The organism is Micromonospora sp. NPDC049301 (genome assembly GCF_040678715.1).
Classification (GTDB): domain Bacteria; phylum Actinomycetota; class Actinomycetes; order Mycobacteriales; family Micromonosporaceae; genus Micromonospora.
This window is the reverse complement of the sequence record NZ_JBFAQO010000001.1, coordinates 1,168,072-1,225,742: the sequence shown is the minus strand read 5'-3', so window position 1 is coordinate 1,225,742 and position 57,671 is coordinate 1,168,072. Positions and strand designations below refer to the sequence as shown.

Annotated in this window: 52 protein-coding genes and 1 other RNA gene (2 of these 53 only partly in view); 12 read left to right on the top strand and 41 right to left on the bottom strand. The window is 72.0% G+C overall.

What is annotated here, in order from left to right; all coding sequences use genetic code 11:
• The 10 genes from AB0K07_RS05850 to pruA form a co-directional block, all read right to left on the bottom strand.
• Positions 1-504, bottom strand: partial view of a hypothetical protein gene (locus tag AB0K07_RS05850; protein WP_363751257.1) — the 5' portion only. The gene continues 6 nt to the left of window position 1, outside the view; the window shows 504 of its 510 coding nt (coding positions 1-504); the start codon lies at positions 502-504; the stop codon falls past the left edge of the window.
• A 134-nt stretch (positions 505-638) separates the two neighbouring features.
• On the bottom strand, positions 639-1,319 hold the full coding sequence (locus AB0K07_RS05845) for a hypothetical protein (protein WP_363751256.1): 681 nt from the start codon (positions 1,317-1,319) through the stop codon (positions 639-641).
• A 130-nt stretch (positions 1,320-1,449) separates the two neighbouring features.
• Positions 1,450-1,824: a transfer-messenger RNA gene (ssrA, locus tag AB0K07_RS05840) on the bottom strand.
• Between the two features lie 105 nt (positions 1,825-1,929).
• Positions 1,930-2,409 (bottom strand): SsrA-binding protein SmpB, encoded by a 480-nt coding sequence (gene smpB, locus AB0K07_RS05835; protein ID WP_074319182.1) that lies wholly within the window; start codon positions 2,407-2,409, stop codon positions 1,930-1,932.
• A gap of 149 nt (positions 2,410-2,558) precedes the next feature.
• The gene (gene ftsX, locus AB0K07_RS05830; protein ID WP_363751255.1) at positions 2,559-3,434 is read right to left on the bottom strand and encodes a permease-like cell division protein FtsX; all 876 of its coding nucleotides are present in this window, start codon (positions 3,432-3,434) and stop codon (positions 2,559-2,561) included.
• A 67-nt stretch (positions 3,435-3,501) separates the two neighbouring features.
• A complete protein-coding gene (ftsE, locus tag AB0K07_RS05825) occupies positions 3,502-4,182 on the bottom strand; it encodes a cell division ATP-binding protein FtsE (protein ID WP_030331491.1) in 681 nt (226 codons plus the stop codon).
• A gap of 118 nt (positions 4,183-4,300) precedes the next feature.
• Entirely contained in the window at positions 4,301-5,422 is a 1,122-nt protein-coding gene (prfB, locus tag AB0K07_RS05820; RefSeq protein ID WP_363751254.1) for a peptide chain release factor 2, read from the bottom strand.
• 175 nt (positions 5,423-5,597) lie between these two features.
• Positions 5,598-6,113, bottom strand: coding sequence for a PadR family transcriptional regulator (locus AB0K07_RS05815; RefSeq protein ID WP_363751253.1), 516 nt, complete (start codon positions 6,111-6,113; stop codon positions 5,598-5,600).
• A gap of 142 nt (positions 6,114-6,255) precedes the next feature.
• Positions 6,256-7,062 (bottom strand): tryptophan 2,3-dioxygenase family protein, encoded by an 807-nt coding sequence (locus AB0K07_RS05810; protein ID WP_363751251.1) that lies wholly within the window; start codon positions 7,060-7,062, stop codon positions 6,256-6,258.
• 57 nt (positions 7,063-7,119) lie between these two features.
• On the bottom strand, positions 7,120-8,748 hold the full coding sequence (gene pruA, locus AB0K07_RS05805; protein WP_363751249.1) for an L-glutamate gamma-semialdehyde dehydrogenase: 1,629 nt from the start codon (positions 8,746-8,748) through the stop codon (positions 7,120-7,122).
• 349 nt (positions 8,749-9,097) lie between these two features.
• Between pruA and AB0K07_RS05800 the strand changes: the two genes are divergently transcribed.
• A complete protein-coding gene (locus AB0K07_RS05800; protein WP_363751248.1) occupies positions 9,098-10,162 on the top strand; it encodes a hypothetical protein in 1,065 nt (354 codons plus the stop codon).
• Between the two features lie 19 nt (positions 10,163-10,181).
• Here AB0K07_RS05800 and AB0K07_RS05795 read toward each other — a convergent pair whose 3' ends face one another.
• On the bottom strand, positions 10,182-10,691 hold the full coding sequence (locus AB0K07_RS05795; RefSeq protein WP_363751246.1) for a hypothetical protein: 510 nt from the start codon (positions 10,689-10,691) through the stop codon (positions 10,182-10,184).
• Positions 10,692-10,906: 215 nt separating this feature from the next.
• Here AB0K07_RS05795 and AB0K07_RS05790 point away from each other — a divergent pair, with 215 nt between their 5' ends.
• Positions 10,907-11,134, top strand: a complete 228-nt coding sequence (locus AB0K07_RS05790; protein ID WP_363751244.1) for a helix-turn-helix domain-containing protein — start codon at positions 10,907-10,909, stop codon at positions 11,132-11,134.
• 100 nt (positions 11,135-11,234) lie between these two features.
• Positions 11,235-11,825 (top strand): Rv3235 family protein, encoded by a 591-nt coding sequence (locus AB0K07_RS05785; protein ID WP_363751243.1) that lies wholly within the window; start codon positions 11,235-11,237, stop codon positions 11,823-11,825.
• Positions 11,826-11,886: 61 nt separating this feature from the next.
• Here AB0K07_RS05785 and secA read toward each other — a convergent pair whose 3' ends face one another.
• Positions 11,887-14,811 carry a preprotein translocase subunit SecA gene (secA, locus tag AB0K07_RS05780; RefSeq protein WP_363751242.1) on the bottom strand — a complete coding sequence of 975 codons (2,925 nt, stop codon included), beginning with the start codon at positions 14,809-14,811 and terminating at the stop codon, positions 11,887-11,889.
• 168 nt (positions 14,812-14,979) lie between these two features.
• Here secA and AB0K07_RS05775 point away from each other — a divergent pair, with 168 nt between their 5' ends.
• Together AB0K07_RS05775 and AB0K07_RS05770 are read left to right on the top strand one after the other, a co-directional pair.
• Positions 14,980-16,131 carry a GNAT family N-acetyltransferase gene (locus tag AB0K07_RS05775; RefSeq protein ID WP_363751240.1) on the top strand — a complete coding sequence of 384 codons (1,152 nt, stop codon included), beginning with the start codon at positions 14,980-14,982 and terminating at the stop codon, positions 16,129-16,131.
• Positions 16,128-17,240: a GNAT family N-acetyltransferase gene (locus tag AB0K07_RS05770; protein ID WP_363751238.1), complete on the top strand. Its 1,113-nt coding sequence runs from the start codon at positions 16,128-16,130 to the stop codon at positions 17,238-17,240. Before AB0K07_RS05775 ends, AB0K07_RS05770 begins: the two co-directional genes overlap by 4 nt.
• A gap of 88 nt (positions 17,241-17,328) precedes the next feature.
• Here the strand turns inward: AB0K07_RS05770 and raiA are convergent, their stop codons facing one another.
• The 8 genes from raiA to efeU form a co-directional block, all read right to left on the bottom strand.
• Positions 17,329-17,964, bottom strand: coding sequence for a ribosome-associated translation inhibitor RaiA (raiA, locus tag AB0K07_RS05765; protein ID WP_363751236.1), 636 nt, complete (start codon positions 17,962-17,964; stop codon positions 17,329-17,331).
• Between the two features lie 246 nt (positions 17,965-18,210).
• The gene (locus AB0K07_RS05760; protein WP_363751234.1) at positions 18,211-18,918 is read right to left on the bottom strand and encodes a ComF family protein; all 708 of its coding nucleotides are present in this window, start codon (positions 18,916-18,918) and stop codon (positions 18,211-18,213) included.
• A gap of 4 nt (positions 18,919-18,922) precedes the next feature.
• Complete coding sequence (locus AB0K07_RS05755) at positions 18,923-20,731, bottom strand: LpqB family beta-propeller domain-containing protein (protein ID WP_363751232.1); 1,809 nt, start codon at positions 20,729-20,731, stop codon at positions 18,923-18,925.
• The gene (gene mtrB / locus AB0K07_RS05750; protein WP_363751230.1) at positions 20,728-22,485 is read right to left on the bottom strand and encodes an MtrAB system histidine kinase MtrB; all 1,758 of its coding nucleotides are present in this window, start codon (positions 22,483-22,485) and stop codon (positions 20,728-20,730) included. Before mtrB ends, AB0K07_RS05755 begins: the two co-directional genes overlap by 4 nt.
• 12 nt (positions 22,486-22,497) lie before the next feature.
• A complete protein-coding gene (gene mtrA, locus AB0K07_RS05745) occupies positions 22,498-23,187 on the bottom strand; it encodes an MtrAB system response regulator MtrA (protein WP_363751228.1) in 690 nt (229 codons plus the stop codon).
• Positions 23,188-23,409: 222 nt separating this feature from the next.
• Positions 23,410-24,687, bottom strand: a complete 1,278-nt coding sequence (efeB, locus tag AB0K07_RS05740; protein ID WP_363751226.1) for an iron uptake transporter deferrochelatase/peroxidase subunit — start codon at positions 24,685-24,687, stop codon at positions 23,410-23,412.
• Positions 24,688-24,712: 25 nt separating this feature from the next.
• Entirely contained in the window at positions 24,713-25,846 is a 1,134-nt protein-coding gene (gene efeO, locus AB0K07_RS05735) for an iron uptake system protein EfeO (RefSeq protein ID WP_363751224.1), read from the bottom strand.
• A gap of 21 nt (positions 25,847-25,867) precedes the next feature.
• Positions 25,868-26,824, bottom strand: a complete 957-nt coding sequence (gene efeU / locus AB0K07_RS05730; RefSeq protein ID WP_363751223.1) for an iron uptake transporter permease EfeU — start codon at positions 26,822-26,824, stop codon at positions 25,868-25,870.
• A gap of 159 nt (positions 26,825-26,983) precedes the next feature.
• Between efeU and AB0K07_RS05725 the strand changes: the two genes are divergently transcribed.
• On the top strand, positions 26,984-27,136 hold the full coding sequence (locus tag AB0K07_RS05725; protein ID WP_363751221.1) for a hypothetical protein: 153 nt from the start codon (positions 26,984-26,986) through the stop codon (positions 27,134-27,136).
• 93 nt (positions 27,137-27,229) lie between these two features.
• Here AB0K07_RS05725 and ahcY read toward each other — a convergent pair whose 3' ends face one another.
• From ahcY to AB0K07_RS05655, 14 genes are all read right to left on the bottom strand, one after another.
• Positions 27,230-28,729, bottom strand: coding sequence for an adenosylhomocysteinase (gene ahcY, locus AB0K07_RS05720; protein ID WP_363751220.1), 1,500 nt, complete (start codon positions 28,727-28,729; stop codon positions 27,230-27,232).
• A gap of 275 nt (positions 28,730-29,004) precedes the next feature.
• On the bottom strand, positions 29,005-30,168 hold the full coding sequence (manA, locus tag AB0K07_RS05715) for a mannose-6-phosphate isomerase, class I (protein ID WP_363751219.1): 1,164 nt from the start codon (positions 30,166-30,168) through the stop codon (positions 29,005-29,007).
• A 3-nt stretch (positions 30,169-30,171) separates the two neighbouring features.
• Entirely contained in the window at positions 30,172-31,179 is a 1,008-nt protein-coding gene (locus AB0K07_RS05710) for a cation diffusion facilitator family transporter (RefSeq protein WP_363751218.1), read from the bottom strand.
• Between the two features lie 67 nt (positions 31,180-31,246).
• Positions 31,247-32,443 (bottom strand): SIS domain-containing protein, encoded by a 1,197-nt coding sequence (locus AB0K07_RS05705; protein ID WP_089017611.1) that lies wholly within the window; start codon positions 32,441-32,443, stop codon positions 31,247-31,249.
• Positions 32,440-32,625: a Trm112 family protein gene (locus AB0K07_RS05700; RefSeq protein ID WP_030490836.1), complete on the bottom strand. Its 186-nt coding sequence runs from the start codon at positions 32,623-32,625 to the stop codon at positions 32,440-32,442. The genes AB0K07_RS05705 and AB0K07_RS05700 overlap by 4 nt, the downstream gene beginning before the upstream one ends.
• Before the next feature lie 61 nt (positions 32,626-32,686).
• On the bottom strand, positions 32,687-34,072 hold the full coding sequence (locus AB0K07_RS05695) for a phosphomannomutase/phosphoglucomutase (protein WP_363751216.1): 1,386 nt from the start codon (positions 34,070-34,072) through the stop codon (positions 32,687-32,689).
• A gap of 68 nt (positions 34,073-34,140) precedes the next feature.
• Positions 34,141-35,193, bottom strand: coding sequence for a hypothetical protein (locus tag AB0K07_RS05690; protein WP_363751214.1), 1,053 nt, complete (start codon positions 35,191-35,193; stop codon positions 34,141-34,143).
• A 164-nt stretch (positions 35,194-35,357) separates the two neighbouring features.
• On the bottom strand, positions 35,358-36,056 hold the full coding sequence (nfi, locus tag AB0K07_RS05685; protein ID WP_363751213.1) for a deoxyribonuclease V: 699 nt from the start codon (positions 36,054-36,056) through the stop codon (positions 35,358-35,360).
• Between the two features lie 59 nt (positions 36,057-36,115).
• Positions 36,116-36,364 carry a hypothetical protein gene (locus AB0K07_RS05680; RefSeq protein WP_363751212.1) on the bottom strand — a complete coding sequence of 83 codons (249 nt, stop codon included), beginning with the start codon at positions 36,362-36,364 and terminating at the stop codon, positions 36,116-36,118.
• A gap of 56 nt (positions 36,365-36,420) precedes the next feature.
• Positions 36,421-37,023, bottom strand: a complete 603-nt coding sequence (locus AB0K07_RS05675) for a DinB family protein (protein ID WP_363751211.1) — start codon at positions 37,021-37,023, stop codon at positions 36,421-36,423.
• Between the two features lie 94 nt (positions 37,024-37,117).
• Entirely contained in the window at positions 37,118-37,498 is a 381-nt protein-coding gene (locus AB0K07_RS05670; RefSeq protein WP_363751210.1) for a hypothetical protein, read from the bottom strand.
• 50 nt (positions 37,499-37,548) lie between these two features.
• Positions 37,549-41,934 (bottom strand): toxin glutamine deamidase domain-containing protein, encoded by a 4,386-nt coding sequence (locus AB0K07_RS05665; RefSeq protein WP_363751208.1) that lies wholly within the window; start codon positions 41,932-41,934, stop codon positions 37,549-37,551.
• 16 nt (positions 41,935-41,950) lie between these two features.
• The gene (locus tag AB0K07_RS05660) at positions 41,951-42,283 is read right to left on the bottom strand and encodes a hypothetical protein (protein WP_363751207.1); all 333 of its coding nucleotides are present in this window, start codon (positions 42,281-42,283) and stop codon (positions 41,951-41,953) included.
• Complete coding sequence (locus AB0K07_RS05655) at positions 42,280-42,702, bottom strand: YbaB/EbfC family nucleoid-associated protein (protein WP_363751205.1); 423 nt, start codon at positions 42,700-42,702, stop codon at positions 42,280-42,282. The genes AB0K07_RS05660 and AB0K07_RS05655 overlap by 4 nt, the downstream gene beginning before the upstream one ends.
• A gap of 78 nt (positions 42,703-42,780) precedes the next feature.
• Here AB0K07_RS05655 and AB0K07_RS05650 point away from each other — a divergent pair, with 78 nt between their 5' ends.
• On the top strand, positions 42,781-44,022 hold the full coding sequence (locus AB0K07_RS05650) for an SUKH-3 domain-containing protein (RefSeq protein ID WP_363751204.1): 1,242 nt from the start codon (positions 42,781-42,783) through the stop codon (positions 44,020-44,022).
• Here the strand turns inward: AB0K07_RS05650 and AB0K07_RS05645 are convergent.
• Positions 44,019-45,458, bottom strand: coding sequence for an aldehyde dehydrogenase family protein (locus AB0K07_RS05645; protein WP_363751203.1), 1,440 nt, complete (start codon positions 45,456-45,458; stop codon positions 44,019-44,021). The two genes, AB0K07_RS05650 and AB0K07_RS05645, sit on opposite strands and share 4 nt — an antisense overlap.
• 143 nt (positions 45,459-45,601) lie before the next feature.
• Here AB0K07_RS05645 and AB0K07_RS05640 point away from each other — a divergent pair, with 143 nt between their 5' ends.
• Positions 45,602-47,038 (top strand): gamma-aminobutyraldehyde dehydrogenase, encoded by a 1,437-nt coding sequence (locus tag AB0K07_RS05640; protein WP_363751201.1) that lies wholly within the window; start codon positions 45,602-45,604, stop codon positions 47,036-47,038.
• A 3-nt stretch (positions 47,039-47,041) separates the two neighbouring features.
• Entirely contained in the window at positions 47,042-48,313 is a 1,272-nt protein-coding gene (gene gabT, locus AB0K07_RS05635; protein WP_363751199.1) for a 4-aminobutyrate--2-oxoglutarate transaminase, read from the top strand.
• A 48-nt stretch (positions 48,314-48,361) separates the two neighbouring features.
• On the opposite strand, the gene AB0K07_RS05630 is transcribed toward gabT, so the two are convergent.
• Complete coding sequence (locus AB0K07_RS05630; RefSeq protein ID WP_363751197.1) at positions 48,362-49,039, bottom strand: hypothetical protein; 678 nt, start codon at positions 49,037-49,039, stop codon at positions 48,362-48,364.
• Positions 49,040-49,284: 245 nt separating this feature from the next.
• Between AB0K07_RS05630 and AB0K07_RS05625 the strand changes: the two genes are divergently transcribed.
• Genes AB0K07_RS05625 through AB0K07_RS05615 form a run of 3 tightly spaced genes read left to right on the top strand, consistent with a single transcriptional unit; the run spans position 49,285 to position 52,457 of the window.
• Positions 49,285-50,568 (top strand): GAF domain-containing protein, encoded by a 1,284-nt coding sequence (locus tag AB0K07_RS05625; protein WP_363751196.1) that lies wholly within the window; start codon positions 49,285-49,287, stop codon positions 50,566-50,568.
• A gap of 39 nt (positions 50,569-50,607) precedes the next feature.
• The gene (gene adh, locus AB0K07_RS05620) at positions 50,608-52,113 is read left to right on the top strand and encodes an aldehyde dehydrogenase (RefSeq protein WP_363751194.1); all 1,506 of its coding nucleotides are present in this window, start codon (positions 50,608-50,610) and stop codon (positions 52,111-52,113) included.
• Complete coding sequence (locus AB0K07_RS05615; RefSeq protein ID WP_363751437.1) at positions 52,110-52,457, top strand: DUF779 domain-containing protein; 348 nt, start codon at positions 52,110-52,112, stop codon at positions 52,455-52,457. The genes adh and AB0K07_RS05615 overlap by 4 nt, the downstream gene beginning before the upstream one ends.
• Positions 52,458-52,635: 178 nt before the next feature.
• On the opposite strand, the gene speB is transcribed toward AB0K07_RS05615, so the two are convergent.
• The 5 genes in view from speB to AB0K07_RS05590 are tightly spaced (each overlapping or abutting the next) and all read right to left on the bottom strand, a layout consistent with a single transcriptional unit that may run on beyond the window.
• Positions 52,636-53,649 (bottom strand): agmatinase, encoded by a 1,014-nt coding sequence (gene speB, locus AB0K07_RS05610; RefSeq protein WP_363751193.1) that lies wholly within the window; start codon positions 53,647-53,649, stop codon positions 52,636-52,638.
• A complete protein-coding gene (locus AB0K07_RS05605) occupies positions 53,646-54,848 on the bottom strand; it encodes a saccharopine dehydrogenase C-terminal domain-containing protein (RefSeq protein ID WP_363751192.1) in 1,203 nt (400 codons plus the stop codon). Before AB0K07_RS05605 ends, speB begins: the two co-directional genes overlap by 4 nt.
• Positions 54,848-56,269, bottom strand: a complete 1,422-nt coding sequence (locus AB0K07_RS05600; protein WP_363751191.1) for an FAD-dependent oxidoreductase — start codon at positions 56,267-56,269, stop codon at positions 54,848-54,850. Before AB0K07_RS05600 ends, AB0K07_RS05605 begins: the two co-directional genes overlap by 1 nt.
• Positions 56,266-57,108, bottom strand: a complete 843-nt coding sequence (locus tag AB0K07_RS05595) for an ABC transporter permease (protein ID WP_363751190.1) — start codon at positions 57,106-57,108, stop codon at positions 56,266-56,268. The genes AB0K07_RS05600 and AB0K07_RS05595 overlap by 4 nt, the downstream gene beginning before the upstream one ends.
• Positions 57,105-57,671 carry the 3' portion of an ABC transporter permease gene (locus AB0K07_RS05590; RefSeq protein WP_363751189.1) on the bottom strand. The gene runs 348 nt beyond the window's last position, so 567 of the gene's 915 nt are visible here — the last part of the coding sequence; its start codon lies off the right edge, out of view; the stop codon is at positions 57,105-57,107. The genes AB0K07_RS05595 and AB0K07_RS05590 overlap by 4 nt, the downstream gene beginning before the upstream one ends.

The following is a 57,671-nucleotide window of genomic DNA, read 5'->3' as shown; positions in this document are numbered from 1 at the left end:
CTCGCCACCCAGATCCGTCTGGTACGCCTGCCAGAGCAGGTCGGCGCCGCGCCGCCGGTGCCGGGCGAACGCCCGCAGCAGGTACGCCGCCTGGTCGCGCAGCTCGTCGGGGCTGGCCTCGGACTGCTCGGCGACCCGCTGCACGGCCAGGATCGCGGCGCCGATCGCGGTGTGCTCGCGGGTCAGCAGCCGGACACCGTGGCAGAGCCGGGGCGCGTGGGTGAGCAGTTCCCCGTAGAGCCCGGCCGGCCCCTCGGTGACCTGGACGTGCTCGGCGAAGCCCTGCCCGACCGGGTGCAGCCGCAGCAGCACGCGTTCGCGCCAGCGTGGCTCGGTCGTCGCCGCGGTGACGGCTCGGGCGAGCGCGTGCAGATCACCGGCGAGCCCCACCGGGCGCGGCGCACCGGGCAGACCGGTGCGGTGCGGCTCGGCGGGGGTCGGATGCGGGTGCGCGGCGCAGGGCCGGGCGACGAGTGACGGCTGCTGGACCGGACCGGTGACCATGGGCACCTCCCGCGCTTGCGCTGCTACCGCATACCGCGATGGTGAACCCGCCCCTCCCGCCCTGTCCAGGGCCCCGGACCGTCTCTTCTGCCCCAGTGGTCGCAGCAGCCCCGCAGACCCCACGGGTGTGCGGCTCAGCCGCTCAGCGGATGCTCCGCGAGGCGCCGCAGCGTTGCGGCGACGGCGTGCGCGTCGCCGTCACGGCCATCGGTGGGACGCCCGCCGGTGATCGCGTCGGCCAGCGCCCGCAGCTCGGACGGGGGCAGGGTGGGCAGCCCCATGCCGCGCAGGGGGATGGTGACCCGTCGTCCGCTGTCCCGGTCGGTGGCGACGATGACCGGCGACGCCCGGTGCCCGCGCGCCCGCGGGTGGTCGTCGTACGCCTCGCGGTACGGCATGATCCGGGCGGTGGCGAGGTCGACGCTGCGGCTGCCGAACGCGCCGCGTACCCGCGCCCGACTGCCGTCCAGCCAGGCGGCCGTCCGCAGCACCCGCAGCACCAGGTAGATGCCGAGCAGGGCGAACGGCAGCCCGCACAGCCCGGCGAGCCAGCCGGACCCGGACTGGTCCCACCCCGCACCGCCCCCGGAGTCCCGTAGGGCGGGCGGCAGCATCCCGGGCGGCAGGTCACGGGCCTCCTCGTAGGAGGCGAACCCGTCGCCCGGGCCGGTCAGTTGGCGCAGCAGCCCGTCAGCGACCAGGGGCAGCACCACGAACGCGGCACCGACCGCGGCGAAGAGGACGCCGGCCAGCACAGAGACGGTGCGCTGGCCGGGTGAGGCGCCGATCGACAGGCGCAGTTCCTCGTTCGCCACGTCCGGCAGCCTAGGTGAGCCAGGCGGTCGAGGCGGTCCTGGCACCCTCGGGTGCGGACAGCGGGGCCGTACGGACCCCGGATACGACGATGCGCCCCGGCCGGTGGGCCGGGGCGCATCACTTTCGAGGTGGTGGAGGTGCCGGGAATCGAACCCGGGTCCTTCGCCGGTTTGTCAGGGCTTCTCCGAGCGCAGCTCGCTGTGCCTCTACTCGGCCCCACCGCTCACGCGAGCAAGTTGGTGTGACGGGCCCAGTCGCTGATTGATCTCGCCGCACGGACCCCGCGACCGGGTCCGATTGGCCAGCCTTCTAGCTGATGCCGGCTACTGGGACGAAGGCGTTCCCAGGCCGACAGACTTAGCTACTCGCCTCAGGCGGCGAGAGCGAAGTCAGCGCGATTGTTATTGGCGCTTATAAGTTCCGACGACCGATTCTCGAGACGACGTCGGCTTCCTCGGCTCGCTTCCCCTGTCGCTGCGTACGAAGTCGAAACCAGTCACCCCCTCGACAGGCCACCGACGTGGTGGCACTGACAAGCCTAACGCCTGCCGCAACGGGTTTCATCCCGAGCCCCTGAGCCAACTCGCCGACCCGGATAAACGGGACAAACTAGTCGTCCATGCCCTTGCCGCGCCGACCACTGACCCGGGCGATCTCCCGGTCCGCGTCGCGCTTGGCGAGGTCCTGGCGCTTGTCGTACGACTTCTTGCCCTTGGCCAGGGCGATCTCCACCTTGGCCCAGCCGTCGGAGAAGTAGACCTGCAACGGGACCATGGTCAGGCCCCCCTCACGGGTCTTACCGATCAGCCGGTCGATCTCACCCCGGTTGAGCAACAGCTTGCGGGTCCGCCGGGGCTCGTGGTTGGTCCAGGTGCCCTGGGTGTACTCCGGGATGTGCATCGCGTGCAGGTACAACTCGCCGTTGCGCTCCTGCGCGAACGCGTCCACCAGCGACGCCCGCCCGGCCCGCAGCGACTTGACCTCGGTGCCGGTCAACGCCATGCCCGCCTCGTACGTGTCGAGGATCGAGTAGTCGTGGCGCGCCTTCTTGTTGGAGGCGACCACCTTGCGCCCCTTTTCCCGTGGCATCGGCGCCACCCCCTCTCCTGATCGTCCACCGCCGGGGTCACCCCGGCCGGACAACCGATCATGTTACCTGAATGACAAGGACCCTCCCGCGCCGTTTATTTCCGGCGCGGGAGGGTCCCCGGGAGACGACGGGACGACCCGTACGGTGCCTAGACCCGCAGGTAGAAGCGCAGCGTGACCCAGGCGGTCGCGGCGCTGATCAGGCCACCGACGCCGGCCATCAGCGGGAAGATGAACAGGATGTCACCCCAGCTGATCGGCGAGAGCAGGCCCTCCAACGCCTTGAGCGACCCGTCGAAGAGCAGATACTTCGCCGCTATCAGGGCCACCAGGCCGAGCAGCGAGCCGATCAGGCCGGCCACGACGGCCTCCAGCACGAACGGCGCCTGGATGAACCAGTTGGACGCGCCGACCAGCTTCATGACCGCCACCTCACGCCGCTTGCTGTAAGCGGCCACCTGAATGGTGTTGGCGACCAGCAGCAGGGCGGCGACCGCCATCACGATGGCGGCGGCCAGGGCGATGTTCTGGATCGCGGTGAGGATGTTGAAGACCTTGTCCAGTAGTCGGCTCTGGTCGACGATCTCGTCGACGCCCTCGGTGTCCTTGTACTGGTCATAGATGTTCTTGTACTGCTCCGGGTTGTTCAGTTTGATCCGGAACGACGGGGGAAGGCTGTCCTCCTTGACGGCGCTGATCAGATCCGGCGCGTCCTGGAACATCTCCTGGAACCGCTTGTACGCCTCGGCCTTGTCGACGTAGATGACCTCGCTGACCAGCGGGTCGGACTTGAGCTTCGCGTTCATCTGCTCGCGCTGCTCGTCGGTGACGTCGGTCTTGAGGAAGATCGAGACTTGGATGTTCTTGTAGTAGAGGTCCTTCATGTCGTCGACCTGGCGGTACATGAGACCGCTGGCGCCGAGCATGGTCAGCGAGACCGCCATCGTGATGATCATCGCGATGGTCATGGTCACGTTGCGCCACAGTCCGACCAGTACCTCGGACAGGACGTATTTCACGCGCATCGGGGGTTCCTCCGGGTCTCCGGCATGAAGTGTTCGTCGTCAGGCTGCGCAGGGGTGGAGCGCCGGCTCACCCGTAAACGCCGCGGGCCTGGTCACGGACGATGCGACCGCTCTCGATCTCTACGACGCGGCGACGCATCTGGTTCACGATGTTGGAGTCGTGGGTGACCATCACGACGGTCGTGCCGGTGCGGTTGATCCGGTCCAGCAGACGCATGATCTCGATCGAGGTGTCCGGGTCGAGGTTTCCCGTGGGCTCGTCCGCCAGCAGGATCAGCGGACGGTTCACGAACGCCCGGGCGACGGCGACCCGCTGCTGCTCACCACCGGAGAGCTCGTGCGGGTAGCGGTGCTCCTTGCCACCGAGCCCGACCAGCTCCAGCACCTCCGGCACGACCCGACGGGCAACCGCCTTGGTCTTGCCGATCACCTCAAGGGCGAACGCCACGTTCTCGTACGCGGTGCGGTTCGGCAGCAGCCGGAAGTCCTGGAAGACGCAGCCGATCGAGCGCCGGAAGTGGGGTCGCTTCCAGGAACGCATCGACGTGACGTCCTTGCCGTTGACGACGACGCGGCCCTTGTTGGGGGCCACCTCGTGCAGCAGCATTTTGATGATCGTGGACTTGCCGGAGCCGGATGGACCGATGAAGAAGACGAACTCGCCCTTCTCGATCGAGACGGACACGTTGTCGAGCGAAGGCCGGGACGCCTTCGGGTACGTCTTCGTCACTTGCTCAAGCTGAATCACGGGTGGTGAGTCTACGCGGTGTGACGACAGAGCCAAGCCCCACGCCCCGTACTGACGGCGCGCGTCCTCGATTTAGGGCTTAACCGGGAGATCGACGACGCGCTGCGCCCGCATGTGATCACGCACCGTCGCCGGCAAGCTGCCGCTGCTTGCGCCAGCGGATTCCCGCCTCGATGAAGCTGTCCAACTCACCGTCGAAGACCGCGCTCGGATTGCCGGTCTCCTGCTCGGTTCGGAGATCCTTCACCATCTGATACGGGTGCAGGACGTAGGAGCGCATCTGGTCGCCCCACGAGCCGGCGGCGTTCTCCTTGAGCCCCTCCAGCTTGGCCTGCTCCTCCTGGCGCTTACGCTCCAGCAGCCGGGCCTGGAGCACCCGCAGCGCGGAGGCCTTGTTCTGCAGCTGGGACTTCTCGTTCTGGCAGGTCACCACGATGCCGGTCGGAATGTGGGTGAGCCGGACCGCCGAGTCGGTGGTGTTGACGCTCTGCCCACCGGGGCCCGAGGAGCGGTAGACGTCGACCCGCACCTCGTTCTCCGGGATGTCGATGTGGTCGGTCTGCTCGGTGACCGGCAGGACCTCCACGCCCGCGAAGCTGGTCTGCCGGCGGCCCTGGTTGTCGAACGGGCTGATCCGGACCAGCCGGTGGGTGCCCGACTCGACGCTGAGCGTGCCGTACGCGTAGGGCACCTTGACCGCGAAGGTGGCCGACTTCAGACCCGCCTCCTCGGCGTACGAGGTCTCGTAGACCTCCGTCGGGTAGCCGTGCCGCTCCGCCCAGCGCAGGTACATCCGCAGCAGCATCTCGGCGAAGTCCGCCGCGTCCACGCCGCCCGCGCCGGCCCGGATGGCGATCAGCGCCTCCCGGGAGTCGTACTCGCCGGAGAGCAGGGTGCGGACCTCCATCTCCTGGATGGCCTTGGTCAGCCCGGTGATCTCCACCTCGACCTCGGTCAGCACGCCCGGGTCGGACTCGGCCTCGGCCAGCTCCAGAAGCACCTGGGCGTCGTCGAGTCGGGAGCGCAGGCTGCCCAGCTTGCTGATCTCGCCGTTGACGTACGACAGCTGCGAGGTCACCTGCTGAGCCTTGGCCTGGTCGTCCCACAGGTCGGGGGCGGAAGCCTGCTCCTCCAGCCGGGCCTTGTCCTCGTGCAGACGGTCAAGGTTGAGGACGGCCTCGATGTTGCGCAGGGTCGCGTCGAGTTCCTTGAGCTGTTCGGCATAATCGGCAGCGGTCACGACAGACAAGCGTACTGCGCGGGCGAGGAGTGAGCTTGCGAGCCCCGCAGGCCCGCGCAAAAGTGACACTGCGCGGGCGAGGAGTGAGCTTGCGAGCCCCGCAGGCCCGCGCAAAAGTGACACTGCGCCTTCGCGGGCGGAGCAGCTCGTTCCCTGTGCACGAACCCGCCGACGATCACCCGACGGGGGCGGACTTCAGCCACGACAGGGCCGCCCGATGGTAGGCGACGGCGAACTCCAGCGCGCTGGCGTCGTACGTCTCCCCGTCCCGTTTGGCGTTCTTGACCTGTTCCCGCACCTGGGCCAGGGCCTCGGTGTGGTACTCGTTGGCGGTGGCGTACAGGCTCTTGAGCTGGCTGGAGGAGTGCAACTCGCCGAAGGCCATCCGGAGCGCTATCGGGTTGCGGATGGTGTCCCGCCCCGGGCTCTCCGTCAGCCAGCGGGAAAATGTCCGTTTCCCGCTGGCGGTGAGCGAGTACGGCTGACTCATCCGCGGCCCCGGCTTGCCGAGCCGCACGAAACCCCGCTCGGCCAGCACCGGCAACTCGCGGTAGACCTGGCTGCGGGTCATCGACCAGTACGGCGCCAGCCGCCGCTCAGCGGCGGCCATCAACTGGCCGCCTGTCATGGGACCCTCGTGGAGCAGCCCGAGCAGGGCCGCCGCCGTGGGGTTGACTCCGGAATCCGCCATGGCCACTACGCTGCCACTTTGCGCTCGCGGCGTCCAGGATTTGGCAGTTTGCCACCCGACAGGACTTCCTATGTGCACTGTCGGCGGCAGACTGTCCGTTGAGGACTATCGATGGGTTGGGCCGAGGGGCCGACGACCCCGCTCAGAGGCGGCTGCGCAGCTCCCACAACTCCGGATAGAACCGCGTCTCCACCCGGGACCGGAGGTAGGCGCCGCCGGCCGAGCCGCCGGTGCCCGGCTTGGTGCCGATCTGCCGCTCGGCCATCAGCACGTGCCGGGCCCGCCACAGGGAGAACGCCTGATCGTGGGCGACCAGGGCCTCCGCGAGGTCCCAGAGTGGCCCGAACCGCTCCCGGTCCGCGGCGATCCTGGCGTACGCCGCGAAGCGGGCCTCGGCGTCGCCGACCGGGAAACCGGCCCGGGCGAGCACGGCCAGGAAGCCGTCCCAGAGGCTCGGCTCGGCCAGCCGGCGCTCCAGCCGGGCCCGTTCGGCCGGCGGCAACCGACGGAACCGGTGCAGGAAGTCCGGGTCCTTGAGCCCGGAGAGGAACTCGATCTCCCGGAACTGCACCGACTGGAACCCGCTGGCCGGGGCGAGCTTGGTGCGGAAGGCCAGGAAGTCCTGCGGCGTCATCGTGTCGATCACGTCCACCTGGCCGACCAGCACCCGCTCCACCACATGGCAGCGTTCCAGTCGCACCCGGGGCAGGTAGGTCTCGCCGGCGACCAGCATGCGGTCCCGGGCGTCGGACAGCTCGGCGAGCAGCAGCTTGAACCACAGCTCGTACACCTGGTGGATGGTGATGAAGAGCAGTTCGTCGTGGGAGGCCGGATCGGACTCCGGCACCTGCGCGGCGAGCAGGTCGGCCAACCGCAGGTAGTCGCTGTAGGTGAGCAGGCCGCCCTGCTCCCCGAAGCGAGGATCGGGCGCGGGGGTGATGTGCGTCACCCCGGCCAGGCTACCGCCGGCGACGCGCGTGCGCCGCCGGCGGTCGTCGCCGGGCAGTCAGGACATGTGGGGGTACGTGTGGTCGGTCGGCGGCACGAAGGTCTCCTTGATCGTCCGCGGCGACACCCAGCGGACCAGGTTGAGCCAGGAACCCGCCTTGTCGTTGGTGCCGCTGGCCCGCGCTCCGCCGAACGGCTGCTGGCCGACCACCGCGCCGGTGGGCTTGTCGTTGATGTAGAAGTTGCCGGCCGCGTACCGCATCCGCTCGCCGACCGCGTCGATCACCCGGCGGTCCGTGGCGAACACCGATCCGGTCAGCGCGTACGGGGCGATCGACTCGGCCTGCGCGACCACCTCGTCGAAGCGGGCGTCGTCGAACACGTGCACGCCCAGGATCGGCCCGAAGTACTCGGTGGTGAACGTCTCGTGGGCGGCGTCGCTGCACTCGAACAGCGTCGGCCGGACGAAGTACCCGACCGAGTCGTCGGCGGTGCCACCGGCCAGCACCCGGCAGGTGTCGTCGCCGGCGATCAGCTCCAGCGCCGCGGTGTGCCGGGCGAACGCCTTGTCGTCGATCACAGCGCCGCCGAAGTTGCTGAAGTCGGCGACGTCGCCGTAGGTGAGCGAGTCGGTGGTGGCGGCCAGCCGGTCCCGCAGGCCACCCTCCCAGAGCGAGCGCGGCACGTACGCCCGCGAGGCCGCCGAGCACTTCTGGCCCTGGTACTCGTAGGCGCCGCGGATCAGCGCGGTGTGCAGGGCGTCGACGTCCGCGCTGGTGTGCGCGACCACGAAGTCCTTGCCGCCGGTCTCGCCGACCAGCCGGGGGTAGCCCCGGTAGCGGGCGATGTTGTCGCCGACGGTCCGCCACAGTTGCTGGAAGACCTTGGTCGATCCGGTGAAGTGGATGCCGGCCAGGTCCGGGTCGGCGAGCACGACGTCGGAGACCTCCTCGCCCCGGCCGGTGACCATGTTGATCACACCGGGCGGCAGGCCGGCGGCCTCGAACAGCCGCATGGTGAAGTGCGCGGCGAACTGCTGGGTGGGGCCCGGCTTCCAGATCACCGTGTTGCCGAGCAGGGCCGGCGCCGAGGGCAGGTTGCCGGCGATGGCGGTGAAGTTGAACGGCGTGACCGCGTAGACGAAGCCCTCCAGCGGGCGGTGGTCGAAGCGGTTCCAGACCCCGGGCGAGGAGTTGGGCTGCTCCTCGAGCAGGCGCCGGGCGAAGTGCACGTTGAACCGCAGGAAGTCGATGAACTCGCAGGCCGCGTCGATCTCCGCCTGGATCGCGGTCTTGGACTGCCCGAGCATGGTGGCGGCGTTGAGCGTGTCCCGCCAGGGGCCGGCGAGCAGTTCGGCGGCGCGCAGGAAGATCGCGGCGCGCTCCTCGAACGGCAGCGCCCGCCACATCGGGGCGGCGTCCTTGGCAGCCTTGATCGCCGCGCGGGCGTCGTCGTGGGTGGCGTGCGCGGTCACGCCGAGCACGTGCGCGTGCTTGTGCGGCTGCACCACGTTGATCGGGTCACCGGCGGCCATCCGCTGCTCGCCGGCGATGGTCATCGGCAGATCGATGCGCTCGGCGGCGAGTTCGGTCAGCCGCCGCTGGAGCCGGTCCCGGTCGGGGTTGCCCGGCTCGTAGTTGCGAACCGGCTCGTTGCGCGGCTCGGGTACGGAGAACACGGCATCCATCAACGCTCCTGGCGATCTCGACTGCGGTGGCGAAACCGGACCCGCGGGCACCGACCGGACGGCCGGTCGCCGGACGCCGCGCGGGATTGCCGAGCAGCGGCGGGACCTCCCACGATTCTTCCATGCGGAGGTGTTCACCTCACCTCCACCATCAGCTCCCGCCAAGGACCGCCCCACCCCTCCTCTCCTTACCGATCAGGCGCGGGCAGGCGAGCCCGGCCGGTCGGCGGGCAGCCGTCGGCGCGAGCCGGGCCGGCCGTGCCGGTCGCCGCCGTCCCGTGGCGGCGGAAGGTCCACCCGGCCCGCGTACCCTGAATGGTCGGTGACCTGCCGCCTCGAAGGGGAGACGATGACCAAGCAGCCCGGCCGCGTCCCGGCCGCGGAGTCGGACGAGCCGGCGGTCGAGCCAGCCACCCCCAGCGGCCGCCCGGCGCCCGCGCCCGGTGCGGCGGTGCTGGCGCTGCTGGCGCTCGGTTGGCTGGCCGCCATGCTCTGGTCGACCCGGGAGGCGATCACCTCGGCAGCGGCCGGGATCACCGCGATCAGCCTCTCCGCGTTCGCCCTGCCCGGCGTGATCTCGGCCGCACTGGTGGCCGGGGCCGCCGTCGCGCTGGCCTGCGGCAACCTGCTGTCCCGCCGGTACGGCGACTGGGTCACCCTGCGCTTCGTCGGGGCGATCGGGGCGGGGATGGTGGTCGGTCTGGCCGCCGCGCTGGCGATCAACCTCACCTACTTCGACACGTCGACCACCAACGTGATCGCCGGCACCACGGCAGCCGCGGCGATCATCGGTGGCGCGGTCGCCGGTGCGCGGACGGCACCGGCGGTCGGTGCGGTGGCGACCGCCGCGCTGGGCACGCTGGTCTTCGTGGTCGCGTTCAGCCCCGCCCGGGACCCGCTGTTCGACCTCTTCGGCGCGGGCGACAGCCAGAAGTCGCTGGTGAACGCGGCGAAGTGGGTGTCGCGCACCGAGTCGCTCATCGCCGGCCTGTTGGCCGGGCTGCTCGCCTTCGGCTACCTGAGCTGGGCCCGGCGGCGGGCCGTCCGGCGGGACCCGGGGGCGCCGGCGCTGCGCTGGCCGGCCTACCTGCTCGCCGGCGCCGGGCCCGGGCTGCTCCTGCTGCTCGCCGAGGTGATCATCCGGATCGGTGGCCGGTCCCTGCTGGACCTGGCCGGCGCGCTGAGCGAGGCCGACGCCGTGGCGCAGACCTCGCTGGGCACCTCGCGGGTGGACAACGGCATCTGGGTGCTCTTCGTGGGGGCGCTGACCGCACTCATCGCGTTCGGCCGCACGCTCAGCCCGGCCCACTCCGACGACGACGAACCGGCCGTCGCCGACGACTCCGCCGCGCTGGACACGGACCAGCCGGATCCCGCCGACGCGGACCCGGCCGGGGCGGACCGGGCCCGCTGACCCCGGCCGGCGGCCCGGCTCAGTCGGTGGCGCGCAGCAGCAGATCCAACTCGGTCACGTCGTACCACTCCAGCTCGTGGTCCTCGGCGCCGTCGACGGTGAACTGGGCGTCCGGGTCGCCGGCGGCGGCCTCGGCCACCACGTCGGCGGCGGCGGCCACCTCCTCGACCGCGTCCGTGCCGTCCACGTGGATCGCCGCGACGGCGCCCACCGGCACCGCGTCGGCCAACGTCACCGTGCTGGAACCCAGCTCACCGTCACCCCGGCCGAGGGCTGCCCGCGGCAGGTCGGCCGAGACGACGACCCGGCGGCGGGGCGCGGCCGGATCGGCCCGGAGCAGGTGCAGCGCGTCCTGGGCGGCCCGGGTGAACGCGACGTACTCCAACTCCTCCTCGTCGCCCTCGGCGTACCACTCCCGCAGCGCCGGGGTCACCGCGTGCGCCTGGTCGACGGTCAGCCCCTGCTCACGCAGGCGGGCCAGCATCGGTACGGTCGCCGGCACGTACACCCGGACAAGCTCGTCGGTCACCGGTCGTCTCCCCGCTCGGTCCTCCACCGGCGGCCGCCGGCACGGGCGCAGATCATGCCGCACGCCGTGACCGTCATACACCTCGCCTCCGGCCGGCGGAAGTTCCCTGCCGGTGTGTCCGCCGCACCTGCTGCACCGCCGAGCCGTACGGATGCTGGGCGGCTCCCGCTGTCGATGGCAAACTGAGGCAAACGTCATCAACCCCGGGAGTTTCCGTGGAGCCGAGGTTCCTGCTGCTCTCCGACGTCGCCGCCGAGCTGAACGTGTCGGACTCGCAGGTCTACCACATGGTGCGCAGTGGGGAACTGCCGGCGATCAAGATCGGTGGCCGTGGCCAGTGGCGGGTCGAGCGCGCCCGCCTGGAGGAGTACATCGCGCACAAGTACGCCGAGACCGCCGACTGGGTCCGGGGCAACCCGCTCGTCGACCGCGACCCGGAGTAGTCGCTACTATCCGCTGAGCCATTGACCGGGGCCGCTCCCTCCCGCAGAATCGAGCTTGTCGAAGGCAAACGAAGGCAAACACAAGATCAAGGGGGCAGCGATGAGTGAGCGGCGACCCGGTTCGTCCCGGCCACCCGTGCGGCTACGCCCCGTTCCGCCGATCGACCCTCCGTACGCCGACGAGGCCGACGGGGCGTACTGGCCGGTGCCGACCCACGGCCAGCTCGCCCTCGACCTGTTCGCCTCGACGCGGCCTGATCCCATTCGGCCACCGGAGCGACGCGCCGCCCTCCGCCGAGTGCCCACCCGACCCGCCACCCATCCGGGCGCGCCGCTGCCCCCGTCGACCGCCCCGGAGGCGGCCCGGGCCGCGCACCGCTTCGTCGGCACCTGCCTGGAGGTGGTCAACGGCTACCGCTCGCCGGCGCAGGTGCGGCCACTGCTCGACCCGGCCCGCGCCGCCGAGCTGCTGACCGAGCTGGCCCGCGCGACCGGCCGGGCCGGGTCGCCCCGCCGCCGCGCCCCCCGGCCGGTGGTCCGGCTGCGCCGGCTGCGCGCCTGCGAGCCCCGGGAGGCCGCCGTGGAGGCGGCCGCGGTGCTCACCGGCGCGGGCGGACGCAGCTGGGCGATGGCCGTCCGCCTCGAGCACCGCCGAGGCCGCTGGCTCTGCACCGCCCTGCACGTCCTCTGAGCCAGGCCACGCCGACGGGCCCCGACCAGATCGGCCGGGGCCCGTCGGGGAGTGCTGTCGGTCAGCCGCCGTTGGGGGCGCCGTGGCAGCGCTTGTACTTGCGGCCGGAGCCACACGGGCACGGCGCGTTGCGGGACGGGCCGTTGCTCGCCTCCGCCTGGTCCGGCGCGGGGCGCCGGGCGGCGGCGGACGGGACCGCCGGGCCACGCAGCCCCGAGGTCGGCCGCTGCGGAGCGGACGGAGCGGTCCGTCCCGGTGCCGCCGGGGCACCCGGGGCCGGTCGGCCCACACCGAGCGCCGGAGCCTGCTGCTCGGCCTGCTCGACGGCGACCGCACCGGGGCTGGCCTCGCCGTCGATGGTGGGGGCGGAGTATTGCAGGCCCTGTCGCTGCGGCGCGCGGTTGAGACCCTTCGCCCGGATCTCCACCGGCTTGTCGAGCAGCGTGACCTCCTCCGACTCCGCGGCCGGCTCCGGCTCGGTCACCTGGACGTCCACGTTGTAGAGGAAGCCGACCGTCTCCTCCTTGATGCCGTCCATCATGGTGGCGAACATGTCGAAGCCCTCGCGCTGGTACTCCACCACCGGGTCGCGCTGGGCGTACGCCCGGAGGTTGATGCCCTCCTGGAGGTAGTCCATCTCGTAGAGGTGCTCGCGCCACTTGCGGTCGATCACCTGGAGCAGCACCATCCGCTCGAGCTGGCGCACCCCCTCGGTGCCGAGCTGCTCCTCGCGCCGGTCGTACGCGGCGTGCGCGTCCTCCTTGAGGCGGGCGACCAGGAAGTCGGCGTCCATGCCGGCGCGGGAACCGCCGGCCTCCTCCTCCAGCTCCTCGATCGTCACGCCGACCGGGTAGAGCTGCTTGAGGCTGGACCAGAGCTGCTCGAGGTCCCAGTCCTCGCCGTAGCCCTCGGAGGTGGCACCCCGCACGTACGCCTCGACGGTGTCGTCGATCATGTTGCGGACCTGGTCGGAGAGGTCCTCGCCGTTGAGCACCCGGAGCCGCTCGGCGTAGACGACCTGGCGCTGCTTGTTGAGCACCTCGTCGTACTTGAGCACGTTCTTGCGGATCTCGGCGTTCTGACCCTCGATCTGGGCCTGGGCACTCTTGATCTGCCGGGTGACCATCTTCGACTCGATGGGCACGTCCTCCGGGATGTTGAAGCGCTCCATCACCGCCTCGACCGCGCCGGCCCGGAAGCGCCGCATCAGCTCGTCCTGGAGCGACAGGTAGAAGCGGGACTCGCCCGGGTCACCCTGCCGGCCGGCGCGACCGCGCAGCTGGTTGTCGATCCGCCGGGACTCGTGCCGCTCGGTGCCCAGCACGTACAGGCCCCCGGCTGCGGCGACCTCGTCCGCCTCGGCGTCGCAGGCCTGCTTCCACGTGGGAAGGACCTCCTCCATCGCCTTGGCGTACTCCTCCTCGTTCTCCAGCGGGTCGAGGCCGCGCTGGCGCAGCTCGTTCGCGGCGAGGAACTCGGCGTTGCCGCCGAGCAGGATGTCGGTGCCACGGCCGGCCATGTTGGTGGCCACGGTGACCGCGCCCTTGCGCCCGGCCTGGGCGACGATCTCCGCCTCCCGGGCGTGGAACTTGGCGTTCAGCACGTTGTGCGGGATGCCCCGCCGGCGCAGCAGCTGGGAGAGGATCTCGGAGTTTTCCACCGAGACGGTGCCGACCAGGACGGGCTGACCCATCTGGTGCCGCTCGGCGATGTCCTCGATCACCGCGTTGAACTTGGCCTTCTCCGTCTTGTAGATGACGTCGGGCCGGTCCGCGCGGACCATCGGGCGGTGGGTGGGGATGCTCACCACGCCGACCTTGTAGACCTTGTTGAACTCGCCGGCCTCGGTCTGGGCCGTACCGGTCATCCCGGACAGCTTGTTGTAGAGGCGGAAGTAGTTCTGGAGGGTGATGGTGGCCAGGGTCTGGTTCTCCTGCTTGATCTCCACCCCCTCCTTGGCCTCGATCGCCTGGTGCATGCCCTCGTTGTAGCGGCGGCCGTGCAGGATGCGACCGGTGAACTCGTCGACGATCAGGACCTCACCGTCGCTGACGATGTAGTCCTTGTCGCGCTTGTAGAGCTCCTTGGCCTTGATGGCGTTGTTCAGGTAGCCGACCAGCGGAGTGTTCACCGACTCGTACAGGTTGTCGATGCCGAGCCGGTCCTCCACCTTGGCGACGCCGCGCTCGGTCACCGCGATGGTGCGCTTGGAGTGGTCGACCTCGTAGTCACCCTCGCCGTCGGTGCCGGGCTGGAGCCGGGCCACCACGCCGGCGAACTCGCCGTACCAGCGGGCCGAGTGCTCGGCCGGGCCGGAGATGATCAGCGGGGTACGCGCCTCGTCGATCAGGATGGAGTCGACCTCGTCGACCACGGCGAAGTTGTGCCCGCGCTGGACCAGCTCGTCCTTCGACCAGGCCATGTTGTCGCGCAGGTAGTCGAAGCCGAACTCGTTGTTGGTGCCGTAGGTGATGTCGCACTCGTACGCGGCCCGGTGCTCGCTGGCCGGCCGGTTGGGCAGCACCACGCCGACGGTCAGCCCGAGGAACTCGTGCACCCGGCCCATCCAGGCCGCGTCGCGCTGTGCGAGGTAGTCGTTGACGGTGACCACGTGCACGCCGTCGCCGGAGAGCGCGTTGAGGTAGACGGCCATGACCGAGGTCAGCGTCTTGCCCTCACCGGTCTTCATCTCGGCGATGTTGCCGAAGTGCAGCGCCGCGCCACCCATCACCTGGACGTCGTACGGCCGCTGCCCGAGCACCCGGGCGGACGCCTCGCGGGCCACCGCGAACGCCTCCGGCAGCAGGTCGTCGAGCGTCTCACCGTCGGCGAGCCGTTCCCGGAACTGCTCGGTCATGCCGCGCAGCTCCTCGTCGCTGAGGTTGACGTAGTCGTCCTCGATCGAGTTGACGGCGGCGGCGATGGCCTTGAGCCGGCGCACCATGCGGCCTTCGCCCGCGCGAAGGACCTTTTCCAGAATCGACACGGATCAACGCTCCCCTAGACGGTCTCGAACCATCGTAGGCGCTCCATCGGCGCGATGGTCACTGGTGGCGGGGGTCCACCCCGCCGAACCCGACATAACTCGCGCACCGGGTGCGTACCGCAGGTTATCCGGTTACGCCGTCGGCGAACGTTCCGGCACGATGCACGGGTGGAGCCTGTGGAGATCACCGAGGACGGCCTGCTGCTGCGGCCCTGGCGGAACGCCGACGCCGACGCGGTACACCGCGCGTGCCAGGACCCGGACATTCAACGCTGGACCACCGTACCGCGCCCATACCGACCGGAACACGCACTCGGATTCGTCACCGAGCTGAGCGGACGGGCCTGGAAGGAGGGCACGGGCGCACCGTTCGCGGTGTGCGACCCGGCCACCGGCGATCTTCTCGGCTCGTGCGGGCTGGTCTCGATCGACGGCGGCGGCACCGGCGAGATCGGCTACTGGACGGCCCCGTGGGCGCGCGGTCGGGGCGTGACCGTGCGGGCCGCCCGGGCGGTGGCCCGCTGGTCCTTCGAGACGCTCGGTCTGCGCCGGCTGATCTGGCAGGCCAAGGTGGGCAACCACGCCTCCCGGCTGGTCGCGCTCCGCGCCGGGTTCCGGATCGACGGCCGGCTCCGGTTGACCGACCCGGCGCCCGACGGCCTCGCCGACGGCTGGATCGGGTCGCTGCTGCCCGGCGAGGTGCCCGCCCCCGGGGAGACCGGGCCCGCCGGTCCGGGCACCCTGGCCGCCCGGCGGGCCGCCGTCTTCGGCCGCCCGCAACCCACCCTGTTCGCCACCGCCGGTGCCGGCGAGCTGCGGCTGCGGCCGATGGAGGAGCAGGACGAGGACGCGGTGGTGGAGACCTGCCGCGATCCGGAGACCATCCGCTGGACCACGGTGCCGGACCCGTACGAGCGCCCCGACGCGCAGTGGTACCGGGGCTTCAGCCGGGAGGTCTGGGCCCGGGGGGACGCCGCCTGCTACGTGATCGCCGACCCCGACGACCGGTACGCCGGCTCGATCGACCTGCGGCTCTCCCCCGCCGATCCGCTGCTGGCCGACGTGGGCTTCATGACCGCGCCGGCGGCCCGCGGCCGGGGCTACATGCCGGCCGCGCTGGCCGCACTGAGCGCCTGGGGCTTCACCACGCTGGGCCTGGCCCGGATCGAGTGGAAGGCGAACGTGGGCAACACGGCGTCCCGGCGGGTGGCGGAGAAGGCGGGCTTCGCCTTCGAGGGCACCGCCCGGGGCGGCGTGCAGCACCGGGGTGAGCGGGTGGACGCGTGGGTGGCCGCGCTGCTCGCCGAGGACCTGACGTGACGCCGCAGCAGCTCGTCGAGGCCCACGGGGTACGGCTGCGCCCGTTCCGCGCGGACGACGCCGCCGACGTGGTCGACGGCTGCGCGGACCCGGTCAGCCAGCGGTTCGTGCCGAACCTGCCGACGCCGTACACCGAGACCGACGCCCGCTGGTGGATCGAGTCGGGTGCGCCGGCGGCCTGGACCGGAGGCGGCGCCGCGTACGCGGTCGCGGACCCGGCCACCGACCGGCTGCTCGGCGGGATCGGGTTGAACAACCCGGCGCCCGACCGGGGTCAGTCCGAGATCGGCTACTGGGTGCGGCCGGGGGCACGCGGGCGTGGGGTGGCCTGCGCGGCCACCCGCGCGCTGAGCGAGCACGCGTTCGCCACCGGGACGGTCCGGCTGGAGCTGCTCACGGATCCGGAGAACGGGCCCAGCCAGCGGGTCGCACTGGCCGCCGGCTTCCGCTACGAGGGGGTACGCCGGGCGGCCGGCCCGAGTCGGGGCGGTGGCCGGCGGGACCTGCTGGCCTGGGTACGCCTCGCCGACGACCCGCCCGGCCCGACCGCCCGGCTGCTGCCCGACCTGCCCGGCGGGGTGCTCACCGATCAGGTGGTGGCGCTGCGCCGGCTCGCGCCGGACGACGCGGAGCTGATGTACCGGCTGCACAGCCGGCCCGAGGTGGTGGCGAACCAGGCGCCGCCGGTGCCGCCGGAACGGGCCGCGATCGAGCGGCGCTGCCGGCTCGCGGAGAGCGGGTGGCTGACCGGCGACATCGCCCGCCTGCTGATCACCGACCTGGCCACCGGCGAGCCGGCGGGCAGTTGCGGGTTGTCGTACACGGATGTGGCCAGCGGCGAGGCCTCGCTGGGCTACGCGTTGCTGCCCGACTGGCGGGGCCGGGGGTACGCGACCCGGGCCGTCCGGTTGCTCGCCGGCTGGGCGTTCGGACCGGTCGGTATCGCCCGCCTGGTCGCCGGGACCGTGCCGGAGAACAGAGCCTCGCACCGCGTGCTGGAGCGGGTCGGCTTCCACCGGGAGGCCCTGCAGCGTGCCCGGCTCCCCGGCCTGGCCGGCACCCGCCTCGACGACCTGACCTTCGCCCTGCTACCCGCCGACCTCCGCTGACAGATCATGGAGTCGTGGTGGGTGGCCGCACCGGTTCGCGGCGTCCGCACCCACCACAACTCCATGATCGAGCCGGGTCGAGGACCGGTCAGGTGGCGAGGGAGATGATGCCGTAGTCGTAGGCGTGGCGGCGGTAGACGACGCTGGGGCGGCCGGACTCCTTGTCCTGGAACAGGTAGAAGTCGTGGCCGACGAGTTCCATCTCGAACAGCGCGTCGTCGATGGTCATGGGTTCCGCCGGGTGCACCTTCTCCCGGGCGAGGTGCCACGGCTGCTCGTCGTACTCGTCCTCGACCCGCTCGGCGACAGCGGTGCCGGCGCGGGCGCCGTCACCCGGCGCGCTCAGCGGGGCGGCCACCAGGTCCGCGACCGGCAGGTCGGCGGTGGCGGCGGCGACGGAGATCGGCGCGTGCCGACCCCGGTGTACGCGGCGACGATCGGCCGCCCGGCGCAGGCGGGTGTCGAGCTTCGCGATGGCCGCGTCGAGCGCGCTGTAGAAGTCATTCGTGCACGCCTCGGCCCGGATCACCGGGCCCCGGGAAACGCAGGTGATCTCCACCCGCTGGCAGTGGTCGGCCTGGCGCGGATTGCGCTCATGAAACAGCTCGACATCGACACGAATGAGTTTGTGGTCGTAGCGTTCGATCTTTGCGAGTTTCTCGGCTACGTGCACCCGGTAATGGTCCGGCACTTCGACGTTACGGCCCTTGACCACGATGTCCACGTGACCTCCCTTGTTCGGACGGTCTTCGATCCGGTCACCCGGTCGCACGCCGTGGGGAGCCCCGCTGGCGTCGACCGGTCAGTACGGCTACGCCTCCTCTCACCGCCAGGGGCGGGTGGGAAGAACCTCCTACCCCCGACAGCGAAACGCTAACTCCTGTTTGCCCGGCAGTCACCCCAAGTTGCCGAGACCGCCCGGGATTTTTCGCAGCTCATACACCAACGGGTGAAACGGAAACACGAACGGTTACGAACGGCGTCTCTTCTCGGTCGCCGCGAGCACCGCGGCGACACTCGGTGCCTGCCCGGTCGCGGCCAGCACACGGGCCGACGCGGCCAGGGTGACCCCGGTGGTGACGATGTCGTCCAGCAACACCACGACGGGCGCCACGCCCGATCTGCCGGCCCCGGCCGGGGCTCGCAGACGAGGCTGGAAGGCCGCCTCGGCCGCCGCCGCCCGGCCGGCGCTGTCCAGCGTCAGCGAGTCGGGCCGGGGCAGCGCCCGCAGCGGCCGGTGCACGCGGACCGGCCAGCCGGCCCGGGTCAGCCGCGCCGCACAGTGCCGGGCCAGCCGGTCCAGGTGGTCGCCGTACCGGGCCCGGGCCGCCGCCGCGGTGTCCGGCACCGGCACCAGCGCCAGCGGACGGGCCTCGCCGACCGCCGCCGCGACGACCTCGGCGAGCAACGCGCCGAGCGGGCGGGCCAGCCCGTGCCGGCCGTGCTCCTTGTACGCCAGCAGGGTCTCACGCAGCGGGCCGGCGTACGGGCCGAGGGCGACGCAGGGCGGCAGGCCCGGCGGGACGGGGGTGGGGTGCACCGACCGAGGGCGCAGCGCGCCCAGCGCGGTCACGCAGTCGGGGCAGACCCCGTGCCGCAGACCGGACCGGCGCTCCCGGCAGCCCGCGCAGTCGGTGGGCAGCACCAGGTCGCCGAGGTCGGCCCAGAGCCCGCGCACGGCGTCAGTAGAGGAAGAACGGGGCCGACGGGTTGCTCGGGCGGATTCCGCTCGGCGGTGGGGTGATGTCCCGTACCTGTTCGACGTCGATCCGTTCGAACGGGCTGCTGCGATAGGCCACCCCGTTCGCCTCGTACATGTACCCCACGCTGGGCAGCGACACGTTGCGGTTGGTCGGGTACGCCGTCAGGTGGTTGACCTTGGCACCGACGTCGGTCTTCAGCGGCGTCTCCAGGGTCCCGTCGACGCTGATCTCGTAGATCGCCGGCTGGCCGGCCGACCCGGCCACCACCAGCCGGCCCTCACTGCTCCAGTCCACGGCGCTGAGACCGGTCAGCGAGGTGACCAGCGGCCGGGGCGGGCCGATGGAGACGCCGCCGCCGTCCAGGTTGACCGCCGCGACGTACAACCGGCCGCCGGCGATCAGGGCGACCCGCTGGCCGTCCAGCGACGCGGCCACCGCAGTGACCTCGGCGGTGGGCAGGTTGAGCGGCACCTGGAACATCTGGGCCGCCTCGTCGAAGCGGTAGAGCCGGCCGTCGGCCACCACCAGGCCCCGCCCAGGGCGGGGATCGACCGTACGCAGCCAGACCGGACGGCTGACGGAGCTGTACTCCAACGCGCTCCGGTTGAGCCCCGGGCCCGGTTCGCGGCCGGTGCCCACCGCGAGTCGCTGCCGGCCCTTGCCTCCGGTGACCACCAGCGCGGCGAGGACCCGGCCATCGGCCCGCGCCAGGTTGGCGGACACGATGTTGCGGTTGACCTCGGCCGCCAGCGGCACGGCGCCGCTGGGCTCGCCGACGAAGTCGAGCGGGCGGATCGCGCCCTCGTACACGCCGAACCGCTGCGGGCCCTCCGTGACCGGGTAGAGCGGCTCGGACAACCGGCGCTCGTTCAGATCCTGCACGGGCTGCGAGTTGTTGCGGATCTTCAGATCCAGCTTGCCCTGCAGGTCGCCGAGCGACCAGGCGAGCTGAGTCATCAGCTGGTCGACCCGGCTCTGGTCGTCACCGGACATGTCCAGGTTGACCTCCCACCGGCCGTTCGCGCCGGTGGCGTTGTTGATCAGCTCGGTGCCGTCGGGCAGCCCGACGACGCCGGGGCGCAGCCAGTCGGACGGGCCACCGACCAGCCACTTCACGACCTCGTTGACCCGACGTTCGTTCGGTACGGCCAGCGGCAGGTAACGCTGGTCGGGCACCAGCCGGCTGCCGTCGGAGCTCCAGAAGTAGATCGACTCGTCCTGGTAGTACTGCTGGAGCGCGTTGTCGCTGAGCAGCAGGACGTTCGGCGGGTCGAGGACGTACAGGCCGGCGCGCTCGTCGTCGCCGCCGAACGCCGCGCTGCGCACCTTGAACTCGTACCCCGTCTCGGTCGCCACGGGCGGGGCCAGGGTGCCGTTGGCTCGCAGCAGGCCAAGCTGTTGCACCTTGATCCGCACGGTGGTGGTCGAGTCGCTGTTGCCGGTGAAGACCGCCTCCTGCAGCCGGACGACGGTCAGCGCGACCTCGCTGCCCTTCTTCTCCTGCAGCCGGGACTGGTGCTCCGGGGCGACGAACAGCTTGACCCGCTCGTAGGCCCGGTCCGGCTCGCCAGCGGCGGCGGACAGGAAGTTGCGCACGAACGCCTCGGTGTCGCTGCCGCTGGCCGTACGCGTCGGCGGCTCGCTGCTGCCGCCGTTGACCGAGCCGGCCTCCGTCGCGGTCCCGGCCTTGCCGTCCACCCGCACGTCGGACGACGCCGGGATACCGCATCCCGCGCCTCCCAGCAGCAGCGCCGCGCCGAGTGCCCCGACCAGGGCCTGCCGCCTCACGATCGCACCTCCGCCCGCTCTCCGTCCCCGGCCGGCGCGGGGCCGATCGCCAGCGTGCCGCCGGCGCCGGGGCCGATGGCCAGCGGGCCGCCGTCGCGGGGGCCGCCGAACGGCAGCGCGGCGTCGGACGGCACCAGCCGCAGCGGGGAGGTGGTCAACCGGTCACCCGCGCGGGCCGGCAGGGTGAGCCGGAACTGTGCGCCCTGCCCGGGCGCACCCCACGCCTCCAGCCAGCCGCCGTGCAACCGGGCGTCCTCGAGGCTGATGGACAGGCCCAGCCCGGTGCCGCCGGTCTGCCGGGCCCGGGACGGGTCCGCCCGCCAGAACCGGTTGAACACCAACTTCTCCTCGCCCACCTTGAGCCCCACGCCGTGGTCCCGGACCGTGATCGCCACAGCGGTCTCGTCGATGCCGAGGGTGATCAGCACCGGACGGGCCTCACCGTGCTCGACGGCGTTGCCGACCAGGTTGCGCAGCACCCGCTCGACCCGACGCGGGTCGACCTCGGCGATCACCGGAGTGCCCGGCAGGTCCAGCTCGATCGGTACGCCCACCCGCTCGGCGAGGCCGGCGAGCCGGTCGACCACCCGGTGCACCACCGGCACCAGGTCGGTCGGCTCGGCGTCCAGCATGGCGAAGCCGGCGTCGAACCGGCTGATCTCCAACAGGTCGGTGAGCAGCTCCTCGAAGCGGTCCAGCTCGGCCTGGAGCAGCTCGGCGCTGCGGGCGACCGCCGGGTCGAACTCGTCGCGCTCGGCGAAGATCAGGTCGGCGGCCATCCGGACCGTGGTCAACGGGGTACGCAGCTCATGGGAGACGTCGGAGGTGAACCGGCGCTGCAACCGGGACATCTCCTCCAGGCGGAGGATCTGCCGTTGCAGGTTGGTCGCCATCTGGTTGAACGACGCGGCGAGCAGCGCCAGGTCGTCCTCGCCGTTGACCACCATCCGCTGGTCGAGCAGGCCGGCCGAGAGCCGCTGGGCCGTCCGTGCGGCGACCCGGACCGGGTTGACCACCAGCCGGGTGACCAGGGCCGCGAGCAGCCCGAGCAGGATCACCAGGGCGACGCCGGTGGCCACCACGGTGGCTCGGGCGTCGGCGGCGGTGGCGTCCTGCCGGGTCAACGGCACCAGGTAGTAGAGCTCGATCTGACCGAACCGGGTGGGCACCGGCGAGCCGTAGACCAGGTATTTCGTGGGCTCCCCGGTCAGTCGTCCGGTGCGGATCTGGCTGGCCACCTTGCCGCTGGCGACCGCGGCCCGCAGGTCCCGGCTGATCAACGGCTGGACGTTCGCCGCCGGCGCCGTCCGGGTCTGGATGACGTTCGGATAGCCGTCGGCGGTGATCGCCACCACCACGCCACTGATCTGCTCGGGGTCGCCGCCGGCCAGGTAGTTGACCGTGTCCTCGATCGTCTCCTGGAGCTGCGCCTCCTGCGGCTGGCCGTAGAGGGAGACCTGCTTGGCCGCGTAGCCGGCACCGCTGTTCACCCGCAACCGGACGTCGCTGCGGGCGTTGTCGAGCAGGATGGTCGTGATCTTGTCAGCGATCAGGTACGCGAAGCCGCCGACCAGCAGGCTGGAGGCGACCAGCGTGATGGTCACCACTCGGACCTGGAGTGAGCGACGCCAGGTCTGGTGCACCCGCGCCACCATCCGGGCTGCCCGCCCGCTCAGCGCACGCCAGAACTCCCAGCCGGCGTGGTGCTGGCGGGCAGCCGTCGTCTGGGGGTGCGGGGGCGGGGAGGTTGACACAGTGTGACCAGGCTATCCGGTCCCCGCCTTATAGCCCACGCCCCGCACGGTGAGGATGATTTCCGGCCGCTCCGGGTCGGGCTCGATCTTCGCGCGGAGCCGCTGCACGTGCACGTTGACCAGCCGGGTGTCGGCTGCGTGCCGGTAGCCCCAGACCTGCTCCAGCAGCACCTCGCGGGTGAAGACCTGGCGCGGCTTGCGGGCGAGCGCGACCAGCAGATCGAACTCCAGCGGGGTCAGCTTCACCTCCTCGCCGTTGCGGCTGACCGTGTGGGCGGGCACGTCGATGGTGATCTGGTTGCCGGGCGGCCCGATGGTCAGCATCTCCGGTGCCACGTCCTCGCCCCGGCGCAGCCGGGCCCGCATCCGGGCGACCAACTCCTTGGGCTTGAACGGCTTGACCACGTAGTCGTCGGCGCCGGACTCGAGGCCGAGCACCACGTCGACGGTGTCGCTCTTGGCGGTCAGCATGACGATGGGCACGCCGGACTCGGCTCGGATCGACCGGGCCACATCGATGCCGCTCATCCCGGGCAGCATCAGGTCGAGCAGGACGATATCGGGACGACTGTCGCGGAACGCCGCCAACGCCCGCTCACCATCGGCCACGAACGAGGGCATGAACCCCTCACTACGCAGCACGATGCCGAGCATCTCGGCGAGCGCGGGGTCGTCGTCGACCACCAGTACCCGGGCTCTCATGGGATTAATATTGCATCCCCGTTCAGTTCGGTGGGACCGGCGTCAGCCGGTAACGGATCACGCCGCCGGCAAGCGTGTCACCACGACCCGCGGCGGCGGCGCCACGTGGTGCGGGGCCCGGCGCGCAGATGAAGCCCGACCGGGCTACCCATGATCCCCCTTCGGTGCCGCCCTACGCCACCGCCGCTTCGGCCGGTCGCGATGTCGCCATCCGGACGGCCGTCAGCCGAAGAGTGCCCGGCCCCAGTGGTCGCCGCCGTCGCGTACGCCGGGCGGGCAGGCGAACAGGCCGCTGGAGACGTGCCGGAGGTACTCGTTCATCACGTCGTGCCGGGCCAACTGGGTCTGGATCGGCACGAACTGCCGGCGCGGATCCCGCTGGTAGGCGATGAAGAACAGGCCCGCGTCGAGCCGGCCGAGCCCGTCGGAGCCGTCGACGAAGTTGTAGCCGCGGCGCAGCAGGTGCGCGCCGTTGTTGCGGCTGGGGTGCGCCAGCGCCACGTGGGCGTGCTCGGCGATCACCGGCTGACCGTCGTCACCGCGCGCGGCGAAGTCCGGCTCGTCGAACTCGTCGGTGCGGCCCAGCGGGGCGCCGCTGCCCTTCGTCCGGCCGACGATCTCCTCCTGCTCGGCCAGCGACGTCCGGTCCCACGTCTCCACGAGCATCCGGATCTTGCGGGTGACCAGGTACGAGCCGCCGGTCATCCAGTCCGGCCCGTCGCCCGGCTGCACCCACAACTGGTCGCGCAGCAGGTCGGTCTCCTCGGCCTTGAGGTTGGCCGTGCCGTCCTTGAAACCGAACAGGTTGCGCGCCGTGGCCTGCTCCCGCGAGGTCGACGACGTACGGCCGAAGCCGAGCTGCGACCAGCGGACGCTCACCACACCCATGCCGAGCCGGGCCAGGTTGCGGATCGCGTGCACCGCCACCTGGGGGTCGTTGGCGCACGCCTGCACGCAGAGGTCACCGCCGGAGAGCTGCGGCTGCAACGCGTCGCCGGGGAACTTCGGCAGCTCGGCCAGGGCGGCCGGGCGCCGGTCGGCGATGCCGAACCGGTCCCGGCCGTCGGCGGCGCGGAACAGCGTCGGCCCGAAGCCGATGGTCAGGGTGAGCTGCGACGGGGGCAGGCCGAGCGCCTCACCCGTGTCGTCCGGCGGGGCCTCCGGCATACCGCCGACCGCGCCGAGCACCCCGGCGTCACGCCCGGCGGTCATCCGCGCCGCGGCGGCCGTCCACTCCTGGAGCAGCTCGACCAGCCGGGCGCGATCCTTCGTGATCACGTCGAAGGCGACGAAGTGCAGCCGGTCCTGGGCGGGAGTGACGATGCCGGCCTGGTGCTCGCCGTGGAACGGCACCTGCCCCGCCGGGTGGTCACTGGCCGCGGCGGGGTCACGGGAGCCGTTGATCAGCGCACCGGCACCGGCCGCGACGCCGGCGACTCCGGCCACGCCGGCCCCGGCGAGCGTGATCGCTCGCCGTCGGGTCAACCTGCTCCCGCTCATCGGTTCGACTCTCCCTGGCGTCCGGTTACTTGGCGACGACTGCGGCGACCTTGCTGATCGGCTCGGCGAGCGCGTTGATGCCGTCGGAGAGCTCCTTGAGCTCGGCCTTGCTCAACGCGGTGTGCAGCTTCCACCCGTCGCCGTCGCGGTGCTTGCCGAGCAGCGCCTCGACGTTGGTGAACTCGGTGTCCAGCTGCTTGACCAGCTCCGGCGAGCGCTGCTCCAGCGCTGGGCGGAGGGCGGACACGGCAGCCTTGGAACCTTCCAGGTTGGCGGCGAAGTCCCACAGGTCGGTGTGCGAATAGCGGTCCTCCTCGCCGGTGATCTTGCCGCTGGCCACCTCGTCGAGCAGTTCCTTCGCACCGTTGGCGAGCTGGAGCGGGGAGAGCTTCTCCGCGTTGGCCTTGGCCACGATCTCCTTGACGTCGACCAGCAGCCGGTCGGCGATCGGGCCGTCCTTGCTGATGTCGCCGGACTGCCAGAGGTCCTTCTCGATCCGGTGGAAGCCGGTGAACTCCATCCCCTCCTCGATGACCTCCTCGCGGCCGTCGATCTTGGGGTCGAGGTCACCGAAGATCTCGGCCACCGGCTCGATCCGCTCCCAGTAGGTGCGGGCGACCGGGAAGAGCGCCTTGGACTTCGCCACGTCGCCGGCCTTGACCGCGGTGACGAACTCCTCGGTCTTCTCCAGCAGTGCCGCGGTCTGGCTCTTGACGTAGCGCTGGTAGCTGTCGGTGGCGCCGGCCAGGGCGGCGTCGGCGGTCAGCGGCTGGGCCGACCCGCTGACCTTGAGCGCGCCCCGGATGCCCTTGCCGCTCATCCCCGGCTTGCAGGCCGTCTCGTACGTGCCGGCCGGCAGCTCCACGTGCAGCTCGCGGCTCAGCCCGGGGGCGATGTTCTCCACCTCGCCCATCACCCGGTCGCCGGAGGCGTACACGTAGAACTCTGTCACCTTCGCACCGGAGTTGGTGATCTTGAAGGTGGCGGTTCCGGCACCGAGGTCGGTGGTGCCGACATCGCAGGCCGTGTCGCTGGCCTTGACGACGATCGGGCCGCCGGCACCGGTCGCGTCACCCTTCTCCGAGTCGGAGCAGGCTGCGACGCCGGTCGTGGCCAGCACGCCGGCAGCGGCCAGCGCGAAGAATCGGGTGGTACGCATCTGAGCTGTCTCTCCTCGTGGTCAGGCGCGCTGCGGCGTGGACGCCGCCTCGGCCCCGGTGCCGGTGTCGGCCCCGCGCTCGGTGACGGTGGTGGTGGTCGCGGTGTCGCTGGCGCCGGTCGTCGGGGCCGCTTCGCCCCCCGGCGCGGTCGGCGCCGCGACGGGTGCCGGCGTACGGCGGGCCGGGCGCAGGAAGAGCAGGAGGACCGGCACGGCGTACCCGATCCAGGCGATCGTCTCCAGCACGGTGGGCGCGGGGGTCACGTTGAACATCCCGGCGAGCAGCGCGGCGTACCAGGTGCTGGGGTCGAGCGCGGTGGTGATGTCGAAGGCCAGATCGTTCAGGCCGGGCAGGACCCCGGCCTCCTGGAAGTCGTGCACGCCGTACTTGAGGATGCCGGCGGCGACGAGGATCAGCAGCGCGCCGGTCCAGGTGAAGAACTTGCTGAGGTTGATCCGCAGAGCGGTCGCGTAGAGCAGCACGCCGAGTGCCACGGCGGTGGCGATGCCGCCGACGAGCGCCAGTAGCGGCCCGCTGTCGCCGGCCGCACCCTGGGCAGCGGAGTAGAAGATCAGCGCGGTCTCCAGGCCCTCCCGGATCACCGCGAGGAAGGCCATCCCGGCGACCGCGAGGGACCCGACGGCCAGCGCCTCGGTGAGCTTGCCGCGCAGTTCGCCGGCGATGGTGCGGGCCGCCCGGCGCATCCAGAAGATCATCCAGGTGACGAAGACCACGGCGGCCACGGAGGTGATCGCCTCGAACAGCTCGCGGTCCTCGGAACGGGCTAGCAGCGAGGTCGAGGTGTACTCGATCAGCCAGCCGAAGAGCACCGAGAGCGCCACGGCCAGGCCGACGCCCGCCCAGACCTGGGGCAACCGGTCCCGGCGCTGCGACTTGACCAGGAAAGCGACCAGGATGCTGACCACCAGGGTCGCTTCCAGACCTTCCCGCAGGCCGATCAGGTAGGTGGCGAACATCCGAGCTCCGAGATTCGTTAGGTACGGCTCAGCTAACTTAGGGCAGCCATACCTTCCTCCAGTTCAGAGGCCTCGTCAAGTCGTTCTTGACACGCTCACCCGGCCCTGCGCCGGTCGACGATCGGCCGGCGCGATGCCCGCTGTGGAAGGATCTCCGCCGTGAAGGGATTCCTGCCATGGCTGACGGTCCTGGCGGTGGTGCTGCTTCTCAGCGCGCTGCGTCTGCGGCCACTGGCCACCGCCGTCTCGCTCGGCTGGCTGGCCTGGTGCGTCTGGACCTGGTTCCGACCCACCCGCCGCCGCTCGGGCTGACCCCGGCGGTCCGGCTCCGCCCGCCCACACCGGGTGCGGAGACGACGAACCGGGCCGGCCGCGAGAGCAGCCGACCCGGTACGGAAGCGTCGATCAGTAGCGGTAGTGGTCCGGCTTGAACGGGCCCTCGGGAGAGACGCCCAGGTAGGCGGCCTGCTCCTTGGTCAGCGTGCTCAGCTTGGCGCCGAGCGCGCCCAGGTGCAGCCGGGCCACCTTCTCGTCCAGGTGCTTGGGCAGCACGTAGACGCCGATCGGGTATTCCTCGGTCTTGGTGAACAGCTCGATCTGCGCGATCGTCTGGTTGGCGAACGAGTTCGACATCACGAAGCTCGGGTGCCCGGTGGCGTTGCCCAGGTTCAGCAGGCGACCCTCGGAGAGCACGATGATGGCGTGCCCGTCGGCGAACCGCCACAGGTCCACCTGGGGCTTGATGTTGACCCGCTCGACGTCGGAGCGCTTGGCCAGGCCGGCCATGTCGATCTCGTTGTCGAAGTGGCCGATGTTGCCCACGATGGCCTGGTGCTTCATCCGGGCCATGTGCTCGTTCGTGATGACGTTGAAGCAACCGGTGGCGGTGATGAAGATGTCCGCCTGCTCGACCACGTCGTCCAGAGTGGCCACCTGGTAGCCGTCCATCGCCGCCTGGAGCGCGCAGATCGGGTCGACCTCGGTCACCACGACCCGGGCGCCCTGGCCGCGCAGCGACTCGGCGCAGCCCTTGCCCACGTCGCCGTAGCCCATCACGACAGCCATCTTGCCGCCGATCAGCACGTCGGTGGCCCGGTTGATGCCGTCGATCAGGGAGTGCCGGCAGCCGTACTTGTTGTCGAACTTGCTCTTGGTCACCGAGTCGTTGACGTTGATGGCCGGGAAGAGCAGCGTGCCGGCCCGGTGCATCTCGTAGAGCCGGTGCACGCCGGTGGTGGTCTCCTCGGTGACGCCCTTGATGCCGGCGGCGATCCGCGTCCAGCGCTGGTTGTCCTCGCCGAGCGAGCGGTGCAGCAGCTCGAGGATGACCGCGTACTCCTCGGAGTCCGCGGACTCGACCGGCGGAACGACCCCGGCCTTCTCGAACTCGGCGCCCTTGTGCACCAGCAGGGTGGCGTCGCCGCCGTCGTCGAGGATCATGTTCGGGCCCTGCCCGTCCGGCCAGGCGAGCACCTGCTCGGTGCACCACCAGTACTCCGGGAGGGTCTCGCCCTTCCAGGCGTAGACCGGGACACCGGCGGGGGCGTCGGGGGTGCCGTTCGGGCCGACGACGATCGCGGCGGCGGCGTGGTCCTGCGTGGAGAAGATGTTGCAGGATGCCCAGCGCACCTGCGCCCCGAGGGCGACCAGCGTCTCGATCAGGACGGCGGTCTGGATGGTCATGTGCAGGGAGCCGGTGATCCGCGCGCCGGCGAGCGGCTGCGCCTCGGCGAACTCCCGGCGGATCGACATCAGGCCGGGCATCTCGTGCTCGGCGAGCTGGATCTCCTTACGCCCGAACTCGGCGAGCGACAGATCCGCCACCTTGAAGTCGCCCTCGGCGAGCGTGCTCGGCCGGGCCTCGGACGGCGTACCGCTGGCGGACGCCGGGAGGGTGCTGGTCATGAAAGCTCCTGTCGAACGATGTCTGCGCCGACCCTCCACCTTACGCGCGTCGGCGACGGGCACCCGGGGACGGTCGGCGGACAGCGCACGGGGCGGTCGGTGATGGACAGAGACTCCGTCCACTACCGCCCGCCCCGTGCATCCCCCCGGTTTGGTTCCCCGCACGTTCTCGGACCGTCGTCGCGATAACGCTGCGTACTCATAGACTCACACTCAGGCAGGGCAGCGTCAAGCTATTCCGGGAAAGTCGGACTTGTGCCGTGGTGGTGAGCGCGTCAGCCCAGTCCCGCCGTCGCCACGTACGCCTCACCGTCACCGCTGATCCGCAGCGGCTCTCCGGTCGCCATGCCGATCGCGGCCTGGCCCGACACGAGCGTCACCGCGCCGGCTCCGTCGTCCACGGTGACCGAGCCGGCCCCGCAGAGCACCACCCGGGGACCGGGCAGCGGCAGCGTGACCGAGGGCACGGCCGCGCCGACCCGCACCCGGTGCAGCGCGAAGTCGTCCACCGGCACCGGCCAGCAGTCCACCCCGGGGCCGACCGGCTGCGCGTTCCGTACCGGATCCTCCAGCACCTCGAAGCGCAGCACCCGCAGCAGTTCGTCGGCGTCGATCCGCTTCGGGGTCAGCCCGCCGCGCAGCACGTTGTCGCTGGCCGCCATGATCTCCACCCCGCAGCCCCTCAGGTAGGCGTGCAGATTGCCAGCGGGCATCCAGATCGCCTCCCCCGGCCCCAGGCGCACGTGGTGCAGCAGCAGCGCGACCAGCACCCCCGGATCCCCGGGGTAGGCCGTAGCCAGGCGGCGGGCCAGCTCCGCGTCCGGGCCGTCGGCCGGCGCCGCCAGCACCGAGCCCAGCAACTCGTCGCGCTCCGCCACCGGCCAGGCGAGCAGCGACTGCACCGCAGTGCGCAGCCCCACCGGCCCCGTCCGCAACGCGGCGACCACCGGCGCCAACGCCGGTACGCCGAACGCGGCCAGCGCCTCGGCCGACTCCGTCGGGTCCCGGAAGCCGCACAGCGCCTCGAACGGGGTGAGCGCCACCAGCAGCTCAGGCTTGTGGTGCGGGTCGGAGTAGTTGCGCTCCCCCGGCGGCCGCCCCGCCTCCGCCGCGTAGCCCACCCGGGCCTGTTCGGCGTCCGGGTGGGCCTGCAGGCTCAGCGGAGCGTCGGCGGCGAGCACCTTGAGCAGGAACGGCAGCCGGGTGCCGAACCGGTCGGACACCCGCTGGCCGAGCCACTTCCCCGGCTCGTCGCGCACCAGGTCGCAGAGGCTCACCCGCAGACCGGCCCGCTGCACGCTGGCCGGGGCGCCCGGGTGGGCGCCCAGCCACAGCTCAGCCTCCGGGCCGGCACTCGGCACCGGCCGCCCCTGCAGCATCGCGATGGCCGAGCGGGATCCCCAGGCGTAGTCCCGGATCGGTCCGTACAGCAGCTCCACCCGTCAGCCCCCGGGCCGCCCGGCCGCCTCGCCCGACGCGTCCTGCGGTTGGGGTACGGCGGTGTTGGCGGCGGCACCCGTGCCGGCCTCGGCGGCGGCGGCGCTGTAGATGTCCGGCTCCAGGTAGATCACCCGGGCGATCGGCACGGCCACACGGATCCGGGCCTCCACGGCGTTGATGCCCCGGGCCAACTCCTCGGCGCTCTCGCAGGCCGGCACCCCGATCTTCGCGGCCACCATCAGCTCCTCCGGGCCCAGGTAGAGCGTCTTCATGTGGATGATCCGCTCCACTTCGGGGCCGTCGGTGATCGCGCGCTCGATGGCGGCCACCTCGGTGGACTCGGCGCCCTCACCGAGCAGCAAACTCTTGGTCTCGATGGCCAGCACGATGGCGATGGTCACCAGCAGGATGCCGATCATGGCGGTGCCGGCCGCGTCCCAGCGGCCGTTGCCGGTGATCAGCGTCATGCCGACGCCGAACAGCGCGAACACCAGACCGACCAGCGCGCCGAAGTCCTCCAGCAGCACCACCGGCAGCTCGGGCGCCTTGGCCCGGCGGATGAAGTGCACCCAGGACTGGTTGCCCCGGATGTGGTTGGACTCCTTGATGGCGGTCCGGAAGGAGAACGACTCCATGATGATCGCTGCCACCAGCACGACCACCGGCAACCAGTGCCAGGACTTGATGCCCTCCTTGTGGTCCCACTTGTGGTACGCCTCGTAAAGGGCGAACAGGCCACCGACGCTGAACAGCACGATCGACACGATGAACGCGTAGATGTAGCGCTCCCGGCCGTACCCGAACGGGTGCTGCGGGGTCGCCTCCCGCTTGGCGCGCTTGCCACCGAGCAGCAGCAGGCCCTGGTTGCCGGAGTCGGCGACCGAGTGGATCGACTCGGCCAGCATCGACGACGAACCGGAGAGCAGGAACGCGATGAACTTGGTGACGGCGATGCCGATGTTGGCCAGCAGGGCGGCGACAATCGCCTTCGTCCCACCGTTGGCGCTCATGCCACCGCTCCGCTTCGCCGCACGAAGCCGACCGGTCCGCGCATGCCGCGCCGCCCCCTACGTCCGTTCACTGGTTCGACAGCTCCTTCATTTCGGTGATGGCGGGTACCGCCATCGGGTCCAGCCCGTGGGCCAGGGCAAGGTAGATCGAGGCGAAGTCCGGTACGGCGATCAGCGAGGCCAGCCGCTCCAGCGCCGACCCACCCTCGGCGGTCACCACGTCGCACCGCACACCGCGGCGCTCGGCGAGGGTCTGCACCGCGTCGGCGCGGCGCTCCTCGACGGCCAGCGGCTCGTCCGTGTCGTCCTCGGCGTTGAGCCCGCCGTCGCGCAGCAGCACCAGCCGCAGCCGGGTCCCCTCGCCGTCGTCCTCCGCCGGGTCGGCGAAGATGTCCCGCTCCCCCTCGGCCAGGCCGCCGAAGACACCGTCCAGCAGCCCGACCCGACCCCGGCCGGCCTCGCCGAGCGCCCCGGTGACCACCGGGTAGCGGGCGTTGGCCGACAGGGTGTCGCCGAACCGGCGGGCGGCCACGGTGGCCAGCGGGGACGAACCCCAGACGATCGGGACCGAGCCGGCCAGGCCCAGGGCCAGTGACTTCGCCGGGTTGACGAAGGACTCGGCGGTGGACCGGCAGCGGTCGGCGTCCGCGTCGAGCCGGGCCGCCGTCTCCGCCAGGTCCGCCTCGTTGACCTTCACCAGCCCGAGGGAACGGGCGGCGAGCAGGACCGGCACGGTGAGCGCCCACAGGCTGGCCCGGGCCGGGGCGCGCCGGGGCACCGGGATGAACGGCGCCCGGGCCCGCTCGGCGACCGACTGCAACTGCGAGTCGGGGGCACCCACCGCGACCAGCCGGGCACCACGCCGGTGTGCCGCCTCGGCGGCGCCCAGCGCCTCCGGGCTGCGACCGGACGCGCTCACCGCGATGACCACGTCGGCCGCGCCAACCCAACCGGGTACGCCGGCGCTGCGGTGCGCGATGACCGGGACCGGGCAGCGCGGCCCGGCGACCGTGGCGAGCACGTCCCCGGTACGCCCGGCGGTGCCGATGCCGGCGATCACCACGGCCCGGGGCCGCCCGTCGTCGGCGAGCACCGCGAGGTTCGCCTCGGCGGCCAGTGCGGCCGACTCACGGACCTGCGCGCCGGCCGAGGCGGTGTGCCGGAGCATGCCGCCCGGGTCGTGCTCGGCCAGTGCCTCGGGGCTGTCCAGCAGGGCCTCGTCAGCGTCGCGACGTCCGCTGACCCCGGCCGTACCGTCGATCATGACGGCTGCCCGGGGCCGCCGCGCGCCTCGTCGAGCAGCAGCACCGGCACGTCGTCGCGGACCTCGAAGATCCGGCCGCACTCCGTGCAGGTCAGCGTCTGCGCCTCGGCGTCGTAGGTGAGCGGGGCGTGGTGCGTGTCCGGACAGGCGAGGATCTCGAGCAACTGCGGATCCAGGGCCATGGCACGGCTCCTTCCACGTGTGCGGCTTGACCGGCGGCGGTGCCGACCGGCGCAGGCGATCTTATCGGCGAACCCGGCCCAGCACCTCGTCCCGGAGCGAGACCATCCGCTCACGGGTGGGCGCCTCGACGTTGAGCCGCAGCAGCGGCTCCGTGTTGGACGCTCGCAGGTTGAACCAGGCGCCGTCGGGGAAACGCAGGGTGAGACCGTCCATCTCGTCTGCCACGGCCTCGGGGTACGCGGCACGCACCTCGGCCACCGCCGCCGCCTGGTCGACCACCGTCGAGTTGATCTCACCGGAGGCGACGTAGCGCTCGTACTCGCCGGCCAGTACGGACAGCGGCAACGACTGCTCGCCGAGCGCGGCCAGCGTGTGCATCGCGGCGAGCATCCCCGTGTCGGCGAACCAGAAGTCCCGGAAGTAGTAGTGCGCGGAGTGTTCGCCACCGAAGACCGCGTTGGTGCGGGCCATCTCCGCCTTGATGAAGGAGTGCCCGACCCGGGCGACCACCGGCTCCCCACCGTGCTCCCGGATGATCTCCGGCACCGCCTTGGAGGTGATCACGCCGTGGATCACCGTGGAACCGGGGTGCTTGGCCAGCTCACGCGCCGCGACCAGGGCGGTGATCGCCGACGGAGAGACCGGCTCACCGCGCTCGTCCACCACGAAGCACCGGTCGGCGTCGCCGTCGAAGGCCAGCCCGATCTCGGCCCCGTGCTCGACCACGGCCCGCTGGAGGTCGACCAGGTTCGCCGGGTCCAGTGGGTTGGCCTCATGGTTGGGGAAGGTGCCGTCCAGCTCGAAGTAGAGCGGCACGATCTCCAGCGGCAGGGCCGCCAGGGCGGCGTCGCCGAGCACCGTCGGGACGGTGAACCCACCCATCCCGTTCCCGGCGTCGACGACCACCTTCAGTGGCCGGATGCCGGAGAGGTCGACCAGCTTGCGCAGGTAGTCGGCGTAGTCCGGCAGCAGGTCACGCCGCTCGGCCGGCCGGACCGGGTCGCCGACCGGGCGGGCCTCGCCGGAGGCCAGCAGGGCCTGGGCCCGGTCACGGATCTCCGCCAGACCGCTGTCCTGGCCGATCGGCCGGGCACCGGAGCGGCACATCTTGATGCCGTTGTACTGCGCCGGGTTGTGGCTGGCGGTGAACATCGCACCGGGCAGGTCGAGCGAGCCGGACGCGAAGTAGAGCAGGTCGGTGGAGGCGAGCCCGATCTCGATCACCGAGCGTCCCTCGGCACGGACACCGGCGGCGAAGGCGGCGGCCAGCCCGGGAGAGGTGGCCCGCATGTCGTACCCGATGACGACGGCGTCGCCCGGCTCGTCGGTGCTGTTGAGCAGCTGGGTGAATGCGGCTCCGAGGGCTTCGGCGACCCGTTCGTCCCACTGGTCCGGCACCGTCCCTCGGACGTCGTACGCCTTCACGATCTGGGACAGATCAGACACAGGTTCCGCTCCTTGGCCGCAGGTTCCACCGAACCTGAGCGTATCGGAGCGTCCAGGGCGGGCCCCGGTCAGCCGGGGAGCCGGGGCATGAACACGGTGTGGTCGCCGCCGGCGGCGGCGGGCGGGTCGTCGGGCCCAGGACGACCCCCCGGAGTACCCGGCATGGCCTGCGTCGCGTCGGGCGGCGATGCCGGCGCGGCCGGGGCACCGTAGACCCCGCCGGTCGTGGGCCGGGGGGTGGGCACCGCCCCGTAGCCGCCGGACGGCGGCTGCTGCCCGTACACCGGGCCAGGCTGACCGGGCGGCGCGGCCGGCGACCCACCCCCGGAGCGGTAGGTGGTGCCACCGGGGTTGCCCGGCAACGGCCCGGACAGCTCGTCGCTCGGCTTCCGGTCCTGACGGGAGCGACGGAACAGCAGCACGATGAGCAGCAGCCCGACCGCCACCATCGCGATGCCGAAGAACATGATCGGCGAACCGCCGGACGATTCCGCCGCGGTCGCCGTGGTGTCGGGTGCGGTGGACGCGTCGCCCAGCGCGGCCTCGTTCACCGGGACGGCCTCGGTGGTGACGCTCGGGGTGGGCGACGGCTTCTTCGACGGCGTCGGGGTGGGCGACGCGGAGACCCGGCTCGTCACCTTCGACGAGTCGGAACCCCGTCCCAACTCCTGACCGGCCGCGCTGAGGGCCACGCCGGTCACCGCGAGCCGACCGGCCGGCGCCCCAGCGGCGAATGCCACCCGGTACCGCACGGTGATGCCCTTGCCCTTGCACAGGGTCGGCTTCGCCGGGGAGGTCTGCCCGGTCACCACGCTGCCGTCACCGCCGGAGAGGGGCACCGGGAACCAGTGCCCGCCCGCGTTGACCTGCACCGTCACCTGGTCCGCCTGAACACCCGAAAGGCGCAGACCCAGGGCGGTACGCAGCAGGACACAGCCGTCGGAGCGCTTGCGCACGGCGATGTTCACCCCCTGCGGGGAGCCACCGGCGGCGAAGCTGCTGGCGGCACCGACCCGGACGGAGTCGCCGTCGGCCAGCGCCGGTGACGCACCGAGCATCACCAGGCCGCCCACCAGACCGCAGACCGTCGCGAGACGCGCCGCGCGCCGACGTACCGTCATGATCACCTCACCGTTCCTCCCCGGGTGGGGTCCGCGGGTCAGGCTACTACCGGGCCACCCCCACCACCTGTCATAGAGCGGCAGGCATGTGTGCGGCGTTACGGTTTGCGACCCCGGCCCGCCGACCTGCCGCGGGAGCCGCCCGCTGTCGGGGCCGCTGCCGGTCAGCCCGCCCCGGCGAGGGCGTCCCGGCAGAGCCGGTCGGCGGTCCGGGTCGTCTCCGGCAACCGGTAGCGGGGGCTCAGCGCGAGCACCTGGGCGGTGGCGTTGGCCAGGCTCATCCGGTGCCCGACGCTGACGAAGACCGGCTTCACCCCGGCCTGGGTCCGCAGCACCCGGCCGACGACGTCGTCCCCGTCGCGCAACGGCGACCAGGCACCCCGCTCGGCGGGCGGCGGAACCCACTCGCCGACCAGCGGGGTCTTCCCCACCCCGATCGTGGGCAGGCCGGTCACCACCCCGAGATGACAGGCGAGCCCGAACCGGCGCGGATGGGCCAGCCCGTGCCCGTCGCAGACCAGCAGGGCCGGTCGGGTGGTCAGCCGGTCCAGTGCGGCGAGGAGCGCGGGAAGCTCACGGAAGGCGAACAATCCCGGGACGTAGCCGAACGCGGGCCGGCCCACGCTGACCGCGGAGTCCACCACGGCCAGCGTCCGGGCGTCCAGCACGGTCACGGCCGCCGCGAGAAGGTCGCCGCTCTTCGCGTACGCGACGTCCAGGCCGGCCACCGTCGCGGGCGCGGTCGGCCCCGGCCCGACCAGATCGACCAGCGGCCGCAACTCCTCCTGTACGGCCACCGCGGCCTCCACCGCGGCCTCTCGCTGCACGGTCGGCGCCGCCTCGCGCGATGACCCACTCGACATCGGCGACATCGGGCTGTCCCACCGCCCCCGATGCCGCGATATCCCCGATCCGGCGTCGATCACGGTTGGCGCTGGCCGCCGGCGTCGTCCCCAGCGGCGTTGCCCTCCTGGTCACCGCCGGTGTGCCCCTCGGCAGGTTTCCTCGTCGCACCGAAGGCGATCGCGAAGGCGATGCCGATGGCAACGCCGAAGGCGACCCCGCCCGCCGAGCCGAACGAGGGGATGCCGATCACCAGGCCGAGCAGGATGCCGACCGGCCAGGCCCAGGCATTGGACCGGCCCTTCTCCGCCCCCGGGTCTGCTGCCATCCCCCGATGGTATTAGGAGACGGCGACACCCACGGCGAGCGGAACTCCGCTGCCGCTCACTGACCCACCCGGCCGTCGATCCGCTCGCGGAACAGGTCAGCGTGACCGTTGTGCCGCGCGTACTCCTCAATCATGTGCACCAGCAGCTCACGCAGCACGATGATGTTGCCCTTTCGCTGCCGCCCCTGCACCCCGAGATCCGCCGCCTCGACGAACCGCTCCGCGAACTCCACCTCGGCCCGCCAGGCATGCCACGCCTCCGCGACCACCTCCGGATCCGCCACCGCACCGTCGAAGTCACCGTCGGGATCGTCGTCCGAACAGTAGAGCCTGGGCGCGTCCTGGCCGGCCATCGTCCGCCGGAACCACCCGCGCTCCACCTCGGCCAGGTGCCGGATCAGACCGAGCAGCGACATCGTCGACGGGGGCACCGGCCGCCGGGCCAGCTGTTCGGCATCCAGACCGTCGCACTTCAGCTGAAACGTCAGACGCTGGTCGCGCAGGAACTCGACGAGGACGCTCCGCTCGTCGACCAGACTGCTGATGGAGCTGGGGTCGCCGTCCGGGCGGGCGAACCTGCCCAACCAGCTGGAGGTCCTGGTCGGCTCGGTATCGGCGGTGTTCGCTGCGGCGCCGGGGTCGGCGAGGGAGTCAGCCATACGGCGACCCTCGTCGATCCGCGACGGGAACCGCAACCTCGATTGCCTCGCCGTCGTCGAGGTTGAGCAAGGCAGTACGGCAACGACAAGTTGCCTAGCCCTCAGCCAGGTGTGGATCCGCGCCAGGATCGCCGGCGGCACGCAGCTGCTCCTCGAACATCACGAACGTCCGCTGCCGGATCCCTCGGATGAGAGCCTGCTCTTTAGCCGTCAGGTGACGCCCTTCCGCCTTCGCCACATCCTTGATCGCCTGCACCGTCTCGTAGAGGGCGAAGATCGGGCCTTCACCATCGAGATAGTGGGAACGGAAGCGCTCCACCTCCTGCACGAAGTCCTCGGGGGTGCGGCGGAAAATTTCTCCCCCGACGCCAAGTGTGATCTCCACAAAGAAATCGTTCCGCTCCTGCCAACCACCCGTCTCGATGGAGACCCGCCACACTCTGGCGCCGCCGTCAGGAGTTTGAACGATCTTCACAGGGGATTGGTAGTAGAGGTAGTAGGAGGGAAGTAGGAGCTCTCCGGACATCAGCCGGTCCCCTCGACGGTTGATTGCAGCGCCTGCCAGAACAGCCGTTGCTGCTGCCCGCGGATTCCGATCGCTATCGCCTGCTCACGCCACGTCAAGGGTCGGTCCGCCGCACGAGCGAGTGCTTCCAGGTCACGTCGCACCTCATAGAGCACATGTTCCCAAACAGCGACAGCGTCGAGGGCTGCCAGGTGCAGACGGAACTCAGCCAGATGCCCATTTCCCATCTGCAGCACGAGTTGGACGTCCCGGTAGCCACTGTTCATGGGCGAGATGAAGCGGTCGTCGCAGCCCACGATCACGACAGAAGGATGGTCCCGTACCCGAGCGAGCGCCGCGTAGAGATCGTCGAGGCAGCGAAACTCAACCTTCGCGGCGGCCAGATCGAGCAACTTGGACGCATCGCCCTGGTATTTGTCAACCTTGTCCTGGGCCCGGGTGCGGTCCTTGGGTTCGAGACGCCATCCGGGCTGCCCCACCGGACGACCATCAACGTGGGCAAGGGCTTCCGCCAACTGATTCAGCTCCGCCTGAGCGACCGCCGCTGCCGCGTAGAGGTTGTCGAGGTAGTGCTCCCGATAGGACATGTCGACCGCTCGACACCTGTCGAATCCCGCTTGCGTCGGAGGATCGTCTGGCAACTGGATGCTCGTGCTGACCTGCCGCTGCTGGTCCGTGAGAGGCGTCGGCTCGGGTTGGTTCACCTCGATGGCGGCTCTGCCCCCCGTTCCCGCCGCCTCCTGCCGGTCCACGTCGTCGAGCACCTCTGCCAGGACGTCAATCGCCTGCTGATTACCTGCCAGATGCTGAAGGGTCAGCGGGCGGGCCGTCAGCGAGTTCGCCAGTTCGGGTGTGGCCAGGACCATCCGCGCCAGACCGGGCTGCCGCACCAGCTGCCGGACCAGGGACTCGGCCAGCGGCGGCTCTAGTCCAGCGCGGTCGAGCATGTCGCGGACCCGGGCGTCGTTGAACAGCCGCGCCACGTCGCGGGCCGAGGCCTCGTCCAGCTCCGCCACCAACCGGCGGAGGGCCGGCGGGTCCACAGCTGCCGCGAACTCAGCGGGACTCACGCCGGCGGCAAACACCTCGTCCAGACTGCCGGCCAGCGAGACGGTCCGGGCGGGGCCGGCCCAGGTCGTCGATCCGTCCGGAACAGCTGCGGAGGAAGCATCGGCAGGTTCGCCGTCCGGTGACGGCAAGGTCGGATCAGCGGAGCCCGGGCCGTCCAGCAGCAGGTACATGCGGTTGATGTACGGGTCGCCGTGGCCGCCGTCGTCGCGCGCCGGCGGGTGGTCCGGCAGGTCGGGGCGCTCGCTGAACCGGCCCCGGGGCAGCCCGCCGAGCGGCATCGGCTGGCCGTCGCCGCCCAGCACCAGCGCGTCGATGCCGACCACGTCCGGGTACAACGGCCGGTCCCGAACGAGGCCGGTCTGGGGGTCGACGTAGAGCACCGTGCCGTTCTGGTTGAGCGCCACCCAGGCGTGCGAGCCGCCGTGCGCCCACTCGGTGACCAGGAACGCGTAGCTGCCGTGGCCTCCGAGCAGCAGTTGGTCGCGCAGGTTGGTGTAACCGCGTTCGGCGGTCCGTCGTGCCTGGTCCGGGTGTGGCCGTTGGCCGGTGGTCGGGGCGAGGAGCTGCTGGAAGCGGCCGCCGGTGACGTCCTCGACCCGGCCCGGGCCGCCCGCCTCACCCCGGATCGGGCGCCGGGTGTCACCGTCGAGGTAGCCGTCGAAGGTTCGCGGCGCCGACACCCGCGGTCGCCCGTGCACCCATGTCTCGAACAGCGACAGGGTGCAGTCCAGGCAGTTGATGCCCCGGGTGGCGTCGGCTCGGGGACCGCCGTCGTTCAGGAGCCGGAACCAGCCGCCCCGGCGGGGGTCGGCGGTGCGGGTGACGGTGCCGTCCGGATCGCGGGGCATCTGCCGTTCGACGTCGACCTGGTGCAGGGCCAGCGGCGGACGGAGCCCACCGGGCCGCCCGTACGGCCGGGAGTCGTCGATTGGCGGCGGCACGTCGTCACCGGTGAGCACCGACCGGTCGGCGGTCTCCACCGCACCGAGGGCGAGTGCGCCCACGTCCTCGTTGGCCTGCCGGAAGTGGGTCGCACCGATGTCCACGACCTGCGGTGCCGTGGTGCCGGCCAGCACCGCGTCGGCCAGGTCGTGGCACTCGGAGTACGCGCGCATCTCGTCGTACGCGGTCCGCTGCCAGCCGTCGGCCCAGCGCGGGTGCCCGGCGTGGCGCAACTGCCGGGCGTAGCTGGCGTACTCGGCGGCCCGACGGTCGTGCTCGGCGGCGCGGGTGCGCAGTCGATCGGCCTCGGCCTGCCGGCGGTTGTTCTCGAACCCGGTCCGCTGGGACTCGTAGTAGCCCTGGTAGCGCCGCCGCTCGACGGCGTCCGCCTCGGCGGCCCAGCGGGCCGCGTACCAGTCGCTGCTCTCCGGGTCGATCGGCGACGGATCGTCGGACGCCGCCACGTCGGCCGGGATCGACGCCCGACCGCGAGCGGGATGCGGGGGTACGCGGACCGGCGCGGACGCGTCCCGCGTCGGGAGGGCGGATCGACCCACCAACGGACGGGTGGCCGTTGTGCCCCAGGCGCCGGCCACCGGCGCACCTGGCGTGGTCACGACGCCGGGCGGCGCGCCGACCGCCGGGCCGGTCGACGTGACCAGCGGCGGAACGGGAGCGGTCGGCCCGACCGTGCCCGGGATGGTGGCGTGCGGGCTGGCCGGGGCGACACCGGCAGTCGGCCCGCTGGTCGGATCGAGGGTGCCGGCCACGGGCGCGGCGACCGAGGAGAGCGTGGGATCGGCCGCTGCGCCCGGTCGATCGGCCGGAGGCGGCCCGGCACGATTGCCCGGCTCCTCCGATGACGGCCCGGCCTCGGGTGGGGGCAGCGGATGGCCGGGCCCGTCCTCGACCTCGGACAGACCGACGACGGTCAGTGGCGACGACCCGTTCAGGTCCGACGCCGTCGATTGCGGCAGGTCGACTGCGTGCGGCGCACCGACGCCCGAGTACGGCGGCTCCCCACCGTGCGGCGACGGCCCGTGACCGGGCACCACCACCGGCGGCGGCGGCGGCGGCGGCGGCGGCGGCGGCGGCGGCGGCGGCGGCGGCGGCGGCGGCGGCGGCGGCGGCGGCGGCGGCGGCGGCGGCGGCCCATGATCGGGGACCACCGGCACCTGCGACGCGATCCCGTCCATCCCGGCGACCGCCGCCGAGGCCTGCGCCGGGACCACCGATGAGGGCACCACCCCACCCGAAGCCACCGCGGAAGAGGCCATCGCGGAAGAGACCACCTCGGCAGAAACGACCGGGGACGAAGCGGGCACGGACGGTCCGGCGAGCGAGGCACCCGCGAGGGCAGCGGCCTGCGCGTCGAGCCGGGCGTGCAACGCGCGGTCCGCCTGCCCCGTCGCCGAACCGGTGGCGCCGGAGGCGGCGGCGCGCACCGCGTCCTCCATCGAGGTCAGGCCCTGGCCGGTGGCGACGCTGGCGGCGCTCTCGGCGAGCACCTCGCCGGTCATCTCGCGACCCAGGTGCTCGCCCACCCGGGCCGCGCGTCCGGTCGCGTGCCGGCCCAGGCCGGCCAGCGGCGCGACCGCCCCACCGGCGAGCCCACCGACCGCCGACGCGCCGAGATCGGTCAGGTCCACGCCGTGGGCGCGCCCGGTGGAGTTCTGGTACGCCTGGGTGGCGAGGCTGACCCCGGCCTCCTCCCCTGCCTCCTCCAGCCCGCCACGGGCGGCTCGGGTGGCGAGCCCGCGCACGCCGCCCTTCGCGACCTCCTTGGCGGCCCGTTCGCCGGCCTCCTTGAGCCCGTGCCGGAGGGACTTGCTGGCCAGCTGGCCCATCAACCGTTTGACGATCTGCTGGATCAGCAGCCGGGTCGCCGTGATCGCCGCGCCCGCTGCCGGGGTGGCGGCACCGGCGGTGAGCAGCGCCGCCACCGCCACCGAGAGCAGCTCGATGACCAGGATGCCCAGCTCGATCCAGACTTCCAGCTTGGCGCCCTCGATGTCGCAGCCGCACTCCTCGACCAGCCGGCCCAGGTCGGAGGTGACGGCGAGCAGCACCGGCAGCGGTGCGTCGTCGCCCTCGGCGAGCCCCCGCCAGGCGGCCTCGAACGCCGCGTCGACCATGCCGACGCCGCCGTATCCGCCGCGTATCTCGGCGGCGGCCGCGGCGGCGTCGGTGTGCGGGCCGGCAAGCATGGCGGCGACGTCGTACCACCGGTCGGCGACGTCCCAGACGGCCCGCTCGTTCCCCTCGGGCCACTGCACGCCGATCGCCCAGTCGAGGGCCTCGTAGATCCAGCCGGGCACGTCCCAGGGTGCGTGGTCCAGTGGGTGCGGAATCGGGCTGGGCAGCACGCTCATCCGGATCGCCCCGCCGTCAGCCCTGGTCGGCGGCCCGGCCGAGCCGGGCAGCGCTCGCCCCGTCGGTCTGCACGCTCGCGTCGACCGCACTGACGACGTCGCTACCCAGCTCGGTGAGTCGGTGCCCGACGCCCGTCCAGGCCCGCAGCACGGTCTGCTCGATGTCGCGGTAGCTGCGCTCGAACGCGGCCCCGATGTCGTCGCGGCCCCACGGCCGGGCACCGCTGGCGGCCTCGATCTCGCCGCCCTCCGCCACACGACGGGCGGTCACCGCCGCACCGGCGAGGGCCAGGTCGGCGCCGCCCCAGCGGGCCCGGGCCGGATCGAGCCAGAGCTGCTCGTCGGTCATCGCGACCCCTCGCCCCGACCCAGCATGGCATCGGCGCGGCCGAGCAGGGCGCCGTAATCCCCGGTACGCAGGAACTCCGCCGACCCCGAGCCGGTCGGCATGCTGGCGGACACCAGCTCGCCGGTCGCTTCGGTGGCGGCGGCCGTGGCGGCGTGGACCGTCTCGGTGATCTTCCGGCTCAGCGCCTCGGCGTCCCGGTCCCGGTAGATGGCCGGGTCCAGCTCGATCGCGACCAGCTCGCCCCGGGCGCCGACGGTCGCGCTGACCTGCCCGTCGGCCGAACGCCGGGTCACCCGCAGCTCGGCGAGCCGCCTCCGCAGATCGTCCAGGTTGGACCTGAGCTGCTGGTACTGGCCGTACACGTCGTCGAATCGGGCCCGTAGCTCGCGATTGGCGTCCCGGTCCACGCGTTCGCTCACCGCCGTTCCTCCCGTCACCCTCGGTAGGGCGAACCATACCGGCCGCCACCGATCCGCGTAGTCCGGTAGTTTCGGTGCGTGATCGACCGTCAACAAGCCGAGCAGCTGGCGGCCGCCTGGGCCCACCGGGATTCGCTGCGCCTCGGGTACGAGTGCACGCCGACGGTCGACGAATTCGACCTCGGGTACGTCATCGTGTCCACTGTGGCCACCCGGGAGCGGGCGCTCCCCGGCGACCTGCCGACCACCGTGGTCGACAAAGTGACCGGCGAGGTGTCCACCTGGCCGCGGGTGCCGGCCCAGGTGGTGGCGGAGATGTACCGGCGCAGCCGGCCCGACGGTCCCACCGCTCCCCGCACCGTCGAGCCGGAGAGCCGGCTACTGCGGGAGATCCACCGGCTGCCGACCCCGGACACCGTCGCGCACCTGACCGTGGGGGGCCGGATCTGGACGGCCCAGGGCGCGAAGGGGGACGTACGGCCGCGTCACCATCCGCTGGTCCGGGCATACCTCGACGAGTTGCCGGCCGGCGCGCTGGTCCGCGGCGGCGACCGGCACGCCGAGCTGATCGTCGTCTCCGACGTGCTGCACGAGTACGACCACCGACGGGCCACCGACGGCATCGCCCCGATGGGCCCGGGCGAGGCGGCGACGCTGCTGGAGGACGCCCGGTTCGAGACCTTCCGGGTCCGTGAGCCGGGCGACCCGGCCGGCGGCCCGGCCGAACGCCCCTGCGATTCCTGCATCAACTTCCTGGTGCACGCCAACGTGTTGCCGATATCGCAGCGGGCCTTCTCGCAGCCCTGGCGCCCGGAGGCCGCCGCCGACCCCGACCCGGGCCGCTTCCCGCCGGAGGTCGCCAACGCGCTGGTGGCGGCCGGTTGGCGACCGCACATCGGGGACCAGATCATGGCCGCCGCGGCGGTGCGGGACGTCACCGCCGTGCCGGGGCGGGCCCACCGGCACGTGGTCTTTCCCGCCGCGGTGGAGGCGCTGACCGCGTTTCCCAGCCTGGTCGGCGCGCGGCGTGGCCCCGGCGAGCAGGTGTGGATCTCCCGCTTCGACATCCGCCCCCACGCCATCGCGCACACGGCCGACACGCTGGCCGACTTCGGCGCGGTGCTCGGCGTACGGCTCTTCCCGATCGGCACCGAGCAGCAGGACAGCATCCTGGCGGTGGACGAGCACGGCCGGGTCTTCGCTCTCGACCAGGCCGGCGAGTGGTTCCTCGGCGACACCATCGACGCCGCCCTGACCACCCTGCTGCTCGGCCGCGCCCCGGCCCGGGTGCGTGACGACGGGACCTGGCGGGCCGGTTAGAGCGCGAGGCCGGTCAGCACCATGACCCGCGGCTCGGTGTAGTCGTCCATGGCGCTGCGCAGCCCCTCCCGGCCGACACCGCTGCCCTTGACCCCGCCGTACGGCATCTGATCCGCCCGGTACGACGGCACGTCGCCGACGATCACCCCGCCCACCTCGAGTGACCGCGCGGCGGAGAAGGCCACGTCCAGGCGCCGGGTGAACACGCCCGCCTGCAACCCGTACAGCGAATCGTTGACCGCGGCGAACGCGGCCTGGTCGTCGGCGACCGGCGCGACCACGAGCACCGGGCCGAACACCTCCTCGGCGACGACCTTGGCGCCCGCCGGCACGCCGGTGAGCACGGTCGGGGGGTACGTCGCGCCGTCGCGCTCGCCGCCCACCTCGACGGTGGCGCCCGCCGCGACCGCCTCGGCCACCCACGTCTCGACCCTGCGGGCCGCGTCCTCGGACACCATCGGCCCCACGTCCGTCAGCTCGGAGGCGGGGTCGCCGGTGCGCAGCGCGCGCACGGCCGCCACCAGCCGGGGCAGGAAGTCGGTGAAGAGCGTGTGGTGCACGTAGACCCGCTGGACGGCTATGCACGACTGACCGGCCTGGTAGTTGGCGAAGGTCGCGATCCGCTGCGCGGCGAAGGTCAGGTCCTCGTCCGCCGTCCAGTCCGCGCAGATCACCGCCGCCGCGTTGCCGCCGAGCTCCAGGGTCACGTGCTTGTCCGGCGCCTGGCGGCGGATGGCCGCGCCGACCGGGCCGGACCCGGTGAACGACACGACCGGCAGTCGGGGGTCGGTGACCAGTTCGCCGGCACGGGAGTTCGGCAGTGGCAGGACCGAGAACATGCCCGCCGGCAGGTCCGTCTCAGCCAGCAACTCGCCGAGCAGCAGCGCGGACAGCGGCGTCGCCGGGGCCGGCTTGACGATGATCGGCGCGCCGACCGCGATGGCCGGCGCCACCTTGTGCGCGACCAGGTTGAGCGGGAAGTTGAACGGTGCGATGCCCAGCACCGGTCCCTTCGGCACTCGCCGCACCAGCGCGATCCGCCCAGTGGCGGCCGGGTCGGTGTCGAGGCGTTGCAGCTCCCCGGAGAAGCGCCGGGCCTCTTCCGCCGCCCACCGGAAGGTGGACACCGCCCGCCCGACCTCGGCGCGGGCCCACTTCACCGGCTTGCCGTTCTCGGCGGTGATCAGCGCGGCGACCTCCTCGGCGCGCTCGGCGAGCCGGCGGGACACGTGGTCCAGGGCGGCGGCGCGGGCGTGCGCGGGCAGGGCCGCGGCCTGCGCGGCCACCGCGGCCGCCGCGGCGACGGCGGCCTCGACCTGGTCGGCCGTGGCGAGGGTGGTACGCCCCGCCGGGCGGCCGTCGTACGGGTGGTGGACGGTCAGTTCGCCCTCGCCGTGGGCGGGGCGGGACGCGACGAAGAAGGCTGCGGGCTCCACGCCGAGCAGCGTAGACGAGGAAGCAGTCGACGGAAACAGTTGCCGTAGCCCTTGTCTGCCGCGAATTCAGTAGCCAAGATGGCAGACAGATTGCGATAACCGCCGCAGAACCGCACCCCCGGCCCCCTCGGAGAGATCCAGTCATGAGTGACCAGCAGCAGCTGCGCAACTTCGTCAACGGCTCCTACGTCGATCCGACCGACGGTGGGTACGCCGACCTGATCGACCCCTGCACGGGCGAGGTGTTCGCCCAGGCCCCGGTCTCCGGCGCGGCGGACGTGGACGCGGCGATGAGCGCCGCCGCCACCGCCTTCGAGAGCTGGAAGGAGGTCACCCCCGCCGAGCGGCAGAAGGCGCTGCTCAAGCTCGCCGACGCCGTGGAGGCCCGGGCGGCCGAACTGGTCGACGCCGAGGTCCGCAACACCGGCAAGCCGCGCCAGCTCACCGCCGAGGAGGAACTGCCGCCGGCGGTGGACCAGTTCCGCTTCTTCGCCGGCGCCGCCCGGCTGCTGGAGGGGCGGTCCGCCGGGGAGTACCTGGCCGGGCACACCTCGTACGTGCGACGCGAGCCGATCGGCGTCTGCGCCCAGGTCACCCCGTGGAACTACCCGCTGATGATGGCGGTCTGGAAGATCGCACCGGCACTCGCCGCCGGCAACACGGTGGTGCTCAAGCCGTCGGACACCACGCCGGTGTCGACCCTGCTGCTCGCCGAGATCGCCGCCGAGTTCTTCCCGCCGGGCGTGTTCAACGTGGTCTGCGGCGACCGGGACACCGGTCGTACCCTCGTCTCGCACCCGACCCCGCAGCTGGTGTCGATCACCGGCTCGACCCGCGCGGGCATGGAGGTCGCCGCCGCGGCGGCCCCCGACCTGAAGCGGACCCACCTGGAGCTGGGCGGCAAGGCCCCGGTGGTGCTCTTCGACGACGCGGACGTGGCGGCGGCGGCCGAGGCCATCGCGGTGGGCGGCTACTTCAACGCGGGGCAGGACTGCACGGCGGCCACCCGCGTGCTGGCCGGGCCGGGCATCCACGACGACTTCGTGGCGGCGCTCGCCGAGCAGGCCCGCGGCACGAAGACCGGCGCACCGGACGACGCCGACGTGCTCTACGGCCCGCTGAACAACGCCAACCAGCTCGCCCGGGTCAGCGGTTTCGTCGACCGGCTGCCGGACCACGCGGCGATCCAGGCCGGTGGGTCCCGGCAGGGCGAGCGCGGCTACTTCTACGCGCCGACGGTGGTCTCCGGGCTGCGCCAGGCCGACGAGATCATCCAGGACGAGGTGTTCGGGCCGGTGATCACCGTGCAGCGGTTCTCCGACGAGGACGAGGCGGTGCGCTGGGCCAACGGGGTCGACTACGGCCTGTCGGCGTCGGTCTGGACGAAGGACCACGGCCGGGCGATGCGGATGACCCGGCGGCTGGACTTCGGCTGCGTCTGGGTGAACACCCACATCCCGTTCGTCTCGGAGATGCCGCACGGCGGCTTCAAGCACTCCGGGCACGGCAAGGACCTCTCGGTCTACAGCCTGGAGGACTACACCCGGATCAAGCACGTCATGCACAACATCGAGGGCTGAGCCGTGGCGTCGAGCGAAGAGTTGCACAAGCGCCGGGGCGGGGCGGTCGCCCGGGGCGTCGGCAGCGTCATTTCATCCTATGTGGACCGGGCCGGCGGCGGGACCATCACCGACGTCGACGGCCGGGAGTGGATCGACTTCGCCGCCGGCATCGCGGTGACCAGCGTCGGCAACTCCGCCCCGAAGGTCGTCGAGGCGGTCCGGGCCCAGGTCGAGCGGTTCACCCACACCTGCTTCATGGTCGCGCCGTACGAGTCGTACGTGGCGGTGTGCGAGCAGCTCAACGCGCTGACGCCGGGCGGGTTCGAGAAGCGCTCGGCCCTGTTCAACTCCGGCGCCGAGGCGGTGGAGAACGCCGTCAAGATCGCCCGGCACGCCACCGGGCGGCCGGCGGTCGTGGTCTTCGATCACGCGTACCACGGCCGCACCAACCTGACCATGGCGTTGACCGCGAAGAACATGCCGTACAAGCACCGGTTCGGGCCGTTCGCCGGTGAGATCTACCGGGTGCCGATGTCGTACCCGCTGCGCGACGGCGGGCTGTCCGGCGCGGACGCGGCGGCGCGGGCGGTCGAGATGATCGAGAAGCAGGTCGGTGCGGAGAACGTCGCCGCGCTGCTGATCGAGCCGATCCAGGGCGAGGGCGGCTTCGTGGTGCCCGCGCCGGGCTTCCTGCCGGCGCTGCGGGACTGGGCGACGGCGGCCGGCGTGGTCTTCGTCGCCGACGAGATCCAGACCGGCTTCTGCCGCACCGGCGACTGGTTCGCCTGCCAGCACGAGGGTGTCGAGCCCGACCTGGTCACCCTGGCCAAGAGCATCGCCGGTGGACTGCCCCTCGCTGCGGTGACCGGCCGCGCCGAGCTGATGGACGCGGTGCACGTCGGCGGGCTCGGCGGCACGTACGGCGGCAACCCGATCGCCTGCGCCGCCGCGCTGGCCACCATCGAGACCATGCACGAGCTGGACCTGGCCGGCGCCGCCCGCCGGATCGAGGCCGTCCTGGCAACCCGGCTGCGGGCCATCGCCGAGCGGGACCCCCGGATCGCCGAGGTACGCGGGCGGGGCGCGATGCTCGCCGTCGAGCTGGTGCAGCCGGGCACGCTCATCCCCGACCCGGTCGCCACGGCGGCGGTCTCGGCCGCCTGTCACGCCGCCGGCCTGCTCACACTGACGTGCGGCACGTACGGCAACGTGCTGCGCTTCCTGCCCCCGCTGGTGATCTCCGACGCCCACCTGACCAGAGGCGCCGACATCCTCGACGCCGCCTTCGGCTGACCGAGGGAAGGGCCCCTTCCCGAGAAGGGGCCCTTCCGCACGGCAGGGTCAGCGAAGCACCTCGACGGTGTTGCGGCGGACCAGGTTCTTGCCCGGCTCGCGGATCTGCTCCATGGCGGCGCTGTTGAGCAGCACGCAGCTGCCCGACGGGCCGGTCACCGTGACCGTGGTGGCCTTGTTGTTGTCCAGGTTGGTCACCCGCAGCCGGGTGCCCACCGGAAACTGCCCGCTGGTCGCCGCCGGCGCGGCATTCTCGGCGAAGAAGGTGATCGCCCCCGAGCAGGCCGACCGGGGCGCCGGGCCGGGCGCTCCGGGAGACGCGGCGCCCGGTCGGACCGTGCCGGCGGCCGGCGGCGCGGCGGGCGGCGCGGCCTCGCCGTCGAGCCGTTGCACCACGTTGCGGCGGATCACGTTCTTGCCCGGCTCCCGCACCAGCTCCATCGCGGCGGCGTTGAGCAGCACGCAACTGCCCGACGGCCCGGTCACCGTCACCGTGGCCGCCCGGTTGTTGTCCAGATTGGTCACCCGCAGCCGGGTGCCCACCGGGAACCGGTCACTGGTCGCCGCCGGGGCCCCGCCCTCCGCCGAGAAGGTGACCGAGCCCGAGCAGACGGACTGCTGCGCGGGTGCGGTGCCGGCGAACCCGAAGCCGGTCCCCACCGCCACGCCCGCCGCGGCGAGCACCGCCACGGTCGCCGCCAGCACGTGCTTGCGCTGCACCCTCATCGCCGTCACTCCCGTCCTCGGTGTGTTCTTCACCGCGTGGTACGGACGGGAGCGCCCTACCGTTCAGCCGACACGGGCACCGATCGCCGTGGCGGCCAGATCGACGGGTCCGTACCGGGTGCGCGGCGCCCCGGTGATCAGCGCCCAGTAACGCGGTGCGGAGCAATGAACCGGTACGACGGGGACCCGGGCGGTTGGCGATCGAGGGTGAGCTGCGTCACGATGGGGGCCGAGGAGGTCGCCCCATGGCTGACCCGTGGCTCGCCCTGGAGTTCGGCGTCGATCCGGCCGAGCGGATCGCGCAGGTCGGCGCGGCCCACGAGGCGTTCCTCGCCGCCGGCGCCGCGCCGCACCGGGTGCGGGAGGTGGTACGCCGGTCGTGGGAACGGTCCGCCCGACTCGACCCGGAGGCCACCCCGCCGGTCGACCTGACCGACGACGCGCTGGCGAGCTACCGGGCCGCGCACCCGCTGGCCCGGGTGCTGCCGCTCTTCCGGGACCTGCTCGGCGGCATCGCCCAGGACGGCGCGCACCTGATGGCGGTCTGTGACGGGTACGGGCGGCTGCTCTGGGTGGAGGGCCACCCGGGGGTGCGCCGGCACGCGGAGCGGATGAACTTCGTGCCCGGCGCCCTGTGGGACGAGAGGCACGCCGGCACCAACGCCCCCGGCACCGCGCTGGCCGTCGACCACAGCGTGCAGATCTTCGCCACCGAGCACTTCAGCCGGCCGGTGCAGCGCTGGACTTGCGCGGCGGCACCGATCCACGACCCGGCCACCGGGCGGCTGCTCGGCGCGGTCGACATCACCGGCGGCGACCACCTGGCCAACCCGCACAGCCTGGCGCTGGTCCGGGCCACCGCCCGGGCCGCCGAGGCGCAGCTCGCGACCGACCGCTCGGTGGAGCCCGGCGTCGTCACCGTGACCGCGCTCGGCCGCGACGAGGCGGAGCTGCGGGTCGACGGGCGGCGCATCCGGCTGGGCCGCCGGCACAGCGAGCTGCTGGTGCTGCTGCTGCACCATCCCGAGGGGCGCACCGGCGAACAGCTCGGCCTCGACGTGTACGGAGACGACCGGCTCCAGCCGGTCACCCTGCGCGCGGAGCTGTCCCGGCTACGCCGGGTGCTCGGCCCCGAGCTGCTCGACTCCCGCCCGTACCGGCTGCACGGCACCGTCCGCGCCGACTTCACCACGGTCGCCGACCGGTTGGACCAGGGCGATCCGGCGGGCGCGCTCGACGCGTACTCCGGGCCGTTGCTGCCCGGCTCGGACGCGCCGGGAGTCACGCGACTGCGCCGGCTCATCGACGGCCAGCTCCGCGCGGCCGTGCTGGCCGCCGCGGACCCGGCGCTGCTCGCGGCGTGGACCGCGACGCCCGCGGGCGCCGACGACCTGACCGCGTGGCAGGCCCTGGCGCGGGCGTTGCCGGTGGGCGCGGCACGCCGGCCGCTCGCGCTCGCCCGCATCCACCAGCTCGCCACGGAGTACGACCTACCACGCGCAACGTCGCTGCAACGTCCCCGAAACTAGCCTCGCCGCCGACACCGCACCACGACGGCGGAGGTAACCATGACGCGCTACGACGCGCCCACCCACTGGCAGTCCCGTTACGACCACTTCATCGGCGGCGAGTACGTCAAGCCGCACGGTGGTGGCTACTTCGAGAACCCGACCCCGGTCACCGGGCAGACCTTCACCGAGGTGGCCCGGGGCACCGCCGCGGACGTGGAGAAGGCCCTGGACGCCGCGCACGGCGCCGCCGACGCCTGGGGGCGCACCTCGGTGGCCGAGCGGGCGCTGATCCTCAACCGCATCGCGGACCGGATGCAGGACAACCTGGAGTCGCTGGCCATCGCCGAGACCTGGGAGAACGGCAAACCGATCCGCGAGACGCTGGCCGCGGACATTCCGCTCGCCATCGACCACTTCCGCTACTTCGCCGGCGCGATCCGGGCGCAGGAGGGCTCGCTCGGTGAGCTCGACGACGACACCGTCGCGTACCACTTCCACGAGCCGCTCGGCGTGGTCGGGCAGATCATCCCGTGGAACTTCCCGATCCTGATGGCCACCTGGAAGCTGGCGCCCGCGCTGGCCGCCGGCAACGCCGTGGTGCTCAAGCCGGCCGAGCAGACCCCGGCCTCGATCCACTACTGGCTGTCGCTGGTGGCGGACCTGCTGCCGCCCGGCGTGCTCAACATCGTCAACGGCTTCGGCGTGGAGGCCGGCAAGCCGCTGGCGTCCTCGGCACGGGTGGCCAAGGTGGCGTTCACCGGTGAAACCACCACCGGGCGGCTGATCATGCAGTACGCCAGTGAGAACATCAAGCCGGTCAGCCTGGAGCTGGGCGGCAAGAGCCCGAACATCTTCTTCGACGACGTCAGCGCGTCCCGTGACGACTTCTTCGACAAGGCGCTCGAGGGCTTCACCATGTTCGCCCTCAACCAGGGCGAGGTCTGCACCTGCCCGTCGCGGGCGCTGATCCAGCAGGGCCACTACAGCGACTTCCTCGCCGCGGCCGTCGCGCGCACGGAGGCGATCGTCGCCGGGCACCCCCTCGACACCGACACGATGATCGGGGCGCAGGCGTCCAACGACCAGTTGGAGAAGATCCTGTCCTACCTGGACATCGGCCGGCAGGAGGGCGCCCGGGTGCTCACCGGCGGATCACGGGCCGACCTGGGCGGCGAGCTGTCCGGTGGGTACTACGTCCAGCCGACCATCTTCGAGGGCGACAACTCGATGCGGGTCTTCCAGGAGGAGATCTTCGGACCGGTGGTCTCGGTGACCTCCTTCGCCGACCTCGACGACGCCGTGAAGACCGCGAACGACACCCTGTACGGGTTGGGCGCGGGCGTCTGGACCCGGGACATGAACACCGCGTACCGGGCCGGGCGGGCGATCCAGGCCGGGCGGGTGTGGACCAACTGCTACCACGCGTACCCGGCGCACGCCGCGTTCGGCGGGTACAAGCAGTCCGGCATCGGCCGGGAGAACCACAAGATGATGCTGGAGCACTACCAGCAGACCAAGAACCTGCTGGTCAGCTACTCGACCCAGAAGCTCGGCTTCTTCTGATGTCCGTCGTCTCGGTGACCCCCGCGGCGGCCGACCTGATCCGGTCGCTGCGGGGGCGGCACGGGCCGCTGATGTTCCACCAGTCCGGCGGCTGCTGTGACGGCAGCGCCCCGATGTGCTACCCGGCGGGCGAGTTCCGCACCGGATCGTCCGACGTCCTGCTCGCCTCGCTCGCCGTGGACGGTGTGCCGGAGCCGGTCGAGTTCTGGATGTCCGCCGCCCAGTGGGAGCTGTGGAAACACACCCGGCTCACCGTCGACGTGGTCCCGGGCCGGGGCAGCGGCTTCTCCCTGGAGGCCCCCGACGGTCTCCGTTTCCTCATCCGCTCGCGCCTCGCCGCCTAGGTCAACCGCGACCGGTGCGTGTGGGCGGCGGAGGCAACCAGCACTGGTGAGCGGTATACCTGTGAGTCATGTTTATGACTCACAGGTATACCGCTCACCACCAAGTCCGCACCGGGCTCGGTGACGCGGTGTGACCGCAGGCCACGACGGGGGATCAGTCGCAGCGTCAATGCGCTGCTCAGCGGGCATCCAGGAGGGGTTGGTGGGGGTTCCACGGTGGCCCGCCGGCGGCGTCGCGGCGGCGTCGGGCGATCGCCGAGAGCGCCTCCAGGACCACCCGGTTGCCCAGGTACGCGGTGATGTCGGCGTGGTCGTACGGCGGGGCGACCTCGACGACGTCCACCCCGACGACGGGCAGCTCGTAGCAGACCCGGCGGACCGCGTCGAGCAGTTGCCGGGAGGTCAGGCCGCCCGGCTCCGGGGTGCCGGTGCCCGGTGCCATGCCGGGGTCGACCACGTCGACGTCGACGGAGAGGAACACCCCCTCGCACTCGTCGACCGCGATCGCGAACGCCTCGGTGAGGCACGGGTCGAGCCCGCGTGCGACCAGCTCGGTCATCTCGTACGACCGCATCCGCTGCTCCGCCATCCAGGACAGGACGTCCGGGCCCGGCCAGTAGCCGCGCAGCCCGATCTGGAGGAACCGGTCGCCGCGTACCGCGCCGGACTCGATGAGCCGGCGCATCGGCTGGCCGTGCCCGTGCAGGGAGCCGAACTCGATCTCACCGGTGTCGGCGTGCGCGTCGAAGTGCACCAGCGACACCCGGCCGTGCCCGTGCTGCCGGGCCACCCCGGTGGCGTCGGGCAGCGCGATGGAGTGGTCCCCGCCGAGCACGATCGGGATGGCGCCGGTGGACGACACGGCGTAGACCGCGGACTCCAGGGCGGCCAGCGAGCGTTCGATGTCGCCGGAGAACATCTCGACGTCACCGGCGTCGTACACCCGCAGGTCACGTAGCGCGTCGACGCGCAGCGCGAGCGACGGGCGGGAGCCGTCGTGGGCCAGGTAGCACGCCTGGCGGATCGCCGACGGCCCGAACCGGGTGCCGGGCCGGTGCGAGGTGCCACCGTCGAAGGGCGCCCCGATGATCACCACGTCGGCGTCCGCGTACGACGTGGGGTCGCCCAGCGTGCACCGGTCCACCCCGAGGAAGGTGACGTCCGGCCCGTACATGGCCCCGTAGCGGCTCATCGCTCCTCCATCCCCCAGGGCGACCCGTAGCCGGTCAGCAGGTCGAGGAACGGCCTCGCGGGCAGCGCCTCCGGACCCAGCACCCCGACGCCGGACCAGGCACCGGTGGCGAGCAGCTCCAACGCCACCACCGGGTTGACCGCCGTCTGCCAGACGACCGCCTGGTGGCCGTACTCCAGCATGGACCACTCGTTGTCGACCACGTGGTACAGGTAGACCTCCCGTGGCCGCCCGTCCGGGCCCAGGCCGCGCACCCACGTGCCGGCGCAGGTCTTGCCGCGCATCCGCTCGCCGAGGGTGGCCGGGTCGGGCAGGCAGGCCGCCACCACGTCCCGCGGCGACACCTGAACGCCGCGCACGCTGACCGGCGTCGTCGAGTCCAGGCCGAGCTTGTGCAGCGTCTTCAGCACCTCGATGAACTCGTCGCCGAGACCGTACTTGAAGGTGACCCGGCGGGCCTTGACCCAGCGCGGGATGAGCAGCACCTCCTCGTGCTCCACGTTGACGCACTCGACCGGCCCGATCCCCTCCGGAAAGTGGAAAACCTCCGGCTCACTGAACGGCTCGGTCGTGTACCAGCCCCGCTCCCGCTCCCACACCACCGGCGGGTTGAGGCACTCCTCGATCGTCGTCCAGATGGAGAACGAGGGTGCGAAGTCGTAGCCGTCGACGGTGAGGTTCGCGCCGTCCCGGACACCGATCTCGTCGATCTCGCTGAACAGCTCCTCGGCGGCGTACCGGGCGAACACGTCGGACAGGCCCGGCTCGACGCCGATGCCGCACAGGGCCAGCCGACCGGCCGCGGACCACGCGTCCGAGCGCGCGAACTGCTCGTCACCGAGCATCACCCCGGTCTCGGCGTACGGGCGGGACGGATGCGGGTGCGACAGCGACATCGCCATGTCCAGGTAGTCCGCGCCGGCCGCGAACGCGCCGTCGAAGATCGGCATGACGAAGCGTGGGTCGACGGCGTTGAGCACGTGGGTGATCCGGTGCTCCCGGCAGAGCGCGGCGACCGCGTCGGCCGACGAGGCGTCCACCTGGGCGGCGACGAAGCGGTCGCCGTGCCCGGCGACGGCGCGCTCGGCGCGGCCCGGATCGTGGTCGGCGACCACCATGGCCTCGAAGAAGGTCCGTCGGGCGGCGATGGCTACGGCGGCGGAGCCGACGCCACCGGCGCCGACGAGCAGGACACGCATCAGGAATCAAACCCCAAACCGAGACGATCGAGAGTACGGAGCCAAAGGTCGCGCCGGCCCTCGTGCGCGTCGGCACGGGCCAGTGACCAGCGGGTGAGATTGATGCCGACCGAGCGGACGGGTTCCGGCGGAAACGGCAGTGGCTTACTGCGGACCAGATCGAGCCGGGTCAACGGGGTGTCCCCGCCGGCCAGCAGGTCGAGCAGCACCCGGGCACCGAAGCGGGTGGCCCCGACGCCGAGGCCGGTGTAGCCGGCCGCGTACGCCAGCCGACCGCCGTACGCGGTGCCGAAGAACGGGCAGAACCGGGTGCAGGTGTCGATGACGCCGCCCCAGCGGTGGCTGAAGCGCACGTCGGCGAGCTGCGGGAACGTGGTGAAGAAGTGCCTCGCGAGCGCCGCGAAGGTGGCCGGACGCTGCTCCAGCTCCGGTGCCATGCGGTTGCCGTAGTGGTAGACCGCGTCGTAGCCGCCGAAGAGGATCCGCCCGTCGGCGGTGATCCGGTAGTAGTGGAACTGGTTGCCGGTGTCGGCCAGCCCCTGCCGGTTGCGCCAGCCGATCGCGTCCCGCTGGGCCGGGGTGAGCGGCTCGGTCATCAGCACGTGGTCGTACACCGGCACCAGGTACGCCCGCAGCCGGCGCAGCAGCGGCGGGAAGGCGTTGGTGGCCAGCACGATCCGCCGGGCCCGCACCGACCCGGGCGCGCCGTCCGACCCGCCGGCCGTCCGCGCGTGCAGCGCGGCGCCGTCGGCGCGCAGCCCGGTGACCCGGGTGTGCTCGTGCACCCGCACGCCGAGGTCGAGGCAGGCGCGACGCAGGCCCCACGCCAGCTTCGCCGGGTCGAGCATGGCCACCCGGTCGGCGTCGAACATCCCGCCCAGGTACGTCGGCGAGTGCACCTCGGCGCGTACCTCGTCGCGGTCCAGCAGCCGTACCCGGTGGCCGTACCGGCGGGCCAGCTCGGCGTCCTCGGCGAGCCCGGCCAGCTGATACGGCTCGACGGCGACGGCCAGCTCGCCGGTGCGCTCGAAGTCGCAGTCGATGCCGAACTCGGCGACGGTGGCGGCGATGGCGTCCAGGTTCTCCCGGCCGAGGCGTTCCAGCTCCCCGATCTCGTCGGGGAACCGGTCGACGCCGTTGGCCAGGCCGTGGGTCAGCGAGGCGGCGCAGAACCCGCCGTTGCGCCCGGACGCCGCCCAGCCGCACGTCCCCGCGTCGACCAGCAGCACGTCCCGGTCAGGGTCGGCCTGCTTGGCCAGCAGCGCTGCCCACAGCCCGCTGTACCCGCCGCCGATCACCAGCAGGTCGGCGTGCTGCGGGCCGGCGAGCGGTGGCAGCGGGTCGGGGCGGTCCGGGCGGTCCAGCCAGTACGGCACGGGCGCCGCGTCGGCCAGCGCCCGGCCGGTATGCGGGAGGGTCATGAACGGCCGCGCACCGGTCGGGCCTGCTCCGGCCCGACCAGCAGGTTGGCCCGGCGGGAACGCCGGCCGCGCAGCGAGCTGAGCCCGACCAGCAGCAGCGCGATCGCGAACATCGCGGTGCCGATGACGTTGACCTGCGGCGGGATGCCCCGCTGGGCAGCGCCCCAGACGTACATGGGGAACGTGACGGTGGTGCCGGCGTTGAAGTTCGTGATGATGAAGTCGTCGAAGCTGAGCGAGAACGCCAGCAGCGCGGCGGCCACGATGCCGGGCAGCACCAGCGGCAGGGTGATCCGCCGGAAGGTCTGCCACTCGCTGGCGTAGAGGTCCATGGCGGCCTCCTCCAGCCGCCGGTCCATCCCGGCCAGCCGCGCCTTGACGGTGACCACCACGAACGAGACGCAGAACATCACGTGCGCGATGACGATCGTCCAGAAGCCCTGCGGCACCCCGGCGGAGACGAAGAGCGCCAGCAGCGAGGTGCCCATCACCAGCTCCGGCGTGGCCATCGGCAGGAAGATCAGCACGTTGATGCCGGACCTGCCGCGGAAGCGGTGCCGCACCAGCGCGAACGCCATCAGGGTGCCGAGCACGGTGGCGACCACCGTGGCGATGAAGCCGATCTGCACGCTGCGGACCACCGCGTCGCACATGTCCGACGTGGCGCACGGCTGACGCCAGTTGTCCAGGGTGAACTCGTTGAAGTCGTACGACAGCCGGCTCGACGGGCGGTTGAACGACAGCCCGGCCACCACCAGGATCGGCAGCGCCAGGTAGCCGAGCACCAGCAGCGCCACGATCATCACCCAGCGGTCGGCCAGCCAACGCGAGAGCCTCACAGCACCTCCTCCGTGCCGGCCCTGCGCAGGTAGCCGAAGACCACCGCGAGGATCGCCGCCATCAGCAGGAACGACAGCGCGGCGCCCTGCGGGTAGTCCAGCCGGACCAGGAACGCCGAGTCGATGACGTTGCCGATCATGTATTGGTTCGGGGTGCCGAGCAGCTCGGCGTTGATGTAGTCGCCGCTGGCCGGGATGAAGAACAGCAGCGTGCCGGCGACCAGGCCCGGCATCGACAGCGGCAGGGTCACCCGGCGGAACGCCTGCACCGGGCTCGCGTAAAGGTCGCTGGCCGCCTCCAGCAGCCGGTGGTCCAGGCGCTCCAGGCTCGCGTACAGCGGCAGCACCAGGAACGGCAGGAAGTTGTACGTCAGGCCGAGCACCACCGCGAACGGGGTGGCCAGCAGCCGGCCGTCGGGGGCGAGCAGGTGCACGTCGCGCAGCACGCCGACCAGCGCACCGTTGTCCGACAGGATCGTCTTCCAGGCCAGTGTGCGCACCAGGAAGCTGGTGAACATCGGCGCGACCACGCAGACCAGCAGCAGGTTCTTCCAGCGGCCGGC

Bases quoted from the DNA above. Each gene is read 5' to 3' on its own strand.
- smpB (WP_074319182.1), bottom strand. From the start codon at position 2,409: ATGCCACGGGAAAAGGGGCGCAAGGTGGTCGCCTCCAACAAGAAGGCG.
- ftsX (WP_363751255.1), bottom strand. From the start codon at position 3,434: ATGCGCGTGAAATACGTCCTGTCCGAGGTACTGGTCGGACTGTGGCGC.
- AB0K07_RS05625 (WP_363751196.1), top strand. From the start codon at position 49,285: ATGGCTGACCCGTGGCTCGCCCTGGAGTTCGGCGTCGATCCGGCCGAG.
- AB0K07_RS05640 (WP_363751201.1), top strand. From the start codon at position 45,602: ATGAGTGACCAGCAGCAGCTGCGCAACTTCGTCAACGGCTCCTACGTC.
- efeB (WP_363751226.1), bottom strand. From the start codon at position 24,687: ATGAGCGGGAGCAGGTTGACCCGACGGCGAGCGATCACGCTCGCCGGG.
- efeU (WP_363751223.1), bottom strand. From the start codon at position 26,824: ATGTTCGCCACCTACCTGATCGGCCTGCGGGAAGGTCTGGAAGCGACC.
- AB0K07_RS05680 (WP_363751212.1), bottom strand. From the start codon at position 36,364: ATGGCAGCAGACCCGGGGGCGGAGAAGGGCCGGTCCAATGCCTGGGCC.
- speB (WP_363751193.1), bottom strand. From the start codon at position 53,649: ATGAGCCGCTACGGGGCCATGTACGGGCCGGACGTCACCTTCCTCGGG.
- efeO (WP_363751224.1), bottom strand. From the start codon at position 25,846: ATGCGTACCACCCGATTCTTCGCGCTGGCCGCTGCCGGCGTGCTGGCC.
- adh (WP_363751194.1), top strand. From the start codon at position 50,608: ATGACGCGCTACGACGCGCCCACCCACTGGCAGTCCCGTTACGACCAC.
- pruA (WP_363751249.1), bottom strand. From the start codon at position 8,748: ATGGATGCCGTGTTCTCCGTACCCGAGCCGCGCAACGAGCCGGTTCGC.
- AB0K07_RS05700 (WP_030490836.1), bottom strand. From the start codon at position 32,625: ATGGCCCTGGATCCGCAGTTGCTCGAGATCCTCGCCTGTCCGGACACG.
- AB0K07_RS05600 (WP_363751191.1), bottom strand. From the start codon at position 56,269: ATGACCCTCCCGCATACCGGCCGGGCGCTGGCCGACGCGGCGCCCGTG.
- AB0K07_RS05800 (WP_363751248.1), top strand. From the start codon at position 9,098: ATGACCAAGCAGCCCGGCCGCGTCCCGGCCGCGGAGTCGGACGAGCCG.
- AB0K07_RS05815 (WP_363751253.1), bottom strand. From the start codon at position 6,113: ATGGCGGATTCCGGAGTCAACCCCACGGCGGCGGCCCTGCTCGGGCTG.
- AB0K07_RS05690 (WP_363751214.1), bottom strand. From the start codon at position 35,193: ATGACGGTACGTCGGCGCGCGGCGCGTCTCGCGACGGTCTGCGGTCTG.
- AB0K07_RS05665 (WP_363751208.1), bottom strand. From the start codon at position 41,934: ATGAGCGTGCTGCCCAGCCCGATTCCGCACCCACTGGACCACGCACCC.
- AB0K07_RS05785 (WP_363751243.1), top strand. From the start codon at position 11,235: ATGAGTGAGCGGCGACCCGGTTCGTCCCGGCCACCCGTGCGGCTACGC.
- AB0K07_RS05630 (WP_363751197.1), bottom strand. From the start codon at position 49,039: ATGAGGGTGCAGCGCAAGCACGTGCTGGCGGCGACCGTGGCGGTGCTC.
- ahcY (WP_363751220.1), bottom strand. From the start codon at position 28,729: ATGACCAGCACCCTCCCGGCGTCCGCCAGCGGTACGCCGTCCGAGGCC.
- AB0K07_RS05675 (WP_363751211.1), bottom strand. From the start codon at position 37,023: ATGGCTGACTCCCTCGCCGACCCCGGCGCCGCAGCGAACACCGCCGAT.
- nfi (WP_363751213.1), bottom strand. From the start codon at position 36,056: ATGTCGAGTGGGTCATCGCGCGAGGCGGCGCCGACCGTGCAGCGAGAG.
- mtrA (WP_363751228.1), bottom strand. From the start codon at position 23,187: ATGAGAGCCCGGGTACTGGTGGTCGACGACGACCCCGCGCTCGCCGAG.
- AB0K07_RS05710 (WP_363751218.1), bottom strand. From the start codon at position 31,179: ATGAGCGCCAACGGTGGGACGAAGGCGATTGTCGCCGCCCTGCTGGCC.
- AB0K07_RS05705 (WP_089017611.1), bottom strand. From the start codon at position 32,443: ATGATCGACGGTACGGCCGGGGTCAGCGGACGTCGCGACGCTGACGAG.
- AB0K07_RS05605 (WP_363751192.1), bottom strand. From the start codon at position 54,848: ATGCGTGTCCTGCTCGTCGGCGCCGGTGGCGTCGGCTCCGCCGCCGTA.
- AB0K07_RS05660 (WP_363751207.1), bottom strand. From the start codon at position 42,283: ATGACCGACGAGCAGCTCTGGCTCGATCCGGCCCGGGCCCGCTGGGGC.